The organism is Intestinimonas sp. MSJ-38, assembly GCF_018917925.1.
GTDB lineage: Bacteria > Bacillota > Clostridia > Oscillospirales > Butyricicoccaceae > Pseudobutyricicoccus.
Map to the genome: position 1 here is coordinate 1 of NZ_JAHLPO010000011.1, position 57671 is coordinate 57671.

General features: G+C 55.3%; 57 protein-coding genes (1 of these 57 running past the window's edge). 9 read left to right on the top strand and 48 right to left on the bottom strand.

The features are described 5' to 3' along the window. Positions 1-160: 160 nt before the first annotated feature. Entirely contained in the window at positions 161-1069 is a 909-nt protein-coding gene (locus tag KQI26_RS08245) for a LysR family transcriptional regulator (protein ID WP_216504046.1), read from the bottom strand. A gap of 205 nt (positions 1070-1274) precedes the next feature. Between KQI26_RS08245 and speB the strand changes: the two genes are divergently transcribed. After that, complete coding sequence (speB, locus tag KQI26_RS08250) at positions 1275-2219, top strand: agmatinase (protein WP_204750638.1); 945 nt, start codon at positions 1275-1277, stop codon at positions 2217-2219. 42 nt (positions 2220-2261) lie between these two features. Then, the gene (locus KQI26_RS08255; RefSeq protein ID WP_216504047.1) at positions 2262-3710 is read left to right on the top strand and encodes a YjiH family protein; all 1449 of its coding nucleotides are present in this window, start codon (positions 2262-2264) and stop codon (positions 3708-3710) included. Positions 3711-3755: 45 nt separating this feature from the next. On the opposite strand, the gene KQI26_RS08260 is transcribed toward KQI26_RS08255, so the two are convergent. Then, positions 3756-5870, bottom strand: a complete 2115-nt coding sequence (locus KQI26_RS08260; RefSeq protein ID WP_253292751.1) for a catalase — start codon at positions 5868-5870, stop codon at positions 3756-3758. A 187-nt stretch (positions 5871-6057) separates the two neighbouring features. Here KQI26_RS08260 and KQI26_RS08265 point away from each other — a divergent pair, with 187 nt between their 5' ends. After that, positions 6058-7041 carry a pyridoxal-phosphate dependent enzyme gene (locus KQI26_RS08265; protein WP_216504048.1) on the top strand — a complete coding sequence of 328 codons (984 nt, stop codon included), beginning with the start codon at positions 6058-6060 and terminating at the stop codon, positions 7039-7041. Between the two features lie 57 nt (positions 7042-7098). Here KQI26_RS08265 and eno read toward each other — a convergent pair whose 3' ends face one another. The 7 genes from eno to KQI26_RS08300 form a co-directional block, all read right to left on the bottom strand. After that, complete coding sequence (gene eno / locus KQI26_RS08270) at positions 7099-8418, bottom strand: phosphopyruvate hydratase (protein WP_216504049.1); 1320 nt, start codon at positions 8416-8418, stop codon at positions 7099-7101. Between the two features lie 140 nt (positions 8419-8558). Beyond that, positions 8559-10079, bottom strand: coding sequence for a 2,3-bisphosphoglycerate-independent phosphoglycerate mutase (gene gpmI, locus KQI26_RS08275; RefSeq protein WP_216504108.1), 1521 nt, complete (start codon positions 10077-10079; stop codon positions 8559-8561). 25 nt (positions 10080-10104) lie between these two features. Continuing rightward, a complete protein-coding gene (tpiA, locus tag KQI26_RS08280; RefSeq protein WP_118747656.1) occupies positions 10105-10875 on the bottom strand; it encodes a triose-phosphate isomerase in 771 nt (256 codons plus the stop codon). 48 nt (positions 10876-10923) lie between these two features. Further along, on the bottom strand, positions 10924-12120 hold the full coding sequence (gene pgk / locus KQI26_RS08285; RefSeq protein ID WP_177614138.1) for a phosphoglycerate kinase: 1197 nt from the start codon (positions 12118-12120) through the stop codon (positions 10924-10926). 263 nt (positions 12121-12383) lie between these two features. Beyond that, positions 12384-12992 carry a 5'-deoxynucleotidase gene (gene yfbR / locus KQI26_RS08290; RefSeq protein WP_216504050.1) on the bottom strand — a complete coding sequence of 203 codons (609 nt, stop codon included), beginning with the start codon at positions 12990-12992 and terminating at the stop codon, positions 12384-12386. 9 nt (positions 12993-13001) lie between these two features. Next, positions 13002-13679, bottom strand: coding sequence for an LrgB family protein (locus KQI26_RS08295; RefSeq protein WP_216504051.1), 678 nt, complete (start codon positions 13677-13679; stop codon positions 13002-13004). Position 13680: 1 nt separating this feature from the next. Beyond that, a complete protein-coding gene (locus KQI26_RS08300; protein ID WP_118747611.1) occupies positions 13681-14040 on the bottom strand; it encodes a CidA/LrgA family protein in 360 nt (119 codons plus the stop codon). Between the two features lie 438 nt (positions 14041-14478). Here KQI26_RS08300 and KQI26_RS08305 point away from each other — a divergent pair, with 438 nt between their 5' ends. From KQI26_RS08305 to KQI26_RS08315, 3 genes are all read left to right on the top strand, one after another. Further along, a complete protein-coding gene (locus KQI26_RS08305; RefSeq protein WP_216504052.1) occupies positions 14479-15087 on the top strand; it encodes a hypothetical protein in 609 nt (202 codons plus the stop codon). Positions 15088-15120: 33 nt separating this feature from the next. Then, entirely contained in the window at positions 15121-15822 is a 702-nt protein-coding gene (locus tag KQI26_RS08310; RefSeq protein ID WP_216504053.1) for a YoaK family protein, read from the top strand. A gap of 139 nt (positions 15823-15961) precedes the next feature. Then, a complete protein-coding gene (locus tag KQI26_RS08315) occupies positions 15962-17950 on the top strand; it encodes a methyl-accepting chemotaxis protein (RefSeq protein ID WP_216504054.1) in 1989 nt (662 codons plus the stop codon). A gap of 85 nt (positions 17951-18035) precedes the next feature. Here the strand turns inward: KQI26_RS08315 and KQI26_RS08320 are convergent, their stop codons facing one another. The 4 genes from KQI26_RS08320 to KQI26_RS08335 all read right to left on the bottom strand — a co-directional run bounded on the left by KQI26_RS08320 (position 18036) and on the right by KQI26_RS08335 (position 22565). After that, positions 18036-18896: an EAL domain-containing protein gene (locus tag KQI26_RS08320; protein ID WP_216504055.1), complete on the bottom strand. Its 861-nt coding sequence runs from the start codon at positions 18894-18896 to the stop codon at positions 18036-18038. Positions 18897-19130: 234 nt separating this feature from the next. Beyond that, complete coding sequence (locus KQI26_RS08325) at positions 19131-19877, bottom strand: hypothetical protein (RefSeq protein ID WP_216504056.1); 747 nt, start codon at positions 19875-19877, stop codon at positions 19131-19133. Between the two features lie 14 nt (positions 19878-19891). Then, entirely contained in the window at positions 19892-21832 is a 1941-nt protein-coding gene (locus tag KQI26_RS08330; RefSeq protein WP_216504057.1) for a cell division protein FtsA, read from the bottom strand. 40 nt (positions 21833-21872) lie between these two features. Beyond that, a complete protein-coding gene (locus KQI26_RS08335; RefSeq protein ID WP_216504058.1) occupies positions 21873-22565 on the bottom strand; it encodes a cell division ATP-binding protein FtsE in 693 nt (230 codons plus the stop codon). 151 nt (positions 22566-22716) lie between these two features. On the opposite strand from KQI26_RS08335, the gene KQI26_RS08340 reads away from it, so the two are divergent. Next, positions 22717-23616: a C39 family peptidase gene (locus tag KQI26_RS08340; RefSeq protein WP_216504059.1), complete on the top strand. Its 900-nt coding sequence runs from the start codon at positions 22717-22719 to the stop codon at positions 23614-23616. Between the two features lie 63 nt (positions 23617-23679). On the opposite strand, the gene KQI26_RS08345 is transcribed toward KQI26_RS08340, so the two are convergent. From KQI26_RS08345 to fliD, 3 genes are read right to left on the bottom strand one after another with little or no spacing between them, the layout of a single operon-like run. Then, complete coding sequence (locus KQI26_RS08345; RefSeq protein ID WP_216504060.1) at positions 23680-24081, bottom strand: hypothetical protein; 402 nt, start codon at positions 24079-24081, stop codon at positions 23680-23682. Between the two features lie 3 nt (positions 24082-24084). Further along, a complete protein-coding gene (gene fliS / locus KQI26_RS08350; RefSeq protein WP_216504061.1) occupies positions 24085-24459 on the bottom strand; it encodes a flagellar export chaperone FliS in 375 nt (124 codons plus the stop codon). 29 nt (positions 24460-24488) lie between these two features. Beyond that, on the bottom strand, positions 24489-26984 hold the full coding sequence (gene fliD, locus KQI26_RS08355) for a flagellar filament capping protein FliD (protein ID WP_216504062.1): 2496 nt from the start codon (positions 26982-26984) through the stop codon (positions 24489-24491). Positions 26985-27220: 236 nt separating this feature from the next. Here fliD and KQI26_RS08360 point away from each other — a divergent pair, with 236 nt between their 5' ends. Beyond that, positions 27221-28000: a ParA family protein gene (locus tag KQI26_RS08360; protein ID WP_216504063.1), complete on the top strand. Its 780-nt coding sequence runs from the start codon at positions 27221-27223 to the stop codon at positions 27998-28000. Further along, positions 28000-28971 (top strand): late competence development ComFB family protein, encoded by a 972-nt coding sequence (locus KQI26_RS08365; RefSeq protein WP_216504064.1) that lies wholly within the window; start codon positions 28000-28002, stop codon positions 28969-28971. Before KQI26_RS08360 ends, KQI26_RS08365 begins: the two co-directional genes overlap by 1 nt. 81 nt (positions 28972-29052) lie before the next feature. Here KQI26_RS08365 and KQI26_RS08370 read toward each other — a convergent pair whose 3' ends face one another. The 32 genes from KQI26_RS08370 to KQI26_RS08525 form a co-directional block, all read right to left on the bottom strand. Beyond that, on the bottom strand, positions 29053-30348 hold the full coding sequence (locus KQI26_RS08370) for an EAL and HDOD domain-containing protein (RefSeq protein WP_216504065.1): 1296 nt from the start codon (positions 30346-30348) through the stop codon (positions 29053-29055). Then, positions 30345-31283: a chemotaxis protein gene (locus KQI26_RS08375; RefSeq protein WP_216504066.1), complete on the bottom strand. Its 939-nt coding sequence runs from the start codon at positions 31281-31283 to the stop codon at positions 30345-30347. Before KQI26_RS08375 ends, KQI26_RS08370 begins: the two co-directional genes overlap by 4 nt. Positions 31284-31322: 39 nt before the next feature. Beyond that, positions 31323-31802: a chemotaxis protein CheD gene (locus tag KQI26_RS08380; protein ID WP_118747220.1), complete on the bottom strand. Its 480-nt coding sequence runs from the start codon at positions 31800-31802 to the stop codon at positions 31323-31325. After that, entirely contained in the window at positions 31792-32415 is a 624-nt protein-coding gene (locus tag KQI26_RS08385) for a chemotaxis protein CheC (RefSeq protein ID WP_118747221.1), read from the bottom strand. Before KQI26_RS08385 ends, KQI26_RS08380 begins: the two co-directional genes overlap by 11 nt. An 18-nt stretch (positions 32416-32433) precedes the next feature. Beyond that, positions 32434-33162, bottom strand: a complete 729-nt coding sequence (locus tag KQI26_RS08390) for a flagellar hook-basal body protein (RefSeq protein WP_118747222.1) — start codon at positions 33160-33162, stop codon at positions 32434-32436. Between the two features lie 19 nt (positions 33163-33181). Next, entirely contained in the window at positions 33182-33937 is a 756-nt protein-coding gene (locus tag KQI26_RS08395; RefSeq protein WP_216504067.1) for a flagellar hook-basal body protein, read from the bottom strand. 28 nt (positions 33938-33965) lie between these two features. Then, positions 33966-34784, bottom strand: a complete 819-nt coding sequence (locus tag KQI26_RS08400; protein ID WP_118747224.1) for a sigma-70 family RNA polymerase sigma factor — start codon at positions 34782-34784, stop codon at positions 33966-33968. A gap of 28 nt (positions 34785-34812) precedes the next feature. Continuing rightward, positions 34813-36900 (bottom strand): flagellar biosynthesis protein FlhA, encoded by a 2088-nt coding sequence (flhA, locus tag KQI26_RS08405; protein ID WP_216504068.1) that lies wholly within the window; start codon positions 36898-36900, stop codon positions 34813-34815. 13 nt (positions 36901-36913) lie between these two features. Continuing rightward, positions 36914-37990 (bottom strand): flagellar biosynthesis protein FlhB, encoded by a 1077-nt coding sequence (flhB, locus tag KQI26_RS08410; protein ID WP_216504069.1) that lies wholly within the window; start codon positions 37988-37990, stop codon positions 36914-36916. A 35-nt stretch (positions 37991-38025) separates the two neighbouring features. Continuing rightward, positions 38026-38802: a flagellar biosynthetic protein FliR gene (locus tag KQI26_RS08415; protein WP_216504070.1), complete on the bottom strand. Its 777-nt coding sequence runs from the start codon at positions 38800-38802 to the stop codon at positions 38026-38028. Between the two features lie 10 nt (positions 38803-38812). Continuing rightward, positions 38813-39058: a flagellar biosynthetic protein FliQ gene (locus KQI26_RS08420; RefSeq protein WP_216504071.1), complete on the bottom strand. Its 246-nt coding sequence runs from the start codon at positions 39056-39058 to the stop codon at positions 38813-38815. 38 nt (positions 39059-39096) lie between these two features. Further along, on the bottom strand, positions 39097-39759 hold the full coding sequence (fliP, locus tag KQI26_RS08425; protein WP_118747228.1) for a flagellar type III secretion system pore protein FliP: 663 nt from the start codon (positions 39757-39759) through the stop codon (positions 39097-39099). Between the two features lie 3 nt (positions 39760-39762). Then, positions 39763-40128, bottom strand: coding sequence for a flagellar biosynthetic protein FliO (locus KQI26_RS08430; RefSeq protein ID WP_118747229.1), 366 nt, complete (start codon positions 40126-40128; stop codon positions 39763-39765). Between the two features lie 4 nt (positions 40129-40132). Next, entirely contained in the window at positions 40133-40498 is a 366-nt protein-coding gene (locus KQI26_RS08435) for a response regulator (protein WP_118747230.1), read from the bottom strand. Between the two features lie 40 nt (positions 40499-40538). Beyond that, complete coding sequence (gene fliN, locus KQI26_RS08440; RefSeq protein WP_216504072.1) at positions 40539-42032, bottom strand: flagellar motor switch protein FliN; 1494 nt, start codon at positions 42030-42032, stop codon at positions 40539-40541. A 5-nt stretch (positions 42033-42037) separates the two neighbouring features. After that, positions 42038-43051, bottom strand: coding sequence for a flagellar motor switch protein FliM (gene fliM / locus KQI26_RS08445; RefSeq protein WP_216504073.1), 1014 nt, complete (start codon positions 43049-43051; stop codon positions 42038-42040). 86 nt (positions 43052-43137) lie between these two features. Continuing rightward, entirely contained in the window at positions 43138-43920 is a 783-nt protein-coding gene (locus tag KQI26_RS08450; RefSeq protein ID WP_253292753.1) for a flagellar motor protein MotB, read from the bottom strand. Between the two features lie 40 nt (positions 43921-43960). After that, the gene (locus KQI26_RS08455) at positions 43961-44776 is read right to left on the bottom strand and encodes a motility protein A (protein WP_118747233.1); all 816 of its coding nucleotides are present in this window, start codon (positions 44774-44776) and stop codon (positions 43961-43963) included. A gap of 33 nt (positions 44777-44809) precedes the next feature. Next, positions 44810-45028 (bottom strand): flagellar FlbD family protein, encoded by a 219-nt coding sequence (locus tag KQI26_RS08460; protein ID WP_118747234.1) that lies wholly within the window; start codon positions 45026-45028, stop codon positions 44810-44812. 86 nt (positions 45029-45114) lie between these two features. Next, positions 45115-46206 (bottom strand): flagellar hook-basal body complex protein, encoded by a 1092-nt coding sequence (locus KQI26_RS08465; RefSeq protein ID WP_253292754.1) that lies wholly within the window; start codon positions 46204-46206, stop codon positions 45115-45117. Positions 46207-46303: 97 nt separating this feature from the next. Then, positions 46304-46675, bottom strand: a complete 372-nt coding sequence (locus tag KQI26_RS08470) for a TIGR02530 family flagellar biosynthesis protein (RefSeq protein WP_253292755.1) — start codon at positions 46673-46675, stop codon at positions 46304-46306. Positions 46676-46700: 25 nt separating this feature from the next. Next, entirely contained in the window at positions 46701-47249 is a 549-nt protein-coding gene (locus KQI26_RS08475; RefSeq protein WP_216504074.1) for a flagellar hook assembly protein FlgD, read from the bottom strand. A gap of 26 nt (positions 47250-47275) precedes the next feature. Then, the gene (locus KQI26_RS08480; RefSeq protein WP_216504075.1) at positions 47276-48388 is read right to left on the bottom strand and encodes a flagellar hook-length control protein FliK; all 1113 of its coding nucleotides are present in this window, start codon (positions 48386-48388) and stop codon (positions 47276-47278) included. A gap of 34 nt (positions 48389-48422) precedes the next feature. Continuing rightward, entirely contained in the window at positions 48423-48872 is a 450-nt protein-coding gene (gene fliJ, locus KQI26_RS08485) for a flagellar export protein FliJ (protein ID WP_216504076.1), read from the bottom strand. 18 nt (positions 48873-48890) lie between these two features. Beyond that, positions 48891-50192: a FliI/YscN family ATPase gene (locus KQI26_RS08490; protein ID WP_216504077.1), complete on the bottom strand. Its 1302-nt coding sequence runs from the start codon at positions 50190-50192 to the stop codon at positions 48891-48893. A 23-nt stretch (positions 50193-50215) separates the two neighbouring features. Then, a complete protein-coding gene (locus tag KQI26_RS08495) occupies positions 50216-51016 on the bottom strand; it encodes a FliH/SctL family protein (RefSeq protein WP_216504078.1) in 801 nt (266 codons plus the stop codon). After that, positions 51009-52046, bottom strand: a complete 1038-nt coding sequence (gene fliG / locus KQI26_RS08500) for a flagellar motor switch protein FliG (RefSeq protein WP_216504079.1) — start codon at positions 52044-52046, stop codon at positions 51009-51011. Before fliG ends, KQI26_RS08495 begins: the two co-directional genes overlap by 8 nt. Beyond that, a complete protein-coding gene (fliF, locus tag KQI26_RS08505) occupies positions 52043-53653 on the bottom strand; it encodes a flagellar basal-body MS-ring/collar protein FliF (protein WP_216504080.1) in 1611 nt (536 codons plus the stop codon). The genes fliG and fliF overlap by 4 nt, the downstream gene beginning before the upstream one ends. A gap of 36 nt (positions 53654-53689) precedes the next feature. After that, positions 53690-54004: a flagellar hook-basal body complex protein FliE gene (locus KQI26_RS08510; RefSeq protein ID WP_216504081.1), complete on the bottom strand. Its 315-nt coding sequence runs from the start codon at positions 54002-54004 to the stop codon at positions 53690-53692. Positions 54005-54034: 30 nt separating this feature from the next. Next, positions 54035-54481 (bottom strand): flagellar basal body rod protein FlgC, encoded by a 447-nt coding sequence (gene flgC, locus KQI26_RS08515; RefSeq protein ID WP_216504082.1) that lies wholly within the window; start codon positions 54479-54481, stop codon positions 54035-54037. A 12-nt stretch (positions 54482-54493) separates the two neighbouring features. Beyond that, positions 54494-54880 (bottom strand): flagellar basal body rod protein FlgB, encoded by a 387-nt coding sequence (flgB, locus tag KQI26_RS08520; RefSeq protein WP_216504083.1) that lies wholly within the window; start codon positions 54878-54880, stop codon positions 54494-54496. A gap of 329 nt (positions 54881-55209) precedes the next feature. Further along, on the bottom strand, positions 55210-57671 hold the 3' portion of the coding sequence (locus KQI26_RS08525; protein ID WP_253292756.1) for an S-layer homology domain-containing protein. The gene runs 1168 nt beyond the window's last position; the window shows 2462 of its 3630 coding nt (coding positions 1169-3630); its start codon lies off the right edge, out of view; its stop codon occupies positions 55210-55212.

A 57671-nucleotide genomic window follows, 5' to 3' on the forward strand; every position in this document is an offset into this window, starting at 1 on the left:
CTACAACCATTCTCTTGAACTCCGGCGTATATCGTTTGTTTGATACTCCTTTTGGCATAGCAAAACACCCCACTTGTTAGATAGTATATCATACTGTCTAACAAATGGGGTGCAGTTCACATTGGGTTCTGCGGGGCTTTTTACATATTTATTTATAAAATCAAATCTCATGAGCGGTCTGGAACCGCTTTTTGCAGAACTGGACAAATTTTTTCTCTCTGGCGTTGAGGGTATAGGACTTGGAGCGCATAAGGCACACATCCAGGGTATCGGAAAAACCGGTGATGGGCAGGGTGACGCAATCAGATAATTCTCGTTGCTGCTGGGGATCGTACATGACCACCGCCATATAATTGTCCTTGCGCACCGCATCCAACAGGCCGCCGCGATCAAAGATATAGAGCACATTGGCACTGGCCGGGATGCCCAGCATTCCCAGCCAATCCTCGTATTCGAAGTTCTCATAGGTGACAAGCCTGCGGGTGGGCAGATCTTCCAGCCGGATATCCCTCCGGGAAGAAAGGGGGTTCTGCCGGGAGAGCAGCGCCACCGCGGGAATGCCTTCGCACAAAGGTTCCACCACCATATTGTATCGGGCCGCATAGCGGGCGTGATACTCCCGCCTGCTTTGGAAGCAGTAAAAGATGCACAGCCGGTATTGCTGCGCGATTACATCCCGGATGGTCTGGATCAGGCCGGTTTCCTTGAAAGCGTCCTGGACCCCTGGGGCCGGGTGGGATTTTTTGAAGAGGATGAAGCTTTGCATCAGCAAGGTGGAATAGGTGCAGGACACCGACAGATTCCGTTGGCTGGAAAACTGTTCGGGCACCCGGTAGATCTTCTCGGCCTCCGCCAAAATCTTTTTAGCCGATTCCAAAAACAACTTCCCTTCCTCCGTCAGCTCAATACCGGCATTTTTCCGCCGGAACAGCTGATAATGAAGCTCTTCCTCCAGGCTTTTCACCGATCCGCTGAGACTGGACTGGGAGATATACAGGTTCTGGGCCGCCTTGTTGATGGACCCGCAGCGGCAGATCTCCACCACATAACTGAGATGCTTGATGTTCATGTTCTTCACCTCCTCTGCTTGCATTATATTATATCACAAGTTTTCGCCATTTTTTGGACTTTTTTTGGTTGTTTCCTCTATATTTCCGATATATTATCGTCTTTTCCTATAACCACGGTGTTTTCGCCGTGCTACAATCTACCCATAGAAAGCGTCGATGCTGCATAAAAGATTTATTGATACTGCACTTTCAGGAGGTATGGATATGTCTACTGTGAAACAACCCGCCAGCGCTCTTTCTTCTCCCCGCTTCTGCAACACTGGAACCTTCATGCGCATGAGCAAAGTGGATTCCGCTCAAGGATTGGACTTCGTCATCGCCGGTGCTCCCTTTGACACCGCCAGCTCTTTCCGCTCCGGTTCCCGCTTCGGCCCCCAGGCCATCCGGGCCATTTCCGCCATGATGAAGCCCAACAATGTGATTTTGCAGGTGAACATCATGGAATCCCTCAAGGGCGGCGACATCGGTGATTTCAATATCACCCCTGGTTATATCCATCCTTCCTATAAGGCCATCGAGGAAGGCGTCGCTGGCATTTTGCAGGAAAACGCCATTCCCATCGTTCTGGGCGGCGACCACTCCATCACCCTGGCTGAACTGCGGGCGGTAGCCAAAAAGCACGGCCCAGTGGCTCTGGTTCACTTTGACTCCCACTCCGACCTGTGCGACGAGGTCTTTGGAGAAAAATACAACCACGGCACTCCCTTCCGCCGGGCCATTGAAGAAGGCCTCATCGATCCCTCTCATTCCATCCAGATCGGCATGCGCGGCTCCCTGTATGATCCCAACGAGCACAAAATGGCAGCCGAACTGGGAATGCTGCTGATCCCCGCTCACAAAGTGCGGGAAATGGGCACCGATGAGCTGATCCGCACCGCTTTGGAGCGGGTGGGCGACAAGCCTTGCTTCCTCACCTTTGACATCGACTTTGTGGACCCGGCCTATGCCCCCGGCACCGGCACTCCTGAAGTGGGCGGCTTTACCTCTTTCGAAACCCTGGATATGCTCCGCAAACTGAAGGATCTGAACTACATCGGCTTTGATGTGGTGGAAGTGCTCCCGGCCTATGACCACGGAGAGATCACTTCCTACATGGCGGCCAACATCGTCTTTGAGTTCCTGTCCATTCTGGCCGCGAAGAAAAAATAGTTCTTCGGCCGGACGCAATCATCCCACAAGGAGGTCTCTTCTATGGCAAAAACAGCTCCTGAAACCATCAAGCTGAGTCCTGACCTCTCGTCCCAAGAGCTGGACCAGATCACTTTGAGCAAATCCCAGTTCACCAAAGGCTTTATCCGATTCATCCTGTGCACCGCTGTGGCCATTTTCGTCTTTTTCACCAATCTGACCATCGGCGGTGAATCCCAGATCGTTTTCGGATGGATCTACAATTTCTTTGTGGATCTGCTGGGCAATGCAGGCTACTGGATCCTGACCATTATCATTGGTGGAAACTTCCTGCTCCATGTGTATTCCCGTTACATTGACAAAGGCAAAAAGAGCAAAAAGCTCTATGAACACTACCGGAAAGAAGGTATCGCCCAAACCTTCCTCTATGGCCTGGGCACGGTGTACACCGTGATCTACACTCTGCACACCACCACCTCCTTTGTGGGCCCGGAGATCATTGTAGGTGCAGCCACCGGCGAAAGCGTTTTCCCGCCCATTGTGCTGGGTGTGTTGTTCATCATCTTGGTGGGCGCCCTCTTTATGCCCTTCCTGCTGAGCTATGGCGCCATTGAATTCATTGGCGCTTTGCTGGAGCCGCTGATGCGCCCCCTGTTCAAGATCCCCGGCAAGGCCGCCCTGGATGCCACCGCCTCCTTTGTCAGCTCCTCTTCCCTGGCGGTTATCATCACCAGCCGTCTTTACCGGCAAAAGGTCTACACCAAGCGGGAAGCCGTGGCGGTGGCCACCTGCTTCAGTGCTGTGAGCATCGGCTTTGCCTATCTGGTTATCAGCACGGCAGGTGTGGCCCAGCATTTCACCGCCATCTATCTGATCAGCTTTATCACCGCTTTCATCATCTCGGCCATTGTGGTGCGCATTCCTCCCATCAGCCGGAAACCCGATGAGTACTACGACGGAACTCCGCAAACCGAGGAAGAGCGGAAAGCCGACGCCCATTTTGACAAGGATATCCTTCGCCGCGGCGGAGGCCGGGCTGTCAAGCGGGCTTTCGTTGCAAACCCGGTGCCCAAGGACATCGCCATCAGCCTGAAAGAAGGCCTGCAGGTTCTCCCTCAGGTGCTGACCATGCTGGCGGCCATTGGTGTTTCTGCCATGATTCTGGCGGAATACACCCCGCTTTTCCAGTGGATCGGCCTGGTGTTCCAGCCTCTGCTGCAAATTTTGCAGGTGCCCGATGCAGCGGCCATTGCCCCCTCCATTCCGGTGGGCATTGCCGAAATGTTCCTGCCGGTGCTGCTGATTTCAGAAAAGGCAGCCACCCTCTCAGAGTCGGCCCGGTGCTTCTTGTGCATCGTTTCCATGGTGCAGATCATCTTCTTCTCGGAGACCGGTACCGTGATGCTGGCCACAAAGCTCCCCGTAAAGCTCCATGAACTGATCATCTGCTTCATTGAGCGTACCCTCATCGCCATCCCTCTGGCGGCGCTGGCCATGCATCTGTTCTTCTAACTAAAAGAAAAAACGGACGGCAATGCCGTCCGTTTTTTGCTGCGTTCAGCGTCTTTGCAAATAGCCATCCATGGCTTTTTTCACCATATCGGCCCACTGAGGACAGGCCTTTCTGAAATACTCCAGGCACTGACCCGAAATCACAGCAGGTGTTTGCACCAACTCTACGGCGATATTGTCCACCAGATGCTCCTGCTCCAGCTGGCTCATACCCCGGAAGCGCTCCCCGGCCTGGGTAAAGTCGTCGGCCTGATACAAGGGAGAACGGATCTGATTTCCCCGGGAATACTGGGCGGTATAGGGCGGACAGGAGGCTTTCTGCTGAGGCCCGCAACCCAAAGCACCGCTGTGGGGATAGTAATTCACCGTTCCTTTCCGGAAGGTGGTGCGCATCATGCCGTCCTGCTGGTAATTGTTGGCCGGTGTGCGGGGCCGGTTGATGGGAAGTTCGGTGTAGTTGGGCCCCACCCGGTAGCGCTGGGCATCCCCATAGGAGAACACCCGCCCGGTGAGCATTTTATCATCGGAAAACTCGATACCAGGCACCAGATTGGCCGGGCAGAAGGCCGACTGCTCCACCTGGGCAAACTCATTTTCAAAATTCCGGTTGAGCACCAACTGCCCCACTTTATGCAGGGGGAAACGCTCTTCCGGCCACAGTTTGGTGTCGTCCAGAGGGTCAAAATCCTGCATGGTGGCCTGGCAGATGGGCATCAGCTGCACCGCCAGATCCCAGGATGCCGTTTGCCCACTTTCCAGTGTGCGGTACAGATCGGTTTTGGCCACATCGGGCTCCACCCCGGCCAGGCGGGCCGCTTCGTGACGGTCCACCGTCTCTTTCCCCTGATGGGACTGGAAGTGGTATTTCACATAGAACCGCTCTCCCTGGCTGTTGACCCACACATAAGTATTGACGCCAAATCCATCCATCTTCCGGAAGGAGGGAATGGTGCCCTCATCGGAATACAGATATGTGATCATATTGGTGCATTCCGGCATCTGGCTGTAAAAGTCCCAGAAACGGGTGTTGTCTTTCACGCCGGTATCCGGAGCAGGCTTGAGGGAATGGAGCAAATCGGGGAATTTTATGGCGTCACGAATAAAGAACACTGGGAAATTCAGGCCTACGATATCCAGATTCCCTTCCTCGGTGTAAAATTTCACAGCAAATCCACGAGGGTCCCGCAGGGTATCGGCGCTGCCTTTGTGGCCTGCCACAGTGGAAAACCGGACAAATACCGGCGTCACTTTGCCCGGCTGAGAGAAGAGACCGGCCTTTGTGTACTGGGTCATGGAGCAAGTGGTCTGGAAATAACCGAAGGCCCCGGTACCGTTGGCATGCACCACCCGCTCGGGAATGCGTTCCCGGTCAAAATGGGCCATCTTTTCCAGGTAATAGGCATCCTTCATCAGCATAGGGCCATTGCATCCCACAGTGAGGGAATGGTTGTCATTCTGGGCCAGGGTTCCCTGGTTGTCGGTGATGCAGCTATTTTGTCGGCAGGCCTGGGGGGTCGGCCGCTGGGGCAATGGCGTGTAATGCTGCATCTTCTGGCACTCTTCCGGGGTCATTGGCTGGCCGCAAGGCGGGCAAGGGTTCGGACGGCAGGGCGGACAGGGATGCTCCGGACATTCCGGACACTCCGGCATCTCTGATTCTTCCGGCTCGGAGGGACACTCCGGGCACTCCGGGCATTCCGGCATCTCTGGTTCTTCCGGCGCTTCCGGCTCAGAGGGACACTCCGGGCATTCCGGCACCACTGGTTCTTCCGGCGCTTCCGGCTCAGAGGGACACTCCGGGCATTCCGGGCACTCCGGCACCACTGGTTCTTCCGGCGCTTCCGGCTCCTCCGGAAGCACAGGATATTCTGGCACTTCCGGCACAGTGGGTTCCTGTGGAGCCATGGGATCGGAAGGGCCGGTTTCTTCCTGCCACTGCTCCCGCCGGGGCATGGGCTGCTGCCAGGCCCCGGTGTGCCAGGCCTCCTGCCTGCGCCCCTGATTTTCCTGGAAGAGTCTTCCTGGTTTGGCCGGAGGATAGTAGCTATGCCCCGGCCGAGGGCAGACCGGCTCATTTCCCCGCCATCCGCCCTGGGGGCACTGTCCCCGGGCAGGGCCGCAGTGGGGAAACATCCGGTCATAGGGAGTTTTTTGTCGCATGATCATACCTCGCTTTTTTGATGATTCCCCACCGATACTCTACCGGCAGGGGTCATTCCAGTCTATGCCGCTGCCTTTCCACTTGCGCCCCAGGAAAAGATAAGATACAATACAAAACAAGCACATCATCCATGGGAGATCCTGTTTTCTTGTGATTTTCCCGCCGCCTGTTCTTTGGAGGTTTTCTATGCTGTTTTCTCAGATTCCCCGGATTTCTCTTTTAACAGAGCCCACACTTTTGGAAAAAGCCGCCCATTTTGGCGATACCATCGGCCATTCCTCTCTTTGGATCAAACGGGAGGATGTAATGGGCCTGGGAATGGGGGGCAACAAAGTCCGCTCTCTGGAATTCTGGCTGGGCGAGGCCCTGGAAAAGGGCTGTGATATCGTCCTGGCCGCTGGGCTTCCCCCTTCCAACCTGTGCCGTCTCACCGCAGCCGCCTGCTGCCGTCTGAACCTGGACTGTGAAATCATCCACAATGCCGCTCCATCCAACACCAAACCCCGCCGGGGCGACAGCCGTTTTCTCTATGATCTGATGGGAGTACGCCAGATCTATTGCGGTCCGGTGGACGAGCAGGCCCGTAAGGCCTTTGTAGAAGAACGGGCCCAGGAACTGAAGGACCAAGGCCGCAATCCCTATATCCTGGGAGATCCGGTAGTGGGAGCGCTGGGCTATGTTGCAGCCGCCCAGGAGCTGCTTTTCCAGGCCGAACAGAAACACATCGACTTGCGTCATGTGTTCATCAGTGCTTCCGCCGGGCCTACGGAAATCGGGCTGCTCTTCGGTCTTCGTCTCATGGGTGGGCCAGATCTTCATGTCCATCTGGTTTCGGTGGAATATCCCGCCCACACTTTCTGGCCCATCGCCCAGGAGATCTGGCAGGGCCTTTGCGAAAAGCTCCATGTGACTCCTCCCCTGTCTTTACAGTACAACACCCATTTTTATGAGGAATATCTGGGGCCGGGCTATGCCAAACACTCCCCGGAAACCTGGCTGGCTCTGCGGCTTCTAGCCCGCACTGAGGGGATTTTCCTGGACACCACCTATAATGCCAAAGTGTTCGCCGGGCTCACCGATCTGTGTCAAAAAGGGCATCTGCCCACCGATGAAGCTGCCGTGATTTTCCACACCGGCGGTGTCCCCACTTTGCTGATGAGGGAAGAATGAAGAACAATACAAAAAGCGGACAGGAAATCCTGTCCGCTTTTGTGTTATAGGGTAGATTTACTTGTTCAGGTTGAACCAGGCATTCAGGCCGGGATAATAAGCGATATCCTCCAGCTCCTCTTCGATGCGCAGCAGCTGGTTGTACTTGGCCACCCGGTCGGTACGGCTGGGAGCACCGGTCTTGATCTGGCCGGCGTTGAGAGCCACAGCCAAGTCGGCAATGGTGGTGTCCTCGGTCTCGCCGGAGCGATGGGAAATAACGGCAGTGTAACCGGCCCGGTTTGCCATCTGGATGGCTTCCAGGGTCTCGGTGAGGGTGCCGATCTGGTTGACCTTGATGAGGATGGCGTTGGCCACGCCCATCTTGATGCCCTTGGCCAGGCGCTGGGTGTTGGTGACGAACAGGTCGTCGCCCACCAGCTGGATCTTGTCGCCCAGAGCCTGAGTCAGCATCTTCCAGCCTTCCCAGTCCTCTTCGCCCATGCCATCCTCGATGGAGATGATGGGATACTTCTCCACGAAGTTCTTCCACATACGCACCATCTGCTGACGAGTCATCTTCTTGCCAGCCTTGGGCAGCAGGTAATAACCGCCGTCCTCTTCCTTATACCACTCGGACACAGCGGGGTCCATGGCGATCATGAAGTCCTTGCCCGGCTCGAAACCGGCCTTCTCGATGGCTTCCACGATGACCTTCAGTGCGTCCTCGTCCTTCTTCAGATTGGGAGCAAAGCCGCCTTCATCGCCCACAGCGGTGGCCAGGCCCATGCCCTGGAGCACTTTCTTCAGGGTGTGGAACACTTCGGCGCACCAACGCAGGCCCTCGGCAAAGGTGCCGGCGCCCACAGGCATAACCATGAACTCCTGAATATCCACATTGTTGGTGGCATGAGCGCCGCCGTTGAGGATGTTCATCATGGGCACGGGCAGAGTCTTGGCGTTGCAGCCGCCCACATAGTTATACAGAGTCACGCCCAGAGCTTCGCTGGCGCACTTGGCGCAGGCCAGGGAAGCGCCCAGGATGGCATTGGCGCCCAGGCGGGACTTGTTGGCAGTGCCGTCCAGCTCGATGAGCATCTTGTCGATGAGGGGCTGATCCAGCACATTCTGGCCCATCAGGCACTCAGCGATCTCGGTGTTGACAGCGGCCACAGCCTTGGTGACGCCTTTGCCCATATAGCGGCTCTTGTCCTCGTCCCGCAGCTCACAGGCTTCAAAAATGCCGGTGGAGGCGCCGGAGGGCACAGCGGCCCGGCCCATGAACAGCTTGTTCTGCTCAGCGTCCATGGCATACACTTCTACTTCCACGGTGGGGTTGCCGCGGCTGTCCAGCACTTCGCGGCCCACCACATCGGTGATCTCAATGTACTTTTTCATCGGTGTTTTCCTCTTTTCTTTGATATTCGTTCTGTGTTCACCAGGATATTGTATCCTCTTTTTCCCTCCCCGTCAATCGCCGGAGGGGAGAAAGAAGGGGTTCCCAGAGTAAAATTCGGGAAAAACCTTGGCCCCGCAACCTATGCTTCTGTCAGCAAGCTCTCGCCGGTCATTTCCCCGGGCTTTTCCAGCCCCAGCATGGAGAGCAAAGTGGGGGCGATGTCGCACAGGCGGCCGCCTTCTTTCAGCCCGGCCTTCTTGCCCACCAGAATCAGAGGCACTTCGTTTGTGGTGTGGGCCGTGAAGGGAGTGCCATCGGGGCAGGCCATCTGCTCGGCATTGCCGTGGTCGGCTGTGACCAGAGCTGCGCCGCCCATCTTTTTCAAGGAGGCCAGCACCCGCCCCAGGCAGGTATCCACCGCTTCCACCGCCTGGATGGCGGCCGGAAGCATGCCGGTGTGGCCCACCATATCGCAGTTGGCAAAGTTCAAAACGATCAGATCATATTTTCCGCTTTCGATGCGGCTGCACACCGCATCGGTGACCTCATAGGCGCTCATTTCCGGCTTCATATCGAAAGTAGCCACCTTGGGGGACTCGATGAGCACCCGGTCTTCCCCGGGAAATACCCGTTCCTCGCCACCATTGAAGAAGAAGGTGACATGGGCATATTTCTCGGTTTCGGCGATGCGCAGCTGGGTCATGCCCGCCTCACTGACCACCTGGCCCAGGATGTTCTCCAGCACCTGGGGCTTGAAGGCCACCTGTACTCCGGGCATGGCGGCGTCATACTGGGTGAAGCACACATAATAGGGAGCCACCAGTCCGCCTTCCCGCACAAAGCCGTCAAACTCCGGATCGGTAAGAGTGCGGGTGATCTCTCTGGCCCGGTCGGGGCGGAAGTTATAGAAAATCACACTGTCACGGTGGCTGATCCCGGCGTCTTTGCAGCAGACCACCGGCTTCATGAACTCGTCGGTCTCTCCCTGCTCATAGCTCTTTTCCACCGCCTGGATGGGATCGGCAAAGAAGGGGCCTTTTCCCAGCACCATAGCCTCGTAGGCCGGCTGGACCCGATCCCAGTGCCGGTCTCTGTCCATCACATAATACCGGCCGCTGATGGTGGCGACCTGACCCACGCCGATTTTCTCCATCTCTTCCTGGAGGGCCTTCACATAGGAAAGGCCGGAAGAGGGGGGCACATCCCGTCCGTCCAGGAAGCAGTGGACATAGACCTTCTCCATCTGCTGACGCTTGCACAGTTCCAGCAGAGCGTACAGGTGGGTGATGTGGCTGTGAACGCCGCCGTCGGACAAAAGACCCATCAGGTGCACGCTGCCCCCCTGCTCCTTGGCCTTCTGGCAAGCGCTCACCAGTTCTGTATTCTCAAAAAAGGTGCCGTCCTGGATCTCCTTTGTGATCCGGGTCAGCTCCTGATAGACCACGCGTCCTGCGCCGATGTTGGTGTGGCCCACTTCGCTGTTGCCCATCTGGCCATCGGGCAGGCCCACATCCAGACCGGAGCAGCGAATGGGCTGCCAGGGACATTCTGCCATCAGCCGATCCATCACCGGAGTGCTGGCCTGGCAGATGGCATTGCAATTTCCCTTTGCGGCCAGTCCGTAGCCGTCCAAAATAATCAATGCAATCGGTTTTTTCATCATTCTGTTTCCTTCCCAAAGGCCATTACTGGTTGGCGCTTTCCATCACATCCACAAACTTCTCCCAATCCAGAGAAGCGCCGCCGATCAGACCGCCGTCCACATCGGGCATGGCCAGCAGTTCTCCGGCGTTCTGAGGGTTCATGCTGCCCCCATAGAGGATGGTCACCGACCGGGCATGGCGGGCGCCATAAATCTCCCGGATGCATTCCCGGATGGCCCGGCCCACTTCGTCGGCCTGTTCCGCCGTGGCGGTCTTGCCAGTACCGATGGCCCAGATGGGCTCATAGGCCACCACGATCTTCTTCACATCCTTGGGATCCACCCCAAAGAAGATGGTTTTGATCTGCATCCGCACATGATCCAGAGTCAGGTTCTTTTCCCGCTGGGCCATGGACTCGCCCACGCACACAATGGGGCGCAGGCCGCAGCTGAGAGCGGCCTTTACCTTCTGGGCCACAATTTCATCGGTCTCGCCGAAATACTGACGGCGCTCCGAATGGCCGATGACCACATACTTGACTCCCAAAGAGCAGAGCATGGGCCCGGACACTTCTCCGGTATAGGCACCGCTTTCGGCATGGTGCATATTCTGGGCCGCAATAAAGACCCGGGTATTCTTGGCGGCCTTCACCGCCGCAGGCAAATCGATATAAGGCACGCACAGCACAGTCTCGCACCACTTGGCCCGGGCCGCATGAGGCTTGAGCTGAGCGATGAATTCTTTTGTTTCTGCCGGAGTTTTGTTCATCTTCCAGTTTCCGGCAATAATGGTTTTGCGGTATCTTCTGTTCATAGATTTCCTCTTTTTTGTTTCTCTTCCCTTTTTCTATCCCGGGCCTTTTTATTCATCGGAATCCATCAGGCAGGCAATGCCCGGCAGCTCCTTGCCCTCGATGAGCTCCAGGGAAGCGCCGCCGCCGGTGGAGATGTGGGTCACCCGATCGGAGAAGCCCAGCTGCTCAATGGCCGCGGCACTGTCGCCGCCGCCGATGATGGACACGGCTCCCGACTCGGCCACGGCCCGGGCGATCTCCCGGGTGCTGCCGGCGAATTTGTCAAATTCGAACACGCCCAAAGGCCCGTTCCATACCACGGTTCCTGCATCCTTCAAATAACGCTTGAATTTCTCAATGGTACGGGGGCCCATATCCATGCCGCCCATACCGTCGGGCATATGGCGGGCATCCACCACATAGGCGTCGGCATCGGGGGAGAATTCCTTGGTCACCACCACATCGTCAGGCAGCACCAGGCGCACATTACCCTCCAACGCACGCATGAGGATATCGGCGGCCACATCCAGCTTGTCCAGCTCACAGGGGGAGTTGCCCACCTCACCGCTGAGCGCCCGCAGGAAGGTATAGCTCATGGCGCCGCCGATGATGACGGTGTCGCACTGGTCGATAAGGGCGTTGATGACGCCGATCTTGTCAGAGACCTTGGCACCGCCGGTGATGGCCACAAAGGGGCGGGCCGGATTGGTGAGAGCCTTGCCGATCACCGAAATTTCCTTCTCAATCAAAAAGCCGCAGACGGCGGGGAGATAGGCCGCCACGCCGGCGGTGGAGCTGTGAGCTCTGTGGGAGGTGCCGAAAGCGTCATTCACATATACATCGGCATAGGAAGCCAGCTTCTGGGAAAAGGCCGGATCGTTCTTTTCCTCTTCCTTATGGAAACGGACATTTTCCAGCATGACGATCTCACCGGGCTGGATGGCGGCGCACAAGCGGTCGGCATCCTCCCCGATCACATCGTTGGCCAGAGTCACCGGCATTTTCAGCAGCTCGGACAGGCGGTTCGCCACCGGCTTCAGGGTGTACTTGGGGTTATACTGGCCCTTGGGGCGCCCCAAATGGGATACGACGATGACAGCGGCACCGCTGGTGATCAGATAGCGCAGGGTGGGCAGAGCCCCCTGGATGCGTCTTTCATCGGTCAGATGCCCATTCTCGTCAATGGGGGTGTTGAAATCGCAGCGGATCAACACTTTTTTGCCGCGCACATCGATATCGCGCACGGTCTTTTTGTTGAAGTTCATCACGATAATCCCTCTTCTCCGGCAACTCTCACCATATTTTGTCTCTCTTCTGCCGCAGCTGCCGGGTGCGGCGAAGGCCCCAGCCAAAAAGAGAAGAACCCCCAAAGCGCAAAAAGGCCGGTGTGCTCTTCTCTCTTCTGTTTTCCTATCCATTGTACGGTATTTCCCCCGGAAGCGCAAGCGCTTTGCACCATTTTTCCCAGAGAAAACCCGGCATCCCTCTATATTTTCCCCGGATTCCGCAACTTTTCGGCCCTTTGTTCTTACTGGAAGTCCACCCCGGCGCTTTGCTGCTCATCCAGGGTGAGGGAAAAGGCCGGGGCAAAATGGGACATAAAATAGTCGGCGGCCGGAAGGGACAGGGCCTGAATGGAGCGGTACAACTGCCGGGCCGCGCTTTCAAACTCGTCATTGCCGCTCTTTTTCTCCTGGATGCATTTGAGATAGGCGGAGATCTTGTCCGCCGCCTTCACATAGCGGTAAAGCTCCGGATCCTGCTCCTCGCAGAAGAAAATGGGCCGGTAAGTCTGGCGCAGGGCATCGGGCAAAAAGCCCAGAAGACTTTCTCTGGCCTGGTCCTCAATGGCCCGGTAGGCCTGGCGCAGCGCCGGGTCATTGTGCTTCACCGGGGTGGGCAGATCCCCGGTGAGAATTTCGGAAGCGTCGTGGAACAGGGCCATGGTGGCCACCCGCTCCGGCTGGGCGCCGCCCCCCAGGTAGGTATTCTGGATCACTGCCAGAGCGTGAGCGATTACCGCCGTTTCCAAAGCGTGCTCACTGAGGTTTTCCGGGATGCTGCTGCGCATCAGCCCCCAGCGCTGGATGTATTTCATCCGCAGCAAAAGGGCATAGAAGCTGTATTCCTTCACCATGCTCCCCCTTTACAAAAACAGGCAGATGATCACTGTGGCAATGCCGGCCACCCCGATGCTGATGCCGCTCATGGCCCCTTCCAGCTCACCCATTTCCATGGCTTTGGTGGTTCCGATGGCATGGCTGCAAGTACCGATGGCCACGCCCTTTTCCACCGGCTCCTTCACCCGCAGCAGCTTCACCAGCAAAGGCGCTGTAATGGCCCCCAGAATGCCGGTGAAGATCACCGCCGCCACGGTGAAGGCAGGCACGCCTCCCCCCTGGGCCGAAAGCTCCATGGCGATGGGAGTGGTCACCGATTTGGGGATGAGGGAGGCCGTCATGGTCTCATCCAGGCCGAAGAGACGGCAGAGGGCAATGACGCTGATAACCGAAGCACAGGAGCCCATAAAGCAACCGGCCACCACCGGAAGCAAGTGCCGCTTCAGCTGTTTGATCTGTCCATAGATCGAAAGGGCCAGGCAGGCCGTAGCGGGAGCCAGGAAAATGGCGATCACATCGCCGCCCTTCTGATACCATTCCAGGGGAATGTGAAAGATTTTGATGACGGCGATGATCAGCGCCACCGCAATGAGCAACGGATTGCACAGAGGCGAGCCGGTTTTTTTGTTGAAAAACAGCCCCACCTGAAAGGCAAGCACCGACAAAACGATGCCGAACAAAGGAGACTGCAATACTTCTTTCATGTTATTTTCCTCCTTTTTTCTGCAAAGCCATCATGGCCCGTACCGTCATGGCCGAGACAAAAAAAGTGATGAAGGTGGTGAGCACACACACGGCCAGAAAGAGCAGCAGATTGGCTTTCAACTGGTCAAAATTCTCCAGAATCCCCACCCCGGCGGGAATGAAGAAGAACGCCATATTTTTCAGCAGAAAGTCCCCCTTCTGGCGGATATGATGGGGTTTTATCACTTTTGCGCACAACAGGACGAACAAAAGCACCATGGCGATGACGCTGGAGGGAAAGGGGAACGGCAGGACCTGGGCCACCAGTTCTCCCACAAGACACACTCCCAGCACCACGCCGATCTGAGTGAGAATTGCCATAGAACACCTCGCAAAACAAAAATTTGTCGGGAAATAGATTTTCCCGCCAGAGGGTACTATACCACAAACCCCAGCGGGAAAAAAGACCGCAGCGGCCTTTTCCCAGCAAATCCCCTTCTCTTTTCCTTCCTCCGTCAGAAAAGTTGCTCCTTCTTCTTTTTTCGTGGTATAATATCAACAGTTGCCGCACATGTGCGGCAGGATACTGTGTATTCAGCCATTTTGCTCACAAAACGACTGCTGTTGATGTTACACCATAGCCAAAATCGACAAAGCCGATTTTACACCGCATTGGCGGCGTGCAAGTCTGCATGGACTTGCCGCTATGGTATAATAACCGCAGAACAGTTATGATACCGAATAAACTTAACCACAGATTTGAAATGCCAGAAGGCAGTTATTTTTTGTTCTTAATTTTAGAGAGGATCGGAAATCAGCATGAGCTTTTTGCAGTCCATCAAAAAAATGTTCACCGGACCGGAAAACCCTGATGCACCCCCAGAGACTCCTCAGCCGGAGCCAGTGGAGGAAAAAGCGACGGAAGAACCCGCTCCCGAACCCCCTGCTCCCCCGGAGAGCACACCGGAAGCGCCGGCCGAAACCACATCGGACCCGTTTGCGGCCCTCAACCAACAAACTCCCTATGGGGAGGAGATCATGGAACAGCGCTCCCGCTATTCCCTTCTGGTCACCCAGATTCCCAAAGCCTATAACACCCTGCGCAGCAACGGCGTTTTCGAAGGCCCGGCTGCCGATGAATTTCTGCTTTTGTGCAACCAGGCCATCTCCCTGCGGCGGGATATCCTGCCCCAGCTGGAAAAGGGAGACTGGATCTTCACTCACGGAGAAGGTTACAAACGCCTGGCCATGGTGCTGGAAAAACGGGGTGACTTCCAGGGGGCCGCGGAGATGTGCCTGCTGGCCTTGCGGGACGGCGCCACCAGCGATGGCTCCCAGAGCGGCATGGCCGGGCGGATGGCCCGTATGCTGAAAAAGGGGAAAATCCCCCCTACCCCGGAAATGAAAACCTATTTGGGCAAGGCCTGATCCCTTTCCCGCACACAAGCAAAGGATGATTCCATGAAAAAAATCAAGCTGTACGAATCCGACTCCGCCGAAGTGGAGGCCCAGAGATTTTGGGTCTTTGCTGTTTTGATGGGAGTAGGCGGCTTTTTTGGCGCTTTTACCTATTCCGTCCGCGGCGGGGTGTTCTGCAATGCCCAGACCGCCAACTTCGTTCTCTTTGCCATGGCTCTGGGACGGGCCCAGTGGGGGCATGCCCTTTATTTTTTCATCCCCATGAGCGCCTATTTCCTGGGGTCCGTTTTGTCTGAGGCCGCTTCCTCCACCATGGAACAGCTGGGCTGGATGCGTTGGGATACCCTCCTTATTTTGGTGGAAATGGTGACCGTTGTTTTCCTGGGCCTGCTTCCCGAAAGCACCCCCTTTGCCATCACCCAGGTGGTGATCAATTTCATCTGCTCCATGCAGTATAACACCTTCCGCAAAACCCAGGGCATCCCCATGGCCACCACCTTCTGCACCAACCATGTGCGCCAGATGGGTATCTTTTTCGCCAAGGCGGTGCGGCATCGCAACTGGGATCATGTGGGACGGCTTTTGTGCCATCTGAGCATGCTGGTGCTTTTTGTTCTGGGCGGTGTCATCGCCACAGTGCTGTGCCGGCTGTTTTTGGGCCGGGCCCTGCTCTTCACCCTCATCCCTCTGGGCATCCTCTTTGTGGATCTGCTCCGGGCCGACCGGAAAGCTGCCCAAAATTAACTTTCCTCTCCACCCGGAATTTTCCATATATCTTGCATCTTTTTTTACAAATTTTGTTTAGTGTCTTATCCTTTGTCGTTTTGTGTCGATAGTACCTATGTGGTGTTTAAAAGTATTTTGTTTGGGGGGAACTTCTGTTATGAAGAGTATCCAGAAAAAGATCACCGCCTGTTTCCTCATACTGGTATCTGTGGCAGCACTGCTGTGCGGCGGCGTAGGCATTTTTTCTGTCTACACCAGCAACCAGTCCCGGCTGGAAGAGGAATTGAAATCCTTGGCCGCACTGGCCGCCGACCGTGTGTCCTATGAGCTGACCTCGTATCAGGGTGCGGCCGCCTCTCTGGGCATGGTGCCTCAGTTGAGCGACGACACTGTGACCACGGCCCAGAAACAGGAACTGGTGAACCGTTGGGCCGAATCCTATAATATGGAACGGGGCAATCTGCTGGACAAAAACGGCAAGAGCCTGTTTGACGGCAATGATTATTCCGACCGGGAATATTTCCAGAGTGCGATAGAAGGCAACATTTTCATCTCCACCCCGACCATCAGCAAGACGACCGGTGAACTGTCCATCATGGTGGCCGCTCCTGTGTGGAAGGGTGGCGTGCCCAACTCGGAAGTGACGGGCGTTGTGTACTTTGTCCCCCCTGAAGAGTTTCTCTGTGATATTATGTCTTCCATCCATACCAGCGAGCACAGCGGTGCTTATATGCTGGACAAGAACGGCACCACCATCGCCGATGTGGTCATGGATACCATCGGCACAGAAAACATCGAAGAAGAGGCCCAGTCTGATTCTTCTCTGTCCGCTTTGGCTTCCATCCATGAGAAGATGCACGAAGGCAAGACCGGCTTTGGCACTTATACCATTGATGGCATCAGCAAGTATGTTGCTTATGCTCCTGTGCCGGGCACCGACGACTGGAGCATCGCGGTTACCTCTCACACCAGCGACCTGATGGGCGCTACCTATCGGAGCATCATCATTATCTCTGTGCTGGAGGTGGTTGTGCTGGTTGTTTCTTCTCTGCTGAGCATCCGGCTGGCCAAAGGCATTGCCTCTCCCATCCGTGCCTGCACCAAGCGCCTGTCCCTGCTGGAGAAAGGCGACCTGACCACTCCGGCTCCTCAGGTCAAAAGCCAGGACGAAGTGGGTGTACTGGCCCACTCCACCGAAAGCATTGTGAACTCCCTCAATACCCTGTTCTCCGACATTGCCCATGTGACCGGCGAAATGGCCCAAGGCAATTTTGCCGTCCATTCCCAGCACTATGAGGTGTACCAGGGAGACTTCTCCTCTGTGCTGAAATCCCTGCAGAACATCAAATACAGCCTGAGCGACACACTTCGTCAGATCGACACTGCGGCGGCCCAGGTCTCTTCCGGCGCCGATCAGGTGTCCTCCGGTGCCCAGGCTCTGGCTCAGGGTGCTACCGAACAGGCCAGTGCTGTGCAGGAACTGTCCGCCACTTCGGCCGACATCAACTCCGGTGTGCAGAATAACAGCGACGCTGCCAAGACCGCCAAAGACAAGGCCAATGACGCCGGCGCTCAGGTGGCTCTGAGCAACGAGAAGATGTCTGAGCTGCGCGAAGCCATGTCCACCATTCTGGACGGCCATGAGCAGATCGGTCAGATCATCGCTACCATTGAAAACATCGCCTTCCAGACCAATATCCTGGCCCTGAACGCCGCAGTGGAGGCGGCCCGGGCTGGCAGCGCCGGCAAGGGCTTTGCCGTCGTGGCCGACGAAGTGCGCAACCTGGCTTCCAAGTCCGATCAGGCTGCCAAGCAGACCAAGGAACTGATCGAACACTCCGCTCTCAATGTGGAAAATGGCAGCCGCCTCAGCGAAGAAGTCTCCGCTGCTTTGGAAGAGACTGCATCCCTCACCGGCTCTGCTGTGGAATTTATCGACCAGGTGGTAGACAATGTGGTCAACCAGGCCGAGTCCATTTCTCAGATTGCCGAAGGCATCGACCAGATCTCCAGTGTAGTGCAGACCAACTCCGCTACTGCTGAACAAAGCGCTGCCGCCAGCGAAGAGCTGTCCGGCCAGGCCCAGATCATGAAAGAATTGATCAGCCGCTTTACTCTCAGCGAGCAGAACAACGAAAATGATTGATCCCTTGCAAAAAAAGAGCCGCCAGAAGGCGGCTCTTTTTTTAGTTTTTGATCCTGTTTGGACTTTCTTTTTCCTTGTGTTCCCTTTAACCGCCGCTTCTCGGCAGCCGGGTAAAGGAATCCCTTTGCACCAGGAACACCGGTGCAGCGGCTCCTTTGGCGGCGATACGCCGCTCCCACTGGATGAGCTGCAAAATCTCTGGAGCAATGGGCTGCGGCACTTCCTGAGGTTTTGCAATCAAATAGCCCTGGCCATACGAAATCCCCAGCCGGATCAGCTCCCGCAGCTCTTCCCGTTCCTCAATGCCTTCGGCGATGAGCTGAATGCCCAAAGGTTTGCAAAACTTCACCATTCTCCTCAGAGCCCTGGATTTCTCCGGAGACTTGTGGATATCCCGGATGAGATCCATATCGATTTTCACAAATTGGGGATGCAAATCAATGACCCTTTGAATCCCTGCACAGGCTTTTCCAAAATCATCAATGGCAATCTGATAGTTTTCCTTTTGATAATGGCTCACCAGCTCCTGAAACAGGCTTATATGCTCATTCTGAATATTGGTGCGCTCGGTGATTTCAAACACCAGATTGGCCGCAGAGATGCCGTATTCTTTCAGGTACTTTCGCGTCATTCCCTCCCGGAATTGGGGATCATACATCACATATGGGTCCACATTGAGAAAGAGCTTTTGGCTGGCCAGATCCTTCCCGATCCCGGCCATGGCCTTTTTCCGGCACAGATATTCCAGCTCCCACAGCTTTCCGCACTGCTCCGCCAGGACAAACATTTCCTCAATGGACACATCCGGTTCCGAGCGGTTGATCCGAGCCAGCGCTTCATATCCCAGGACCTTTCCATCGGTCAGCGAAATGATGGGCTGATACGCGCTTTTGATCTGTTCATTCTGGATGATTTGGCATACAGCTGCCGTCTTGGATTCTTTCATAAACAAAGGGCCCTCCACTATACCAGCATCTAACGGCACCGATCCCAATACACGGATCGATCAAGCGTGGGCATTGTATCATACAACATCACTGCTTTTCCACCATGGCTGTGTGAAAACTCCTCTCTCACAGTAAAACTTTCTGTAAAGCAACCGAATTCAAAAAGCGCCCCAGGTCATCTTTCCGATGGCCTGAGGCGCTTTTGCTTTCCAATAGACGGTTTTTTATTTTATTTATTGCAGCGGCTCCACTTGATTGGTCTGCCGGTTCAGGCGATAAATGCCCATTCCATCCACACGCACCAGATAGGTACCCACAATCTGGTGAGAGCCTACGCCATCCAGTGTGTATACATTGATGCAGAAACAACTGATGTCGTCCACCATGTCATAGCCTTCCTGGGCATATACCTGGTAGGCTGCCATGGAATCCCCGGTCAGTCCCAACTGCTGAGGGGTCATACTCTCCAGCTGGCTCACCGCTTCATCCACCGTCAAATTGTTCTGAGCTCCATCCTGCACTGTGATCCCTTCCACCAAAGCGGGCGTCACTGTGCAGCTGTCTTTGCTCCATTCCACTTTCAGCTGGAGCATCCCCGTCTCATCCTGGGAATTTTTACCCAAAATCACACTGCCGCTTTCTTCGGTAAAGGTCGGTTCCTGCTGTTTCGTCCCCTGCTCATCCACCACAGCGCAGTCATGCTCTTCCATCATCTGGTTGACATATTCCTTGGCCGCTTCGCCTCCCGACGCCAGACCGGTATAGACATAATTTTCGGTTTCTGTTTCCGAGTTGGTTTCCACGGTGCACACGGTGCCTTCTTTTTCTTCCGCCATGCCCAAGGCCGGCAATTTTTCCTCGTCGCTGAAAGAATATTCTGCCGGAAGGCCCTCGTCTTTCTCCTCCCCAGAGCATCCAGGGAGCACGGTGCACAGCATCGCCATCCCCAGACAAACAGGCCATTTCTTCCATTTGTTCATGTTATTGCCTCATTTCATTCATCGCAGCGGATCTCTACTTGATCGTCCATCTGCAAAATCTGCTGGAAGGTGCCGTCTCTCCCATTGACCCGCAGGGTCACCGGCCGATCCAGCTTTTCAAAATCAATTCCCGAGCGCTCCAGCAAATCCATCAAATAATAAGGATTCCCGTCGGCTTTTCCCGGCAGAAGGATGGATTGGCCATTGAAAGTCAGCCGCAAAGGCCGGGCCGCCGGCGCAGCTGCCACCGGTGCGGCAGGAACGGGAGGCGAAGGCTGAGACCTTGTTTCCACCGGTGAAGCAATATGCTCCATCGCCTGGGGCGCAGGCTGCTGAGAAGCCGGAGGATTGTTTTCCCCCTTCCCGGCCGTGCGCAAAGGGATTCCCTGGGGCGCCGGTTCATCGGGGGCCAGAGGGCGTCCCTGGGCCAAAAGCTGCCGGGCTCCCACTCGCTCCATCACTTCCCGAACCAATACCACCCGGTCTTCTCCCGGCTGGGCCGGAGTGAAATCAATCCGATCTCCTGCCTGGACCCGTGTGGAGGGGCGCACTTCCTTGCCATTGACTTTCAGCTGAGCGGGAATAGCAGGCTGGCCAGGGAAAACCACCCGGCGCCCATCTACTTCCAGTATCACGCTCTTTCCATTGCGCCCCAGAAGTTCCCGATAGGTATAGCCGTTCATCATCAGAATTTCCAGTACACTCAGCTGGCCGCTCCGAAATAGTTTGGCCTGTTTGCCATTGAGGAATACCCGATAGCTGTCACCAATCAGACCCAATCCGGCGGAAATGGCGATCCCCAACGGAGTGGTGTACTCCGGGTCCTCCATTTCGCTGCTGTCCCACTGGGCACTTCTCTTGAAATGGGCTCCGGCCAGCGCCACACGGTGGGAATCCATCCCCAGAGTCTCCGCCAATTTTTCCCGCAGGGTAGACAGCTTGCTGCCGCCTCCGGCCAAAAACAGCGCCGACGGCGCTCCGCCGTTGAGCTTCTGAATTTTCTCCGCCACCTGGCTGGCCAGATTCTGGGCTGCGCCGTCGGCGGCGGCCATCACCTCTTCCGCCGAATAGGTCTGCTCCAATCCCAGCACATCAGTAAAAGTGATCTGGGACATTTCTCCCAGCTCCATCTTCATTCGTTCTGCGGTATCGTAGTCCACCAGATAGGCCCGCATCAGGGCCTCGGTGATTTCATCGCCGGCCACTGTGGCCATGGTATAGCCCACCACGGTGCCCTCCCGGCACACGGCAATATCCGAAGTACCGGCGCCAATGTCCACCAAGGCCAGATTCAGCAGCCGCAGATCCTGGGGGATGGCAGCATTGAGAGCGGCAATGGGTTCCAGCGTCAGGCTCATGGCCTCCAGCCCGGCCTGTTCCAGTACAGCATACAGGCTGTCGATCACTTCGCTGGGCAGGAAGGTGGCCACCACCCGGCTTTCCAGTTTTTGTCCTTTATGTCCCAGAAGATTGGTCAAAGGATAATCATCCAACAGATACCGGATGGCGGTATAGCCCACCAAAAACAGCCGCCGCTGCCCTTCTTCTCCTTCGCCCTGCAAGGCCCGTTCCGCGTCGGACACCGCCGCCGCTTCCAGACGGGCCACCTGCTCCTGGGTGATGGTTTCCATGCCGGACAGCTCCAGTGTACCGGTACCCTCTTCGGTGCGCAGCGCCCGGCCGGCCGCCGCCACGCAAGCTCTTTGCAATTTTCTTCCCGCCGTCTTTTCCAGACGCCGGGTCACTTCCACCACAGCCCGGGCCGCCTGGCCGATGTCCTCGATCTGGCCATCCTGCATGGCTCTTTGCTGGTGGGGCTGCTTTTCCATGGCAAAAATATGGACCTTGCCCTCTTTCACCTTCCCCAGCATCCCAATGACGCTGCGGGTGCCGATGTCCAGGGCATAGATCAGATCCTCTTCCTGGGGGATCTCCATTTCTCTTTGCTGCTCCATCGCCCGTTCTCCTTCCCAAACGCCTGTGGGGCGTTCCTGATTATATAATATCTCCATAGCGGCCTTTGGCCACATCCCCAAAGACTTTGCCGTCCACCAGGGTGATGACCCGTTTGCGCATCATATTGACAAACATCTTGGCATGGGTGACCATGACAATGGTGGTGCCTCGCCGGTTCATCTCGTCCAACAGGTGAAACACATCCCAGATGGCATCTTCATCCAGATTGGCGGTAAGCTCATCCAGCAGCAGCACCGGCGGGCTGAGGATAATGGCCCGGGCCAGCTCCACCCGGCGGCACTCGCCCAAAGAAAGCTCCACCGGATACCGGTCTTCCACTCCATGAAGCCCTACCATACCCAGGGCTTTTTGTATCATTCCTTCCCGGCGGCGACGGCCGATCATCACCACTGTCTCCAGATTTTCCCTAATGGTTTTCTGCCGCATCAGCTGGGGGATCTGAGGAACATAGCCAAACTGCCGGCGATAACGCTCCCGGCCCCAACGGCGAAAATGCGTGGTGTCGGTGTCATTGAGATAAATGGAACCATGGTCCGGCCGCAGCTGTCCATGGATCAACTGAAGCAGGGTGCTTTTCCCCGCACCGCTGCTGCCGGTGACAAAGACAAACTCCCCCTGGCGTATTACCAGATTGATATCTTCTACCACAGCAATCCTTCGATTTTCCTGCTTATAATATTTGCTGACCTCTTCCAAGCGTATTTCCGGCATAAGGCGCTCCTTTTTTTCTGTATACAGAAAGATCTTATTGAGTTATCATCCCAATGTAAATGAAAATTTTCTGCCTTGCGGCTTTGCTCTTCCCTTATTATAATATCAGTATAATCCCTTGGGATGGATTTTTCCAGTTGAGGTGTTGTATTTGTCTCGCAAATCCCGTTTTCACAAAAAAATAAACATCATAGGGCTTTTGCTTTTGGCGGTGCTTTGCATCGGCGGAGTGGAACTGCTGGTGTGCCGCTTTGCCTCGCCCCAGCTGTTTGACCGCATCACCCAGCCGGTGCTGTCTTTCGGCCGGCAGGTGCTGGACTCCGGAAAAGAGCTCATCGAAAAGATCCCGCCCATTCACCTTCCCTCCCTAAAAAAAGAGGAAGCTCCTGAGAAAACAACGCAAGAGGAGGCACCGGCCAGCCAGCTGGCCACCGATCCCACCCTCCAGACCGCCCAGCAGGAGGAAGCCCCTGGCGTCACTCATTTCGCCCAACGAAAAGGCCGGGAGGTTCTCACTGGCGGCAATGTGGACATGGTCTATTTCAACCAGGCGGAAGAGCCCTGGGCCTCTCAGCCCTACGGCTCGGACGACATCGGCGGTTATGGCTGTGGTCCTACCTCCATGGCCATGATCATCGCCACCCTCACCGATGAAACGATGACCCCCACCACTATGGCCCAATGGGCTGTGGAACATGGCCACTGGGCCAAGGGCAGCGGCTCCTATCATTCCCTCATTCAAAATACGGGGGCCGCCTTTGGTCTCACCGTCTCGCCGCTGAAGAATCTGACAGCCGATTCTCTCACCCAGGCCCTGGCCTCCGGCCAGGTATGCGTGGCTCTGATGCGAGAAGGCCATTTTACCTCCGGCGGTCATTTTATCGTGCTGCGCGGGGTGACGCTGGAGGGAAAAATCCTGGTGGCCGACCCCAACAGCCGTCAACGAAGCCTGATCGCCTGGGACCCTCAGCTGATCATCGATGAGCTCTCCCATTCCCGCTCTTCCGGTGCGCCGCTATGGTGCATCTCCACTTTGCCCCAGCAGAACTGATACCTGCCCTATGAGAAACAAGAACAAATCCCCTGCCAAACGGGCAGGGGATTTTTCAGGCCGTCAGGGCTTGCCCGGCTGCTGGCGATAAAAGGAATGTTCACCGCCGATCCTCAAATTGAGCCGCCGGTCCACTTCCAGAATTCTATCCAGCAGCCGTTTGTTTTTTTGAACCAACTCTCCCAGGGCCTGAGCCTGGGGCGGCGGGGTCTGGCCTTGCAGGATACCCCGCAATATCTGCCGCTGTTCCGGGGGAAGCTGGAGACATTGCCGCTCCAGCATGGCCTTGCAGCTTTCCAGCCGGTCAATGGGTTCCTGGCGCATTCCCAGAAACATCTGCACCGACACCTGATCCTGCCGCTGAAACGCATCGGCCAGTTCTCCAGTCAGTTCCATCACTTCGCTGAGGGCCGTATACATTTTCTGTTCCGCGCTCATGGCGACTTTCAGCGCTTGCTCATCCATGGTCTAATGCTCCCCGGAAGTCTTTTCGGCTTGGCGGAAGCTGTCCCGCAGTTCGCTGACCATGCGGGTCACCCGCATCAGCTCTTCCTGGTTCCGGCCTGCTTTCACGCGGATGAGTTCATAACAAAAATATTCATACAAACGAGACAGATTCCCGCTGATGGGATAGCGGTGATCCAAGGTGTCGGACAGATAGTGGATGATCTCCACCGCCCGATCCACTGCTTTTTCAAAATTTTCGTAATTTTGCTTCCCCATCTCCAAATCAGCCTGCCGCAGTCGCTTGACCAGCTCGTCATACAGCAAGAGCAGAAGCTCGCCTTGGGTCATGGTATTCAGCGATTCTTCCCGATACCGCTGATAGCCTCGCATATCCATATATTAGCTGTCCTTTCTCCTTTTCAGGATCAATAGCTGCCGCCCATCAAACCGGCCAACGCAGAGCTCTGGGAGTTCATCTGGTTGATCAGCTTTTCGAGCTGTGTAAATTTGTTGGTATAATAATCCACTTTGTCGGACATTTTGCTCTGCCAGGTGGAAATCCGCTTATCCAGCTCTTTCATCTGATCCAGAATGGTGTTATCCAATGCGGCGGTGGGGGCATACTTGGAACCGGCCTTCTCGATGAGGATACCCTTGACCGCGCCGGTGGTAGCAGCATAACGGTCGGTGACTTTCTGGATCTTGGTCATCAGGCCATCGGTGGCTGCGCCATTTTCCTTGCTCTTGTTGAAGGCATTGGCCACGCCATCCAGATCGGTCTCCAGAGCCTCCCGCAAAGCCTTTTCATCCAGGCTGATGGTGGTCAGGCCATCCTCATAGCTGGTCTTGATGCCAATGGAACGGAGATAGGCACCGTCAGCACCGCTGGATACCACAGCATCCCGCAGAGCGCTATACAGGGAAGACAAATCCCGATCCATGAACAAAATGCCGGTCTTGGCCTTTTCTTCATAGGCCTTGATCTCGCTTTCGGTCATGCCCTTTTCGTCTTCCGAAGTCAACGGCTCATAGTTGGAGCCGTTGCTCTTCTGCAAAGGCATATCGGAATAGGCCTTTTTGATTTCAGTGACCATGGCGTTGTAATCGTCCACCATGGATTTGATGGCATTGAACACCGTGTCGGTGTCGGTCTTAGTGGTGAAGGTGACATCGGCCCCTTTTTCTGTGCTATCCACATTGAATGTGCCCTCAAAAGTGACGGTCATGCCGTCCAGATCCGCCGTATTGCTGCTGCGGGTATATTCCATCTGCTTGCCATTGACCGTGGCGGTAAAGACAGCATCGGTGCCTGCCGTATACTTATCCTTATTACTCGTATCCACCTTGCCGAACAGAGCCTGGCCCAATCCCTCGCCGATATCGATCTTTCCCGCAGAACCGGTGGCTTTGGAAGTGAACACAAACTCGTTGGTCAGTTTGGAATAGCTCACTGACACACCGGCCTCACTGTTGGCATTGATGTCATTGATGATGGTCTCCATGGCGGTATCCTGGGTATAGGTGCCGATCTTGACCCCGTTGACGGTCATATCGAACTCATACAACCGCTCGCCGTCTTTATTGACCCGGTATCCCTTTTCGTCCAGCAGATTGCCGTCTTTGTCGTAGTATTTTCCGTCCTTTTCCACCCAGTCCTTCCGGTCCACAGGTGTGGCTGTACCCTCAAGTTTGACGCCGCCGATGGTCAAAGTGCCTTTTGCTGCATCGAAAGTGCCCAGCTGCCCCAGACTTTTGGACACATCCACATAGGAGGTCAAGGAAGTATTGCCCTCGCCGAACAGGATCTCTCCAGCGGCAGAATCTCCGGCATAAATGGCAAAAGTATCGCTTTCTTGTGCAGTAAAGGAAATGGCGCCTCCGTTCATCCCCACCTGGACGCGATTCACGCCAAAAGCCTTATCCAGCCCTTCCTGCACGGTACGCTTTACGGCATCACTCCATCCTTCACCGTCTTTGCGCTCCACATCTCCCAAAGTGATCTTTTTGGTCTGGCCGTTGAGGGCGACAGAGAAGGTTTTGCCGCTGAGGTATTCGGCCTTGATCTGGCTCTTATCCGCCACCTGCTTGCTCATGTCCATATGGAAGGTGGAGCTTTTGTCTTTGACGGCCGAGTCCAGATCGGTGACCATACCGGCAAACTTGCCATAGGCGCCGCCAATGGAGACGCTGTCACCGCCTTCGTCCTTGTTGGTCAACGAGATAGTCCCATTTGCCGCCACACTGATATCAATCAGATTACTTGCTGCCTCAATTTTTCCATCCGAATTTTTCAAAGTCTGTTCGGAAAGTTTTTTATTCAGGGCCTTCTGGAATGCACCTACATCCAGTGTGCCGTCTCCCTTAGAAAAATCCTCATTGGTGTCAAATGTCAGCTCGATGGACTGATTTGCACCATAATTGATGGTAAGAGAACCACTCATCTGGCTGACTACCACCGGCTGACTCCAGTCCACGGCGGAGCCTACAGCACCGCTGTCCAACTTGGAGGACGAATAACGGGCAGCAGAAGCCAATTGTTTCACACTATTGATGGTGATCTGGCTGCTGCTTTTGCCAGTGGCCGTGATCAGATCGGCATATTTGCCGCCGGTTGTGGTAATGACGGCGTTTTTGAAAAACGACTGGCTGTTCAAGTTGGTTGTAGAGCTGTAAGAGCTGTATTTTCTGGAAAATTCAATCAATTTATCCGAAATGCTCTGATAGGCATTCTGCTGCCACTGGAGCTTGGTTTTGCTCTGCTGCAAGCTGATGATTTTCTGCTGGTAGCTTTTCACCATACCTTCGATCATGGATTCGGTATCCATGCCGCTGGCCAGGCCGGAAATGATGTTGGTGCTGCGGCTTCCATAGATGCTGCTTGTGGAGGAAGAGCCACCCATGATGCTAGAGATCGATGCCATTGTATTCCACTCCTTTACATGGCCGCCGGAAGATGAATGATTCTCCCCATACCGGCGTCTGATTGACAAATGAACGGTGATTCGGTAAAATAAATGTGGAAAAACCACAAAAGTTTATTCTTTTTCACTTGATATATCGTCCTATTCCGGCGAAAAATTAAGGGCCCGCAGGGTATTTTCTTTTGGCGCGGGCCAATTTTTTATTGGCCGAAGGATGCGAAGGGAGCGAAAGGGCTATGCCCACCAAAATCACAGCCATTACCAATCAAAAAGGCGGTGTGGGAAAAACCACCGTCTGTGCCGCTTTGCTTTCCTGCCTCCACCAGCGGGGGGCCCGGGTTCTGGGCGTGGATTTAGATCCCCAGGGCAGTTTGGGGTTCAGCCTGGGGCTGGATATTGAGCACTGTGCTACAGTCTATGATATTTTCCGTGGGGCGGCCCAGCCGGAAGAGGTGATCCGCCAAACCGATACCTGTGACATTCTGCCTTCCAACATCCTGTTATCCGCTGCCGAACTGGAATTCAACAAGCCCGGCCGGGAATTTCTCCTCAAAGCTGCCCTTTCCAAGATCCAGGACCAATATGATTATATTGTCATCGATACCCCTCCTGCCTTGAATATCCTGACGGTCAATGCCTATGTGGCCTCGGACAGTCTGATCATTCCCATGGCCCCGGAGGTGCTCAGTCTACTGGGTGTGTCTCAGATTAAAGAAACCATTGAAAGCGTGCGCAATTATTACAACTCCCGGCTCCAGGTGCTGGGCATTCTGCTCAACCGGTTTAATGCCCGGCTGAATCTCAGCCGGGAAATGCTGGAGCTGGCCCAACAGATCGCCGCCCAGCTCCAAACCAAAGTCTTCCAGACGAAGATCCGCAGCAGCGTATCGGCTGCCGAAGCACCGGCCCACGGGGTGAGCATCATGGACTACGCTCCTCGCTCCAAGCCCGCCATGGATTTTGAAGCTCTGTGCCAGGAGATCCTGGGCGAGTCTTCTGCTGAGGAGGTGCGCTGATGGCCCCCAGAAAAGGCAGCCGGAGCAGCAAAACCGACCATGTTCTCAACCTGCTCTCCCATCCATCCACTCCGGAACCTCAGCAGCCTGCAAAGCAAGCTGCAAATGAAAAAGCGCCGGAGGAAACTCTTCCCACATCAGCTCCCGAGGGAAGCACTGTCCCCCATCACGATGCGCCCCCGCGGGAAGAACGCCGTCTCACCCCACCTGTACTGGAGGTGGCCCGGGCCAACAATGAAGCCTTGGAAGAAACCATCCGGGAGGCTTTGGAAGGCGCCTTGGCGCTGGATGAATCCGAAGGTGCTCCTGCGGAAGAGCCCACTCCTGTGGAAGAACCTGCCCCTGTAGAAGGATCGGCTCCCACAGAAGCACCGATCCCCGTGAAAGAATCGGCTCCTGCAGAAGAACCCGCTCCCATAGAAGCACCGGTCCCCGTGAAAGAATCGGCTCCTGCAGAAGAACCCGCTCCCATAGAAGCACCGGTCCTTGTGGAAGAGTCGACCCCTACGGAAGCACCGGCCCCCATAGAAGAGCCAGCTCCCATAGAAGAATCTGCTCCTGCGGAGGAGCCAGCTCCTGTGAAAGAGCCTGCCCCCGCAGAGGAACCTATCTCAAACAAATTGCCCACCCCGGAAGAAGCCGCTTTGATCAAGCCGGAAGAAATCCTGCCCGATGAATCCCGCTTTGTCAATGTGATGCTCCCGCTGGTGGAAGAAAAACTGCTGAAATATGTGCGTATGTTCCACTTGTGTGAGTGTCCCCGGTGTCTGGCCGATGTGAAGGCCTTGGCCCTTTCCCACCTCCCTCCCAAATATGTGGTACTGGAAGGAAGCACATACACACCCATGATGAGTTTCTACCAGGCCAAATTCGACAGCGATGTCACCGCTCAGGTGATTCACGCCTGCAAACAGGTGATGGAAGCTCCCCGCCATGGAAAAATCCCCGGACTGGAACAGGAAACTCACTGATTGATTACTGATTGATTGCTTCTTGAAACACAAACAGCGCGGAAGAGATTTTCTTCCGCGCTGTTTGTTTATGTAAAAAACTTATTTCTTTTCTTCCTGTTTGCCCTCTTCGCCTTCCTTGGCGATCTGGGGCGCCGGTTTTGTGATCTCACTCCACACCCGGTTGACCTCTTCCATGCAATTGAAATACAGGCTGGTCAGCAGGTTGGTGGGAATGCCCAGTTCTTCGGCCAGTTTATCGATCTTGCCCCAGTCGGCCTGCTCATAGCTGAGAGCCAGCTGATAGAGCATACCGCACCGGCCTTCTCCTTTCATCAGAGCGTCCTTCACCTCTTGCCGCAGGGGAATCTGGTTCAGAATATCCTCCATAGGAGCATCGATGAGGTAATTGAGGGTGGAGAACATACCCATCATATAGGCATCGGGCTTGGAAATGGGCATATTCTTGGCGTAATTCATCAGATTGCTGCAGAAATTGGCCCGCATGAAGGACATACGCAGAAATTCCTCTGCCCCTTCTTCGATCTGATTTTCCGCATTGCTGGCGCTGAGCAGGTAAGCCCACTGGCGCAGCTCGCCGAGACCCATAATGACGATGGCCTGCTGCACGGTGGTTACCTCGTGCCGCAGAGCGAAATAGCAGGAATTGACCATTTTCAAAAGGCCATAGGTCAATGTGGCATCCACCGAGATGATCTTCTCGATCTCTGTGATGTCCGGCTCTTCGGCGCTGATGGCCATGATCAGGCGGAAGAAGTTACTTTGCAGATATCCGCTGCTGTGAGCCTGGGTGGTGAGCTTGGCCGCCACATAGGTACCCTCCATGGCATCCACACCCAGCTTGATCGCTTTCTGATACAGCTCCTCGTTGTCAATGCCCATAGCAATGCACTGTTTATCCATGCTGTGGGCAATGTCCACAACATTTTTCAAAGTCATCATGGACATACTGCCCAGGCTGAGCTTGATGTAGTCGATGCTGTCCAGCAGGGCCAGATACCGGGGGGCAAACTGGAATTCGTTCACCGCCACTTTATAGCCCTCTTTTACATACTGCTGCACAATGTGCATGGCCAGAGGATGGATGATGACGCTGTCATCGATCTGGATCACCAGCTCGTCTTTATGAAACAGACGCGGCGTCTTTTTCATCAGCAGCGTGGTGGTGAAGGTCATAAAGTTCAGCGTGCCCCGCAGCACCTTTTCGGTGTTTTGGGTGAGAAAGTTATAAATGGTATCGGCGGCGGCAAAATCATTGTTGGCCGGGCCTTTATCCCCGCCGAAAGCCTGATTTTCCCCATGGTACTGAATCTCATAACCGATGATTTTGTTGTCCTTATCCTTGATAGGCTGCCGCACAATATATTTGCCGCTCATGCTCTATTCCCCTTTTCTGCATCCTCCCGGCCCAGCAGGTGGTCGATCACACCGATCAGATGGCCGATCTCCGGTTTGCTCAGCTGCTCATCTGCCCCCAGCTGCTTGCCCTTGATATACATTTCCTGGGTAACCAGCGAGGAAAAGATCACCAGGGGGATCTTCTTGAGCACATCGTCTGTTTTGATCAGCTTGGTAAGCCGGTGGCCATCCATCTGGGGCATTTCCAGATCGGTGATGATCAAAGCCACCTGCTGATTCAAATTGGGAGAGTTTTTGCACTCCTGCAGCGCATCCCACAGCTCCGCCCCATTGGGGAAGGAGCGCAGATTCACATAACCGGCCTTCTGCAAAGATTCCTGGATCATGCGGGACAAGAGGATGGAATCCTCCGCGATCCAAATGGGGCACTCGCTCCGTTCCCGGCGGCCCAGGGCTTCCACTTCGCTGATCTGGATGGTGGTCTGAGGGGCGATCTCCGCCACGATCTTCTCAAAGTCCAGAATGGTCACCAATTCTCCATCGCATTGGGCAATGCCGGTGGCCACTCCGTCGGGTCCGCCGGAAACGGTGTTGTCCGGCTTCTGGATGTCTTCCCAGGAGATCCGGCTGATGCCCACCACGGTATGTACCCGGAAAGCGATGAACATCTTGTTGAAATTGGTGATGATAAACAGTTCCTTATCCCGGCTCTCCACATCCCGGCGGGCCAGGTACTTGGGCAGGTTGACCACTGTGATAACGGTATCCCGGGGCTTGAAGATCCCTTCCACCGCCGGATGGGAATGGGGCATAGGATGCACCTTTTCCGCCATCATGATCTCCCGGACTTTGGCCACATTGATTCCATACAGATTCCCGTCAATGGTAAACTCCATGATCTCGATCTCATTGGTTCCCGATTCCAACAAGATTCCGTTTTTTTCCTTTTCCATGACATCGATCCCCCGCTTCCATATCAATACAATTTTAAGTTACAAAATTCGTTCCGGGCTGCCATAGCTGCGCACCAGGCCCATGCCGGTGGCGGCGTCGAAACTCAGGGTGCGGGCCGCCTTGCCGCCCACATCCTCCTTGGCCAGGCGGATCATCTCCCGCCGCAGCACCATATGAACGCTCTCAATGTTTCGCTGCCCGATATTGCCCAGTGCACCTCCGGAGGTTTCAAACATCTTTGCCCCTCCGGCAATTTTGGCCACGATCCGGTTTCGTCTGGCCCCCAGCTGTTCCATCCGCCGCACAGTCTCCCGGATGCCGGTATCGGCATATTTCATGGGGGAACTGCGGCCGGTCTCCATGTTGATGGGCAGCATGATATGAACCAGCGCCGCCAATTTAATCGCAGGGTCATACAGGCAGATGCCGATACAGGAACCCAACGCATAGGTAATCAATTCTCCGCTGTGTTGAGTCATCTTCATATCGGCGATGCCAACTACCAGCTTATCCTTCATCCAATACCCCCAGCTTTTTCAGCAGGAAATTCAAAGATCGCACATCCGGAGACAGAAGAATGCGGCAGGGCACCTTCCGCCCGTTGCAGATGAAGTCGGCGCCGATGGTCATAATGTAATCGGACTGACCGCCGAATTCCGCCATGGGCACCGCGATGATCGCCCCCTGCATATCCACAGCAAAAGCGGGAACGGTGAGGCGGATCTTCATATCGGTCAAACCGGCCATGGCATTAGCAAAGGCGGAAATCATGATATTTCCCACTTCCAGAAGAGCTGAGATCTCCAGTTCCGTCAGATACTGGTAATCCTCCACTCCATTTCCTATCATATGCTGCAGAACCAAGTTGATAAACTCCATGTGCTGAATGGACAAAATAATGCCATTGATTTCCCCTTCCAGGCGGGCCAGCACCCCCGCCGTCACGGTTTCCGGGCCGCCGATCCAGTCGATGGCCTCGTTATAGCCCATGATCTTCACTTCGGGCACTTCAATCGTCACCTTGCAGCCCAACATACTGGACAGGGCATTGGCCGCATTACCGGTGCCGATGCTGCCGATCTCCCGCAGCGTATCCAGTTCAAGGCCGTTGAGTTCATTAAAACCTTTCACAGTGTGCCTCCCTGTCTGTTAGTTGGCCAGATTGTTGATGGTGGTCTCCACCTCATCGGCGGTGGTGACCATCCGCAGAGCATAGCTGTAAGCCCGCTGGGCTTCGATCACCTTTCCCAGCTCTCCGGCCAAATCAGTGTTGGAAGTTTCCAGCCAGCCCCGGCGCACTTCCGAGGCGGACAGATACACCTGGCCGCTTTCCTCGCTGGTGAGGAATCTTCCGCTTCCGGCATGAAGCAGCCCATCCTGGTACTGGATCTCAAAGACACCCACCGGCTGCTCTGCCGAAGGATCGGTGACCCGGATGGGATAGCCTTCCACATTCAGCACCTGACGGCCCTCTCCATCGGTGAGATAAAAGACCTGCTGGAGCACGCCGTTTGCATCGGGCTCCTGGAAGGAGCCCAGAGCAAAGGAACCGTCCCGGGTATAGGACACTTCGCCGGTGGCTGGATCATACAGTCCAAAGAATCCACGGCCCACAATGGCATAATCCTGGCTTTTCCCGGTCTCTTCCGGAGTCCCTTCTCGGTAATCATTCACCGCCGACAGCACCGCGGCCCCGCTGCCCTTGGGCAGCTGCGCCCCGTCCACGCCGTTGACCATGCCGTACATCAATGTGCCGAAAGCCGGCTGCTCATTTTTATATCCATAGGTGTTCACATTGGCAATGTTGTTGCCCTGGATCTCCATTTTTTTCATCTGCTGCTGCGCCCCGATGGCGCCGCTGTAAAATGCCTGAATCATCGCCCGCTCTCCCCTTTCCTTACATTCTGCCTACTTCTGTGGTGGCCTTGGTGAGGATCTCATCATAGATCCCCAGCACCTGGGCCGCACTTTGCAGAGCCCGCTGGGCGGTCATCATACGGCTCATCTCCTGGATCATATCCACATTGGAATTTTCCACATAGCCCCAAAGCACCGGTTCATTGGCCAAGGTAGGCTGCTGGCCTCCTGTGCCAAACAAACCGCTTTCATTCTTCACCAGCTGAGCGGTGTCCGGGAAGGTAAAGACCCCCAGCCGTCCCACAGCACCGCTGCCATCGGCATAAGAGATCTGACCATAATTGTCTGCCCGGACGTTGTCGCTCATCACCTGGATGGGTGCGCCGTCCGTCCCCAGCACTCTTCCGTGCTCCGGCAGGCACAAGTAGCCTTCCTCATCCAGCACAAACCGGCCATTGCAGGTGTATTCCACACCGTTTGCCGTTTGGATGGCGAAAAAACCATTGCCCTGGATGGCGAAATCAAATGTCTGGCCAGTCTCCTCCAATATCCCCTGCTGGTAATCCACATACAGCTCACTGGGGGCCAGAATATAGCTTTCCTGCCCCAGAGGTATGGAATCCCGTTTGTCCTTGTTGCCGATGCGGCTGATGAGCACCTCGTCAAAGGTGGTGTCGGTGTAGATCTCCTGCTTGTAACCGGGGGTGGTGATGTTGGTCATGTTGTTGCCCACCGTATCCAGCCGGCGACTCTGGGAAAGTATCCCGGAGGTCAGATTGTAAAATCCCTTGGTCATTGTTTCCGATCCTTTCCTGTGCTGATCTTTACTGCTCCAACTGTTCTTTCAGCGATACGCGCAGCCGCTGGATGGCGTGGCTGTGGATCTGAGAAACCCGGGGCGGGCTGACGCCCAACACCTGAGCGATTTCTTTCATCGTCAATTCTTTTTCATAATAGAGGGAGAGCACCATCTGCTCATTGGGCCGGAGCTGCTGAATCCCCTGGACCAGGGCGGCCCGCAGCTCCTTTTCCCTCCACATCTCCTCCGGCGGGTCTTCGTAATTGCTCCTCTCCAGCATCCTTCCCGACACATTGCCGTAAGCGTCCAGCAGCATCTCAAAGGACACCAGATTGGCTCCCGCCGTATCCGATAGATCTTTTTCGTATTCCTCCAGGGAAAGTCCCAGATGTTCGGCCACCTCCCGGTCTGTGGGCTCCCGTCCCAGGGTCATGGACAGTTCTTCTTCCGCCCGATTGATCCGGCTGGATTTCTGACGCAGCTGCCGGGGCATCCAGTCCTGCTTTCGCCCCAGATCGATGACGATCCCTCGCAACCGCTTGGCCACATAGGTCTCCAGCTTGACGCCCTTTTCCGGATCAAAGCGATCCATGGCATTGAGTAGCGTCAGCAGCCCTTCGTGGATCACATCTTCCAGCTGATTCATTCCTCCATACGCACCGCAGGTGCGCATGGCAATGCGGCGGAGGGGCTCCTGAAAGCGCATGGCCAGGGCCCATTTGATGTCATTGTCCCCGGTCTGCTTGTAAAGAGCCATCAGCTCTTCGTTGTTCATCTGATCCAGTTCCTGCTTTGTTTTCCCGGCCGATGCCGGGCTGAGCCCTTCTTCGTTTTTCTGATGCATGCCCGTCACCGTCCTCTCTCATCGCTTCTCAGGCCTGCTTGGGCTGAGCCCCCAGAGAAACATTGCCAATGGCCTGTATCTGCACATTGCTGGTGATCTCATTAAAGGAGAGCACATACATATCGGGATAAAACTGAGAAACCATCCGGCTCACATACACCCGGATCACCTGGCTTGTGAGCAAAATGGGAGTTTGAGATAGCTCGTTGAACTTTTTGCGCAGCTCACCCAGCTGGGTAATGATCTGCTGCATGATATCCGGACTGAGGGCCAGATAGACGCCGTGATCGTTTTTGGTCAAGGCGGCCAGGATCTTGGTTTCCACATCGGCATCCAGAGTCACCACCCGCAGCTGGCCGTTCTGGCAGAACTTCCGGGTAATGGTACGGCTGAGCGCACCCCGGACCTGCTCGGTGATCATATCCATATCCCTGGTGGTGGAACCGGCGTCTACAATGGTCTCCAGAATGGTGCTCAGGTCTTTGATGGGAATGCCCTCCCGCAGCAAAGAACGAAGGATCTTTTCCAGATTGGCATAAGTGACCACATTGGGGATGGCGTCGTTTACCAGCTCCGGCTCGGTCTTTTTCAGGTTCTCCACCAGCTGCATGGTCTCGCTGCGGTTGAGCAGCTCGTGGGCGTGGCTCTTGATGGTTTCCGACAAATGGGTGAGCATCACGGTGAGGGGGGAGATGACGGTATAGCCATAGATCTCCGCCATTTCCTTGTTCTCCGGCAAGATCCACCGGGAGGGGATGCCGTAGGCCGGTTCCACCGTCTCGATGCCGTCGATCTCACCGCCGGGAGAGGCGGGTTCCAGAGCCAGGTAGTAATCCACCAGGATCTCACCGCTGGTCACCTGCTCGCCACGGATCTTGATGACATATTGGTTGGTACCCAGGGAGGCCCCGTCGTGAAGGCGGATCGAGGGGATGACAAATCCCATGTCCTGGGCATATTGCCGGCGGAAAATGACGATGCGGCTGATAAGCTTTCCGCCGCTGTGCTCATCCACCAGCGGGATCAGACTGTATCCAAACTCCATTTCAATGGGCTCGATAGCCAGGAGGGAATACACATTGTTGATGTCTTTGAAATAGTCGGCTTCGCTGGGGGCCTGGACTTCGGTGGGAGCCGGTAGTTCTTCCGGCGCCGCTTCCTCGGCCTGCTTTTTCTGCTCCATGCGCTTACTGCCCACATACCCTCCGGCACCCAAGGCACTGCCCACCAGCACCAGCGGCACAGTGGGAGAACCGGGGATGAATCCCAGCAGCACCAGAATCACACCGGTGGACAGAATCGCCCGGGGCTGGGCCTTGAACTGACCCACCACATCGGTGTTCAGGCTGCCGTCGGACACCGACCGGGTGACGATCATACCGGTGGCAGTGGAGATCATCAGGGCCGGCAGCTGGGAGACCAGGCCGTCACCGATGGTGGCAATGGAGTACACATTGAGCACGGTGGCAAAGTCGCCGCCGCCCTGAACGATACCAATGATCAGACCGGCCGCAAAGTTGATGACGGTGATAATCAGGGACATCACCGCATCGCCCTTGACGATCTTGGTAGCGCCGTCCATGGCGCCGTAGAAATCGGCTTCCTTCTGGATCTTGTACCGGCGGAGACGGGCTTCCTTTTCGTCGATCAGGCCGGAGCTGAGGTCGGCGTCAATGGCCATCTGTTTGCCGGGCATGGCGTCCAGGGTGAACCGGGCCGCCACTTCGGAGACGCGCTCGGCGCCTTTGGTAATAACGATAAACTGCACCAGCACGATGATCAGGAAGATCAGCACGCCGATGACGATATTGCCCTGGGTAATCAGCTGACCAAAAGATTTGATCACAACGCCGGCATTGCCGCCGTTGGAAAGAATCAACCGGGTGGAGGACACATTCAGTCCCAACCGGAACAGAGTTGTGATCAGCAAAAGGGATGGAAATATGGAAAACTCCAGCGCTTCCCCGATGTTCATGGTGATCATCAGGATCATAATGGACAGGGAGATGTTGATGATGATAAGCACATCCAGCATAAATGTGGGCAGCGGGATCACCAAAAACAATACGATGACCACCACCATCAACGATATGGCGCTATTGAGTATTCGTTTCATAGTTTACTGGCTCCTACTTCCCGCCCTGTTTCAGGGAGGAATCCATACGATAGATATACACCAGCACCTCGGCCACCGCGTTGTAAAACTCCGGGGGAATGGGCCGGTTCAGTTCTGTGGAGGCATAAAGAGCCCGGGCCAACGGCACATTTTCCATTACCGTCACCTGGTGTTCCTCCGCCATCTTGATGATCCGCAGCGCCAGATGATCCTGCCCTTTGGCCAGGACCACCGGTGCTTCGTCCACATCGGGCCGATAGCGCAGAGCCACGGCAAAATGGGTGGGGTTTTTGATGACCACATCGGCCTGAGGCACCTGCTGCATCATGCGGGATTGAGCCATCCGCCGCTGCAGTTCCTTGATCTTGCCTTTGACCTGAGGGTCGCCTTCCATCTGTTTGTATTCTTCCTTGATCTCCTGCTTGGACATTTTGATCTGCCGTTCGTAATCCCACCACTGATAGAAAATATCGGCCCCGGCCAAAACGATATAGGCGATCATGATCTGATTGACCATTTGAAAACTCTCGTCAAACAGATGGCCGCAGGCACCGGGGAGATCGGCGCCCAGATACTTGGTGAAAGAAAGCAGTGCGCCGGAGATAAAACGATAGATCAGAAGCAGCAGCAGAAAGATCTTCAGTAGCCCTTTCAGGGCTTCGATGATGCTGCGCAAAGAAAACAGCCGCTTGACTCCCTGAAGGGGATTGAGGCGGCTCCACTTTGGTTTCAGGGATTCGCCGGAAATGAGCATTTTGGTCTGGAAGAAGGTGACGGCCACCCCCACCAGCGCCGCCGTGGCCAGAATCGGCCCCGCCGTTTTCACAAACACCAGCAGCAGCTGATAAAGGAGGTTTCCTCCCTGTTCGGGGGGCATGGCTCCGGTTCCGCCGGTGGCCAGGCCCATGCAATACCGGAAAAAGCTCTCCAGCTGATCCACGGTCCCGGAGGCCGTCAGCCGGATCACCCAAAAGCTTACCAGCAGCACCATCACGGAAACAGCGTCGTTACTAAAGAAGATGTTGCCTTTTTTTCGTTCGTCACGCCGTTTTTTTGGCGTGGCTTTTTCCGTTTTGGAACTGTCGGCCAAGCCCCCTCACCTCCTCAGCCCCTTGGAAAAGGGATCTAACCGCCTGTTCCCAAAAGACGCACCGCCTGCTCCATCTCGGTGAGCATCTGGGCTTCTGCCTGAAGCAGAAATTCGTTGAAAGGAGTCAAGAACACAAACAGCAGCACAAGGCCGATGATGACTTTCAACTCCATGTTGATGACAAATGCATTGATCTGGGGAATGGCCTTCATCAGAATGCCCATGCCGATTTCCCCCAGCACTTCCGCTGCCAAAATGGGCAGTGCCAGTTTGACAGCCAGTATCATGCAGGTGAAAAACAATTCCGCCACATAGGAGGCCGTGGCCTGACCGAACACCGCCGCACCATAAGGAAGCAGCTCTCCTGAGCTTTCCAGCAGGCGCATCAGGGTGTAGTGGCCGTTTTCCCCGAAGAAATTGAGTACCAGCAGAATATTGAGCAGCGACGCACTCACCGTCATGTTGGACTGGTTTCCCGCGTCGTAGATCTGTGCCATGGTCATGCCCATCTGGGTGTCGATGATCTCGCCTCCCACCTGGACCACCATAAAAAACAGCCGCATCACAAATCCCAGCACAAATCCTACGCCCAGTTCCTTGCACATGATCAGGGCAAAGACGATGATGTTGCTGGGTGCTTCCACGGTCAAAGCAGGCTCCAAACCGAAAACACTCACTGAAAGCACCATAATGAGCCCGGCCTTCACCGTTCCCGGCAGGTTGTTCCGCCCCAGCAATGGGTTAAAGAGAATGAACCCGCTCATGCGCATGAGGATCAGTTCGAAGAGGAAAAGTTGTTGCCAATCTATCATATTTCCGCCCTTACATCAGCGTGAACAAATACCGGGAAAACTCCAAAAGGGTCTCCAGCATCCATCCGCCGCCTATCAGCAGCACCAGCACCACCACGATCAGTTTCAAAATAAAGGAAAGGGACTGTTCATGGATCTGGGTGACCGCCTGGAAAATGGCCACCAGTATGCCCACGGCCATACTCAAAATCAGCAGCGGGCCGCCGATTTTCAGCGCCACGCCGATCCCTTCCCGCAGGATATCCACCACTTCCATGCCTCACCCTCCTTCCGGTTTGATTGCTGCCATAGGCCCTAATTGAATCCTCGCACCAGGGTGGAAAACAGCAGTTCCCAACCGTTGAGCGAGATGAAAAGCAAGAGCTTGAAGGGCATGGAGATCATGGAAGGCGGCAGCATGATCATACCCATGGACATGAGGGTGGAGGCCACCACCACATCAATGAGCACAAAGGGCAGATACAGATAAAAACCGATCATGAAAGCCCGCTTCAGCTCGCTGGTGACAAAGGCGGGCACCAAAAGCCGCAGAGGCAGCTCATCGATCTGGCTTTCCTCCTCCGGCGCTTCCACCTGGGCCAGATCGCAGAACAGCTCCAGAGAACTGGTTTCCGTCTGCCTGGCCATAAACTCCTTCAGGGGCTTTTCCGCCCGCTGGAGAAACTCCTCCTGGGTGATCTCCCCGGCGGAATAAGGCTTATAGGCCTGCTCATTGATCTCATCCACCACAGGGGACATGGTGAACAAGGTCAGAAACAACGCCATACCCACCAGCACCATATTGGGCGGATTCTGCTGCAGGCCCATGGCCGAACGCAGAAAGGAAAAGGAGATCACATACCGGGTAAAGGAGGTCATCATAATGACCATGGAGGGCAAGAGGGTGAGCAGAGTGGTTATAAAGAGGATCTGAAGGGCCTGTACCTGTTCGCCGTTTACATTGATCAAAGCATCCACGCCCTAGTGCCCTCCCTTGTCCTTCCGCTGCTTGATCACCTGCTCCAGCGACTGGCGGAAGGACATGGGCGACGGCTGGTCTTTTTTTGCCTTTTCCCACTCTTCTACCGTCTGCTTTGGAACTTGTCCCAGGCAGGTGATGCCCGAGGGCCCGGCCCCCAGGAAATAATACTCTTCCCCCAACTTGACCAGAAGAAGCTTCTGGTCTCTTCCCACCGGCACCTTTTCCAGCACCGTGATCAGGTTGCCCCGGTAAAACCGCTCCCCCACTCCCCGGGACGCCACAAAGCGGGTACACAGATAAGCCAGCACCAGGATCGCTCCGATCATCACCAAGGACCAGAGCAATCCCAAAATCTGCTGCAGCATAGAATCAGCCGTTACCCAGAATGGTGTTGACCGCCTTCATCAGCCGGTCCTCCTTAAAGGGCTTGACGATAAAGTCCTTGATACCGGCCTGCACGGCCTCCACCACCATGGCCTCCTGGCCCATGGCGGAGCACATGACCACATTGGCCTTGTCGTCCTTGGAGCGGATGGCTTTCAGCGCCTCCAATCCGTCCATGTTGGGCATGGTGATATCCATCAGCACCAGATTGGGCTTGATCTCAAAATACTTCTCCACGGCATCCTTGCCGTCCACCGCTTCGGTCACATCGTCGTAACCGTTCTTCGCCAGCATATCCCGGATCACCTTGCGCATAAAAGCGGCATCGTCCACAATCAGAATCTTGGCCATTTTTCCCATCCTTTTCTATGTCGTTTTTTGCTTGGATCGCTTAGAGTTTTTTCGCCAGATCCATCAGGCCCGGCTGTTTCAACACTTCGGTGATGCGCACGCCGAAATTGTCGTCGATCACCACCACATCGCCCCGGGCCACACACAGCCCGTTGACAAACAGGTCCACCTGGTCACCGGCCAGCTTATCCAGCACCACCAGCGACCCCTTGGAGAATGTGAGCACATCTTCCACCTTCCGGCGGGTCCGGCCGATCTCCACCGATACCTCCAAAGGTACCGACATGATCAGTTCCAGGTTCTGTGCCTGCTCTTCTCCCAGCTCTTTGGAAAGATCCAAAGTGGGCAAAGACAACGGCTTTGCATTGACCACCTTGGGGTCCGGCTGATAATACATAGGCTGCTGCATCGGCATCTGCTGAGGCATCATCCCCGGCATGACTCCAGGATATCCCGCCGGCATTTGCTGGGGCATCATGCCCTGCATGGGCTGGGCCTGCATGGCCGGCTGCTGCGCCGGGGCCGCCGGTGTCGGGGCCGGAGCCGGGGCCGCCGGAGCAGGAGCTGGGGCCGGTGCACTCATGCCGCCCATCAACCGCTCGATCTCCTCCTGGCTCATCTTCCCGCTATCGCCGGAAGATGCCGCCGGGGCCGGAGTCGGTTCGGAAGCCGGAGCCGGAACCGGTGCGCTCATGCCGCCCATCAGCCGCTCGATTTCCTCCTGGCTCATCTTCCCGCCATCGCCGGAAGATGCCGCCGGGGCCGGTGCCGGTTCGGGAGCCGGAGCCGATGCGCTCATGCCGCCCATCAGCCGCTCGATTTCCTCCTGGCTCATCTTCCCGCCATCGCCGGAAGATGCCGCCGGGGCCGGTGCCGGTTCGGGAGCCGGGGCCGGTTCGGAAGCCGGGGCCGGGGCCGGTTCACTGGATAAGCTGCTGATATCCATACCAAAGCCGCCCAGCAGTTCCCTGGCCAGATCCACCGACATCACATTGACGAACTCACTGTTCAGCATATTTTCAATGCTCAATGTGAACCGGACGACCACCAGCATCCCATCGGATGTCTTGAAATGATCCTCTTTGAATTGCTTGATATCATCCAGGGTGAAGGACTGGGGGGTGGAGATATTCACCGAGCGCCCCAGGAAATCGGACAACGCCGTGGACGCTGCGCCCATCATCTGGTTCATGACCTCGCAGACGGCGCTGATGGTCAGCTCATTGATCTCGAATTCCTCATCCGGGGTTTCGCCGCCCATGAGGATATCCACGATCACCTTCACATCCTCCCGTTTGAGCAGCATGATGTTGCTGCCTTCCAGGCCGGATACATATTTGATCTCAATGGCGATGGCCGGCTCCAGATCTCCAATGCTGAATTCCTCCACCGGCACCACCGATACCGACGGGGTGGTGATATCCACCCGGTGGTCCAGCAGATTGGATACCGCCGTGGCTGAGGAACCCAAACTGATATTCATCACTTCGCCAATGGCGTCCAGCTCCATGGCGTTAAACACATTTTGCTCCATAGCCCTTATTTTTCCCTTCTTCCCTGATTGTCGTAGGTTTCCAACACCTTAATGGCCACATTGTTGTTTTCCAGACCCATTTTGCCGCTGAACCACGGCTGCCCTTCCACATAAAGCTGCACCGGTTCCTGCGCATTACGGCCCAGGTCGATCACATCGCCCACATGGAGATGATAGATATCCTGCAGCTGCAAGGTGGTTTTGCCCAGTTCGGCCACGATCTCCAGGTCGGAGGTGCGGAGGATATCCATGATCTCATCGGCATTGTCTTCTCTGCCGCTGCGGCCGGCCTGATTGATGGAGGCGATCTTGGTGAAGATATTGGTGAGAGTCATACCCGGCAGACAAATGTTCATCTGGCCGGTGATGTTGGAAAAGTTAATATTGATTCCCACAATCACCACCGTTTCGTCCAAGCCAATCAGCTGCACCAAAGTGGGATTGGTTTCCGAGCGGCGGAATTGAAACTCCAGATCGATGTAGTTTTCCCAGCTGCCACCCAGAGCCTGGATCATATCCTTCACCATGCTCTCATAAAGCCGCAGCTCCAGATTGGTCATGCTGTATCCGCTGGATATTTTGCCACCCAGATCGCCATTGCCGCCCATGAGCCGATCCATCATGCTGAGCATCAGGGTGGTGGTGAAATGGAAGAGGATGGGGGGTGATTCCATGGGCTCTTCCCCATCGATGGTCACGCTGGCCAGGGAGAGCACATCCCCTTCCGACAAGGCGTTGGAAAATTCATAATACCGCTGCTCTTCCGCCGACTCCACCTGAATATCACAGGTGGTATGCAGAAGGCCATTGATCCGGGAATTGATGATCCGTGTATAATTTTCAAAGATACCGCTGAGCATTTTCAGCCGGTCTTTGGTGAATTTTCGTGGGCTGTAAAAATCGTATTTTCGATATTTTTTCTCGGCGGCTTTCTCGCTTGACGCCGTTAGATCCATCTCACCGCTGCGTGCAGCGTTGAGCAATGCATCAATTTGGCTTTGTGACAGAACTTCTGCCATCTTCGCACCTCCTGGGGGGGAGCCTGCTGGTTTATAGGGGTACACGCTCCTGGTTATTCTGTATCATCTTGTTCAGTGGCTTGTTCCTATTGACTTGCGCCATCCCGCATGGTGTAATACCGGCTGACGCTGTCTCCTTCTTCGCTTTCCAGATTCAAACCGCTGATGACCAGCTCCACCCGGCGGTTGTGTGCCTGTCCCTCCGGTGTGTCGTTGCTGAAGACCGGCCGCCATTGCCCATAGCCTACGCTGATCAGTCTGGCAGGATCAATTACATTTTTCTCCTGAAGATAAATGGTCACCACCGTGGCCCGGTTGGAGGCCAGGAACCGGTCATAATCCACATAGTTCTGCCGGTTGGGATCGGCCTGCGCCGTATGCCCCAGCACCCGTACCTCATTGATGGACTGGCTGGCTTCCGCCAAGGGCTTTGCCACATCATCCAGCACAACCTTGCCCTCATCCCGCAGCTCATAGCTGTTGCCGTCGAAAAAGACCGCATCATCAAAGGACACGAACACATAGCCGCTGCCTTTTGTGACGCTGACCATATCATCCAGGCCGCTTTCCCTGACCGATTGTGATATCGACAGATAAAGCTGTTCCAGGCTTTCGTCCACCATATCCTGGGTCAGGCCGGAGGGAAGGCCCTCCACCGGCGTATCGGTGAGCGCACCGTCCACCACCACCTGGGACGGCTCATCCACAGTCATACCGTTGAACGACGCCACCAGGGCAGCCCATTTGCTTTCATCCACTCTGGACATGGAGTACAGCATGACGAAGAAACACAACAGCAATGTGACCATATCGCCGTAGGTATCCATCCAGTTGGCGCCACCACCGCCGCCTTTTTTCTTTTTCATCATTGGCTCCCTCTTCCTGGGTACGCATTTTTAAAAAATGCGACTATTCTTCTTCTCCCCGCTGTTTTCCGCCTTCTTTATCCCGCTGCTTCTGCTTCATAAAGGTCAGAAGCCGCTCCCGCAGGAATTTGGGGTTTTCGCCGGACTGAATCGCCATGATACCTTCCAGGATGATCTCCCGACAAATGATCTCCTCCTCATCCCGGGCCGACAAATTGGTGGCGATGGGGTTGAAAATCACATGGGCCATAAAGGAGCCATAGAAGGTGGTGATCAGCGCCACACCCATGTTGGGGCCAAGGCCGCTCATATCAGCGCCATCCAGGCTGTAAAGCATTTTCACAAGACCCACCAATGTGCCGATCATACCAAAAGCCGGCGCCGCACCGGAGCCCCGTTCATACATGGCGATGACATCCTGATGGCGGGCAGATGTCTGTTCGATATCATTCATAAGGATGCTTTTCACCCGATCCGGATCGGTGGCGTCCACGATGAGCATAATGGCCTGCTTAAAGAAGGGATCGGTCTGGGTGCTGGCCTTTTCTTCCAGAGCCAGAAGGCCATTTTTCCGGGCGATCTGAGCCAGTTCCACCAGCTCATCAATATATTTTTCCGGATTGAAGGCTTTGGCCTTCAGCATAATGCTGAAATGCTTGAGGATGGAAGTCACCTGTTTGGGATAACAGGCAATGACCACCGCCAGAGTGCCGCCCACCACGATCAGCATACTGGCCGGGTCAAAAAACAGCCCCAGCTGTCCCACATCCACCGGCGTGGGAGCCTTGAAATCCACCATGATGCCGAACAGCACAAAGAAAATGGCCAGCAGCATACCGATCAGATAGACTATATTCATGTCAAATTCCCTTCTTCCTGCCTTTTGGCCAGCTTATCTCCGCGGCGCTTCCACCGAGATTTCCCGGTGAATGTCCATTATTTTCGCATTATAATCCATAATTTTCCGAATGATGTCTTCCACCGAATCCCGCACGATGTAATAATCATGGTTCATCATCACGATTTTGCTTTCGGGGATCAGTTCGATGTGTTCGATTTGATTGTGATTGAGCAAAAAACGCTCACCATTCATTTTCTGCAATGGGATCATAGATGTTCCCTCCTGCTTTTCTTTTTTCCGCCGGGCCGGCCTCCCGGCCCGGCGGAAACGATCAATGGGAATACTTATTTGCGGCGTTACCGCTTCATGTTCACCAGTTCTTCCAGCATCGTGTCGGTCACGGTGACGATGCGGGTGTTGGCCTGGTAGCCCCTCTGATAAATGATCATGTTGGAAAACTCAGAGGCCAGATCGGTGCCCGAAGCCTCCAGGAAGCCAGGCAGCAGCGCAGGGCCGCCCTCGCCCAGCATGGTTTCCATAGTAGCTTTATCGGTTCCTTCCGCATTGTTCAGATACTGCCCTGCCAAAGAGCCATTGGGAGCAAAAACGCTCATATCGCCGCAGCCTTCCATCGCCTTGTAGTAAGGCCCTTCGGTATGGGTCAGGCCGCTGGGGTTTGTCACTGTGGCCAGTGCAATATAGCCAACCACCACCGGATCGCCGGTTTTGTCGTTGTTGCAGGTGATCTTGCCGTCAGCTCCGATGCTCAGGCTGTTATAGCTGATGGGAGGATTGCCTTCGTAATCACCATAGACATTCTTATCATTTGCCTTTGCACCGGGGAAGATGGCATCGCCCACCTTTGCACCAGTCGGTTTATCTGCTTCCTTCGCCGCCAAGGGCAGACGGAGAGGCACCAACTGAGTACTGATGGCCTCGCCGCTGGGACCAGCCTCCCCTTTCTTGGTGACAGTTCCAGCGGCGTCTTTTTCGGCGTTGCAGGTGGCAAAGCCATAGACGATGTTGCCATAGCCATCGGTGATATACCCATTGGCATCCACCCGGAAATCGCCCACTTTGGACAGCATCAAACCAGTATAGGGCCCCAGGCCTACACCGTTTTTGTCGCCCAGAAGGAAGAAACCATCTCCCTGGATACCCGCGTCACGGGCATTGCCGGTGCTTTCCATGTTCACAGTGGACATATCCAGATCGATGGTGCCCACGCTGCAGCCATAACCCGTCTGACGGGGGTTTGTGCCGCCCAATGTTTCTGTACCGTTGGAACCGGCGGCTTGGGTGGAATAAATACTCTCCTTAAAGGTAACTCTGCCCGGTTTATAACCATATGTATTCACATTGGCCACATTGTTGCCAACCGTAGTCAATGCATCCATATGGGCTTTCATTGCGGAGATACCCGCGCTCATAGAGCCTGCCAAAGCCATGCTTCTATTCTCTCCTTTTTTGCGTCGCGGCAAACCGTGCCGAAAATCAGTCATTCGGACGGATCTCCAAGGCATCCTGTCGGTCCTGCCTTCTGTATTACAGGATCACGGCGCCGTCGATATTGGTAAAAATATTTTCTTTCATTTCATCCTGGGACATGGTGGTAATCACCCGGCTGTTGGGCACATTGATGATGAATGCCAAACTGCTGTCCAGGGCCAGGATATTGATAGCGCCCTTGGCCTGCGCTTTTTCCACCGAACCATGGAGCTTCTCCAAAAGATCGGTTGTCACTTGAATGCCTCGTTCTTCGGCCCGGGCCATAGCATGCTTGGAAAAAGACACCTGACCTTCCTGCGCCTGCATCTGCTGCCGCAGAGCGGCGTCAAAGGATACGCCCGGGGACGAGGTTTCTTGCCTCTGGGAATGTACGGTGGAAAGCGGCTGCTGTCCAACCCGTTCGATCATACCCATTCTCCTTTCCCAGTCACCCTTAGCCTACGCTTTGGGTCTTCTGGCCGTTTTCATCTCCGCCTTCCCCCGGCTTTTCCGGTTTTTTCGGCAGTTCGCCGATGGCCATGATATCGTTGAGGGCATACATTTCTCCATCCACAAAGATGACGGACATACCCTGGTAGGTGCCGGTACCTGTTACAGTGCCCACCACTTCTTTCAGTTTGCCTTCATCGTCCAGCCGGCCCACGGTCACCGTTTTTCCCACAAGGGATGCGGCATAGTTCAGGGTGCTGGCATTGACCAAGGCTTCCAGGCCGTCCTTGACGGTGGAAAGCATCTCCACAGTGGACATCTGCACCAGCTGATTGAGCATCTCACTGGTATCGGCGGTGTTGTCCATGGTCTGGTTTTGCAGCTGCTGAACCATCAGCTGGAGGAAATCCTCAAATTGCAGACCGGTGTCCTTGCCTTGTTCGATCACATTGATGCCCTGTCTCTCCAAATCAGAAATGGAGGGGCTTGTGGTCTTGGCGCTATAGGCCGTATTCAGGCTGTTCAGCGACATAGGCATAAAATCATTGCTCATGAAGTTCCTTCTTTCTCGCTTAGCTGTCAGGCGGGCATCAGACCCAGGCGGAGTTTCTGGAGAAAATCCTCACTCTGCCGATTTTCCTGACGGCGCTGCTGCTGTTGCTGCTGGGAATGATTCTGGTTCTGGTTTTGCTCCTGCTGATTCCAGGGATTCTGTTCCGGGTTGTCCTGACGCTGTACTTCCAGGCGCACCGGAGCGGCCTGGCTGTTTTGCAGCATGAGCCCTAAAGAACCGGAATGATCTTTCAGCATCTGCAACGCTGTTTCATTGCTGGCCTGAAGCACCACATGCAAAGCGCCTTCCGGGCTTTTTTCCATCTGGATCACCAGTTTTCCCAGCCCTTCCGGCTCCAGCTGCAGTTCCATTTTCTGAATGTCCTGCTCCAAAGCCTGCGTAATGCGGGTGTTCAGCTGATTTTCCACATCCGGGCTTTCCAGATCCAGTGTTTCAGGCTGTCCCACCTTCTGGGGCATCTGCCGGGTCTCCTGGAACAAAGGCTGTTCCACGCTGCCGGCCTGGGCCTGAAGAACGATTTCATCCTCCGGCTTTGTATCCCCGGCTCCGTTTTGGAACAACGCGCCGTTGTTTTCCGCCTGCTTGGGAGCTTCCACAGTCTCCTGAGTGCTCACCATTTCCACAGGCTGCTCTACCGCTCCATCGGTCTGAGAGAGAACCGGCTGAGCCTGGGCCATCTCCTCACCCTGTGTCTCCAGAATGGGCATTTCTTCCCCGGCCAGCACTTGACCCGCACCCTGCTGCACCGGCTGGGCCATTTCTGCGCCCTGCAAAGTCTCAGCTCCCACCGGCAGCACTTCGGCCATGGGCATCTGGTTGCTTTCTCCCTGAATCTGAGTCTGCATCACCGGCATCTGCTGGAAAAAGGGCAGCAAAACCTGGGCAGGAGCTCCTTGCACAGCAGCCTCCTGCTCCATCTGCTCTCCGCCGTTTTCTGCGGGGGCTTCCGAAGGGGTCTGCTGGTTTCCCTCTGCCTTTTTGTTTTCCAGCAGGTTCTGGAAATCGCTTTTCTCCTTGTCCTGGGCGGTATCTTTCACCGGCCGGGAAGCTGTACTCTGCTGCGCGGCATAAATAGCCTGGGTCAGCTGCATGATCCACTGTGTATCGTTGGTATTCATATCGTCTCACCTCCTTTCAATGGGGATGCTGTCATCAGGACAGGGCGGCCATGGCCTTTTGGGCGGCCACCACTTCTTCGATGAACAGCTCTTCACCTTTCTGCACCGCTTTGCGGTACTCTTCCTGCTTTTTCTCCCGGAGCTTCTCTAGGGATGCGGTCTCCTGGCGGGCAGCTACCACCTGGCGGCGTTTCTGCTCCGCTTCCTGCTGGCACTGAAGCACAGTCTGCCGCTGCTGGGCGATCTCCTTTTCCCAGAACCGCAGGCCGCTTTCATAACGCATGACCTCGGCCACGGTGATGCCTTCCATTTCCGCCTGACGGAATTCCTCGTTCCACGCCCGGTAGCTCTCTTCCATCTGACGCAGCCGTTCTTCCTGCTGCCGCATCTTCTGGATCAGGATGGCGTGCTCATTCTGAAGGCTCTCCAGCACCTGCTGTTTGTAGCCCAGCACACTCTCCAGGGAAAACTGGAATTTTTTCAATCTTGTTCCCTCTTTCCGTTACAAAAGCTTCCGCATCATGTTCAAGTCTTCTTCATAGGTAAACGCTTCGTCCACGCCTTGGCGCAGGAAGCTTTGAATGCCGTCGATTTTACTCAGGGCCATGTCCAGTTTGGGATTGGTGCCTGCTTTATAGGCGCCGATGGACACCAGATCGGCGTTTTTCTCATAAGTGCCCAGAATATCCCGGATCCGTGCGGCCAGTTGCTTGTGTTCGTCGGAAACAATGTCGGCCATCAGACGGGATATGCTGGCTCCAATGTCAATAGCGGGAAAATGACTGCTGTTGGCCAATCGCCGGGACAGAACGATGTGTCCATCCAAAATACCCCGAACGGTATCGGCAATGGGCTCATTGGTATCGTCGCCTTCCACCAAAACGGTGTAGACACCGGTGATAGAGCCCTTCTGGAAGTTGCCGCTGCGCTCCAGCAGTTTGGGAAGCTCGGCATAGATGGAAGGGGTATAGCCCCGGGATACCGGAGGCTCGCCCACGGCCAGGCCGATTTCCCGCTGCGCCATGGCAAAACGGGTGAGGGAATCCATCATCAACAGCACATCCAGGCCCTGATCACGGAAATACTCGGCGATGCCGGTAGCCACCGAGGGGCACTGTTTGCGCAGCATAGCGGGCTGGTCGGAGGTGGCCACCACCAGAACCGAGCGGGCCATGCCCTCTTCCCCCAGATCCTTCTGCATAAATTCCAGCACTTCACGGCCGCGTTCGCCTACCAGGGCGATCACATTGATATCGGCCTTCACATTTTTGGCGATCATACCCATCAGGGTACTTTTGCCCACGCCGGAGCCGGCAAAGATGCCGATACGCTGGCCCTTGCCGATGGTGAGCATACTGTCAATGGCCTTGACGCCGAACTCCATCCGTTCCCGGATGGGCGGGCGGGCCATGGGGTTGACATAATGGTTGTTTTCCACGCAGAACAGGGTGCCGCCGGTGAAAGGACCTTTGCCGTCAATGGGCTGGCCCAGGGCGTTGATAACCCGGCCTTTGAGGAAAGGCCCCATCATCAAACTCAGCTGCCGGCCGGTGTTACGGACAAAGTTCCCCGCCGAAATGCCGCTCATGTCGGAATAGGGCATCAGGAGGATACGGTCGTTTTTGAATCCCACCACCTGGGCCATCACCTGGCCACCGGCGCTTCCGTTATAGATCTGGCAGATATCCCCTACGGCTGCCCGGCCGCCGGAGGCTTCGATGGACATTCCCACGATGTTTTCGATCTTTCCGGTGTAGCTCACCGTTTCGGCTTCTTTGATCTGCTTGATCACCTCTTCAAACACCCTGTCCACCTCCCTATGGCCGGTTAATTTTCGCTGAGGATCTCCCGCATGTTCTGCAGCTGGGTGGAGGCGCTGGCATCGATGATGGAATCGGGCATCTCCACAATGCAGGTGCCCAATTCATCTTCGGGCATGGGCACGATCTTGATGTGCTCCGAAAGCCCGGACAACGCCCCTGTCAGCTCCGGGGTGATCTGAGCCAGTTCCTTGGCTCCCACGCCCCCTACATAGATATGCACCCATTCCCGCCTTTTCAGCTTTTCGGTGGCCGTCTGGATCATCCGGGCGATGACTCCCCGGCTGCTTTTCAGGCTCACATGGATGACCTTTTCTGCAATGGTCAGACACAGCTCTTCCAGCTCTCGGCGGGTGTCGATGAGCATATTTTCCCGGGCCCTTGTGGCATCCTGCAAAAAGGCGTTCACCCGGGCGGCCTGGTTCTCCAGCTCCTGCTGAAGGTGGGCCGCTCCTTCCACCTGGGCCTGGCGCAGCCCTTCGGCGTAGCCCTGGCGATAGCCTTCGCTCTGGGCCTCCTGCCGGGCCTGCTCTGCCGCCTCTTCGCCCTTCTGACGCTGCTGCTCCAAAAGTTCCTCCGCCTGGCGGCGGGCATCAGCCAGAATCTCATCGGCCTGCACTTTGGCAAAACTGATGACGCTGTCGGCGTTGGCTTTTTCCTCGTTTTCCTCCGGGGTCAGCTCCCTGGGAGGCTCCGGGGGATTTTCCTCCGGAGGAGGCGGCGGGGGTTCTATGATGATATCGTCCACATCTTTGAACACATACTGATTCACAGCGGGCTTGAGGAAGCTTTTGAAAATGTTAGGCAATGATATCGTCCTTTCCGCCCTTGATGATAATCAGCTCGTTGCGCTCCTCCAGGCCGCGGATGATGCCCACAATACGCTGCTGGGCCTCTTCCACATCCCGGATACGCACATTGGTGGTGATCTCCAGGTCGTCCCGGATGCTCTGGGCCATACGGGTGGACATATTGCTGAAGATCTTGCTGGCCACCTCGCTGTTGCTGCCCTTGAGGGCCAGCACCACATCCCGGGGATCGCAATCCCGGATAAAGCGCTGCACCGAGCGGTCGTCCATGGTGATAATGTCTTCGAAGACGAACATCCGCTTGCGGATCTCCTCCACCAACTGTCCGTTGTGCTCCGACAGACGATCGAAAATGCTCTTTTCGCTGGATCTGTCCAGATTGTTCATGATCTTGGCCACATAGTCCACGCCGCCCACCTTCACATTGTTGGTGGCCATCAGGTTTGTGAACTTCTTCTCCATCTCGGCTTCGATGATCTTCACCGCCGCCGGAGAGGCGCTTTCCATGTTGGCGATGTTCTCCACCACCTTCATCTGGCACTGAGGGTCCAGCTCCTCGATGACCGCCGCCGATTTTTCCGGGTCCACATAGGAAAGCACCAGGGCGATGGTCTGAGGCCGCTCATACTGCAAGGCGGCGTAGAGGGATTTCTCGTCAGCCTTATTGAGGAAGGAGAACTCCCTGTTTTTCAAAGACTTGGTCACCTTTTCCAACAAGTTGTCGGCCGCCTGGGGGCCATAGGCCTTTTCCAGCACCGCCCGGGCATATTCCAGCCCGCCTTCGGTCACCGCCTTGTTGGTCAGGCACATCTGATAATATTCATTGAGCACATCCTCGGTGGTTCCCGAGTCCAGGTAGCCCAGGCGGGCCACCTCCAGAGTGAGCTGCTCCACATCCTCCGGGTCCATATATTGATAGAGCTGAGAGGCTTTTTCCGTCCCCAGGGAAACGATCACCGCCGCAGCTTTCTGCTGCCTTGTCAGCTGCTGCCCATGGGAGCTTTTCGCCGGTGCGGCGCCTTCACTCATTCTGCTCCATCTCCTTCCTTCAGCCAGGCTTTCACCATCTGAGCTGCGATTTCCGGATTATCTTCGGCAAATTTACGCACATCCTGGCGCAGTTCTACACTTTTTTCGGTTTGCATCTCCATGATATCCGCTCCCTCCGGGGCAGGGACCGGCTGCTGGGGCGCGGCTTCGGCCAGGGCCAACTGGGCCTCGGCTTCGGCCTTTTTCTTTTTCCGTCGCTTGGCCAGAAGCAGCACTACGATCAGCAGCACCACAAACAGGCCTAAACCGCCCAGAGCGGCATAGATCACCCACATCTCCACCTGCAGGCCTTCCTGATCCGGCGGGGAAACCGTTTTCTCATAGAAGGGGGCCACCATTACATGGATCTTGTCCTGCTGCACATCTTCCCCGATGCCTGCGGCCCGGGCGATATGGGGATACAGAGTAGTTTCGTCCACATCCCCTGCGGTGGTTTCGTTGATACTCACCGACACCATCACATCGCTCACAGTGCCAGCCACATGCTCGATCTGCTTCTTATCGGTATCCACCAGGTAGTTTTTCTCACCGCTGGAGCCCACGATGTTCTGGCCTTCCTGGACATCGTTTTCATCTTCGGGATAGGTGGGGACATCCGCATTGGATGTAGTGCCCGCCGTACCGCCGGCCGTCTCGCCTTCTCCCTCGGCCACCTGTATATCATAGACCTTGGAGCCGATGATGCCTTCCCCATCGGTACTGCCGTCCTGGGCCCAATCCTCGGTGGTGTAGTTCACGGAATCGGTATAAGTGCGGTCCACATCCACCACACTGCTGACGCTGACCTGCACATTCTCCGCTCCATACAGCGGGGCCAGCACCTGCATCACCTGGGTACGCACCCGGTTGTTCACCTGCTGCTCCAGCTGCATCTTGAGAGCCGAAGTATCCTTGGTATCCTTCAAACCATCCTCACCGGAATAGGTGTTGCCGTAGGAGTCCACGATCACCACATTCTCCACGCTGAGCCCCTGGAGAGAGCGGGTCAGCAGATTGCGGATGCCGGTGGCCAGCGTGTCGCTCACCGTCTCGCCATCCTTCATGGTGATCTTGGCATAGGCCGAAGCCTCCACCACATTGCCGCTGTCCAGCACATAGGTGCGGTCTTCGCCGGGGGTGAACTGCACTGTGGCGTCTTTTACCCCTTCCATGCTGCGGATGACCGCCGCGGTCCGGTCCTGCAATTCATAAAGGATCAGCTGGTTCCGCTCGGCCTCGGTGGTCAGGCTGCCCACATGGTCAAAATAGGTGGAATAGGCAAAGCCCGAATTGGGATAGCCCCGCATCAGAAGCTGGGCCTTCAGGCTTTCTTCCTGTTCTTCCGGCACCAGGATGGTGCTGTCATCTTTGATTTGATAATCGGTGACACCGTTGTCCGACAGATAGGTCACGATGTCGCTCATATCGCTTCGATTCAGTTCGGTAAACAGCGTGACATAGGTTTTGTTCTGGCTGAGCACCACTGCCACTGCAATGGCGGCCACCAGTACAACAAGCGCCGCCACCAACAGGATCTTGACCTTTTTCCCGGCGCTTGTCCAGCGCTGTTTTCCTTTTTTCAAAAAGCTTTTGATTTTTTCTTGCACAGCCCTTGCCTCCGCTCCGGGATGAAATTACGCATGTTACATGCTGATGCGCATCAGTTCACTGTATGCATCCAACGCTTTGTTGCGCAGCTGCACCAGCAGTTCCACCGACATGGCGGCCTGTGTCTGAGCAATGGTCAGTTCGGCCGGATTGTCCAGTTGCCCTGTGGCCAGCAGATACTGGGCCTCGTTTTTCGCCGCATCGGTTTCCTTCACATTGTCCACCGCCTGGCGGAACACATCGGCAAAAGGCAAAGAAGGCCCTTGATTTTCGCTGGCGGAACCGGTCTTTTCCCCAGACAGGTCTCCCCACAGCGGAAGAATCGGGCTCATGGTCTGTACTTCATTCATATTTCCCATCCCCATCGAGAGTTTCTTTTATTATTTTCCAATCTCCAGCCCTTTGGCCGTCACTTGCTTCAGCACATTAAAGGCAGTCACATTGGCCGAATAGGCCTGGTTGGCCGCCATGGCATCGGCGATCTCCTTCACCAGATCCACATTGGGCATTTCCACATACCCCTGGTCGTTGGCATCGGGATGCGTGGGGTCATAGACCAGCTTGAAATCCGAAGGATCTTCTGCGATCTCGGTAACCCGCACACCTCCCTGCTGCTGGGGCTGATTTCCCCGGGCCCGCTCCAAAGCGGCCTGGAAAGCGGTCTGGTTGCTTTGGGACTCCAACACCACCACCTTACGCCGGTAAGGGCCGCCCCCTTCGGTACGGGTGGTATTCATATTGGTGATGTTCTCCGACACCACATCCAGGCGCAGCTGCTGAGCCGTCAGCCCAGAGCCCACCACATTCATCGAACTCAAAAAAGCCATTGGAAAACCTCCTTATCCCCGGATGGCCGTGCGCAGAATGGAAAAATCGCTGGAAATAGAGTCCATCACATATTGCAGCTGATAGCCGTTGCGGGCCAATTCCACTGCCTGTTCTGTGATATTGACGCCGTTGTCATCCATCCGCGTGCTTTCCTGGGCCTGGTGAACTTCCAGCCGGGAATCCTCGATGGCCTCACGAAATGCAGTGTTCTTGCCCTGCTTTTCCCCGGCCGCTTGACGGATGGCGTTGTCCAGTGATTCTTCAAAAGTTGCGTATTTTGTTTTGTAGTTGGGGGTTTCCGCATTTGCGATATTATCCAAAATGCATGATTGCTTCGTCCACAAAAAATTCATGGACCGCTGCAGCATCAATGCTGAATTGCTCTCCAACAATCCCATTTTCCTGTCGCCTCCCTGCATCTGATGAGCTGTTATTTTCTTCAAAATTCGACAATAGCAACAAAAAAAATTTCAATACAGTGCATTAAAAACACCATATTGCCGTTCAATTAGATAAATTTCTCATTATCTCCTATTTTACTGTATATATCGTGATTTTTCAAGGTGTTCCCCTCTAAAATGTAAATTTTTCACCTTCCATTTTCAGCCTTCTGCTCCTGCATTTCCATATGATTCTATTCTTTTTCCCATAAAAAAAGAACCAAAAAGCTGAAAAGCCGCCCGCTTTTCAAGAAAGCGGGCGGCTTACAGGTATAATAGAGGAAAATTTACAATGTCAGGGCTCTTTCCAGCACCACGGCCATCTCGGCCCGTGTCATGTTGGAGCGAGGATTCAGCATCCCTCCCGGCGTACCGGTGATGATGCCGTAGTACACCATGGTGGCCGTGGCGTCTCTTGCATAAGCAGACACCTGGGCTCCATCCCGGAAGCCATCAAGAAGGCTTTGGTCTCCGCTTCCCAGACTCCAGCCTACGGCCTGCATGGTCCGCTTGAGCAGCACCATGGCATCCTGACGGGTGATCGGATCTTTGGGATGGAAGCCGCCGTCGGGATAACCGGTGGCAATGCCTACCCCTTGGGCCACCCGAATGGCCCGGCCATAATAACTGTCCTGGGGCACATCATAGAAGCCGTCCCCCTCCACCGCAGGCAGAGGGAAGGCCCGATAGAGCATGAGCATGAAGTCCCCGCGGGTAATCTGTCCGGCCGGCTGGTAAGTGCCGCTGCCCACGCCGGTGACGATGCCATCCTGGAACAGGCTGTCCACGGCTCCCACAGCCCAGGCATAACCATCCATATCGGTGAAATACCGGGACCCGCTGCTGCCGGGTACAGTAATACGGATCTGTCCTTGATAGACATTCCCCAAGCTGTCTTTTCCCAGATAGGTGAGTCGAGTGGTACCCTGGAATCCCGATCTGGCCACGAAGGTCACTTCCGAAACAGAAGGACTGGAGGAGGGGTAATACACCGTATTTTCCGTCACCTGACTGGAAGAACTACCCAACCCTTCGTAGCGATAGTAGAGGCGTCCGCCATCGCTGGAGGAGCTGTCAAAGGTAACCGAAACCAGACTGCCCAGTCCCCGATCCCGGCAGGCCCGGACGAAATCATCGGACCGGAAAGAAACCGTTCCCCCGCTGGTGGTGTAGGAAATCACCGTAGGTGAAGCCGGGGATGCCACCAAAATCCGCACCTGGCCTTCGAATTTGTCCCCGCCAGTGCTCCACCCGGTAAAGGGAATGGTCACCGTGCCGGAAAAATTCTTATTGGTCTCAAAGCGCACCTTTTCCAGATAGGGGCTTTGGGTAAAGTAATAATTGGTGGAGGAGGACGCTTTGTTCGAGCTGGAACTGCTGCTCTGATAATACAGCGTGCCCGAAGAAGAAGACGGCAGGGTGGTAAAGCGTACATAATTCAGATTCCGGCCGGTCATATGCTGAGAAATCTGATTGAAATCGGCATCGTTAAAAATCACTCCGCCGCCGCTGGTCACCTGGTAGTTCACCTGGCTGCTGCCGGTTTCCACTCCGATCTCCACCGTGCCTTCCATCTTCACCCCGGCCGTATTCCAGGCGGTGTAGGGAATGGACACCGTACCGATAAAGCCGCTTTTGGGCACAAAAGTTACCCGATCCAAATAGGGCGAGGACGAGCGGTAATAATTTTTGCTGGAGGACACCTTGCTGTCATAGGAGCCGCTGGAGGTGTAGGTATAATACAGCGTGCCTTCGGAAGAAGAAGGCAGCTCAAAACGCACATAGCTCAGGGTACCGCCGGTGATCTCTTTGCAGACGCTGTTGAAATCTTTGTCATCAAAGGTCACTTTGCCGTTGCTGTACGCCGAATAGCGCACGCTGCCCCGGCCGATCTTTCCTACAGCAATCTCCACTTTGCCGGTGAACCGGTTGCCGTTGATGTCCCATGCGGTAAATTCCACGGCCGCTGTACCCCAGTAGCTGCTGTTGGCCGCAAAGGTCACCCGACGCAAATAGGGAGAAGAAGTGCGATAATAGCTGCTTCCTGCGGCAACACGGCTGTCATAGGAACCGCTGGAAGTGTAATTATAGTACAATGTGCCCACAGAAGAAGCAGGCAGGGTAAAGCGCACATAGTCCAAGGAATATCCGGTGACCTGCCGGGACAGGTTGTTGAAATCGGTGTCGGAGAATGTGAGCTTTCCGCCCTGGGAGATGGAGTAGTTCAGATCTCCCTGCAAATCGGCGGCATTGATCTTGATCTTCACCCGGCCCCGGAAAGAGCTTCCATTCACATCATAGGCCGTATAGGGCACGATCACTTCTCCCTGATAGTTGCCGCCAGGCACAAAGTACACATTGGACAGGCTGGGCGTACCGTTGCGCCGGTACTGTTTTGCAGAATCCACTTTGGTTCCTGGCTGCTGAGCGGAGATATACTGGTAATACAGCCCGCCGGCCTGGTTGTCCGGCTGAGAAAAGACCACACTGTCCAGATCCCGCCCTTTATAAACTTTGCACAGGCGGTTAAAATCGTCAGCGACAAACTGCACCGGCTGATTTCCCTTAGTGGAATAATAGATTTCCTCCCACTCTCCCACCCGCACTTCAATGGTTCCCTGGAAGAAGGTACTGCCATCGGCATAACCGGTATAATTGATCACGGCCGTGCCGCTGAAATCGTCCTTGGGCGCAAAGGTCACATCGGACAGGCCCATCTGTCCCAGCGAGGGAGAAAGATAATATCTTT

Bases quoted from the DNA above. Each gene is read 5' to 3' on its own strand.
- KQI26_RS08245 (WP_216504046.1), bottom strand. From the start codon at position 1,069: ATGAACATCAAGCATCTCAGTTATGTGGTGGAGATCTGCCGCTGCGGG.
- speB (WP_204750638.1), top strand. From the start codon at position 1,275: ATGTCTACTGTGAAACAACCCGCCAGCGCTCTTTCTTCTCCCCGCTTC.
- KQI26_RS08255 (WP_216504047.1), top strand. From the start codon at position 2,262: ATGGCAAAAACAGCTCCTGAAACCATCAAGCTGAGTCCTGACCTCTCG.
- KQI26_RS08260 (WP_253292751.1), bottom strand. From the start codon at position 5,870: ATGCGACAAAAAACTCCCTATGACCGGATGTTTCCCCACTGCGGCCCT.
- KQI26_RS08265 (WP_216504048.1), top strand. From the start codon at position 6,058: ATGCTGTTTTCTCAGATTCCCCGGATTTCTCTTTTAACAGAGCCCACA.
- eno (WP_216504049.1), bottom strand. From the start codon at position 8,418: ATGAAAAAGTACATTGAGATCACCGATGTGGTGGGCCGCGAAGTGCTG.
- gpmI (WP_216504108.1), bottom strand. From the start codon at position 10,079: ATGAAAAAACCGATTGCATTGATTATTTTGGACGGCTACGGACTGGCC.
- tpiA (WP_118747656.1), bottom strand. From the start codon at position 10,875: ATGAACAGAAGATACCGCAAAACCATTATTGCCGGAAACTGGAAGATG.
- pgk (WP_177614138.1), bottom strand. From the start codon at position 12,120: ATGAACTTCAACAAAAAGACCGTGCGCGATATCGATGTGCGCGGCAAA.
- yfbR (WP_216504050.1), bottom strand. From the start codon at position 12,992: ATGGTGAAGGAATACAGCTTCTATGCCCTTTTGCTGCGGATGAAATAC.
- KQI26_RS08295 (WP_216504051.1), bottom strand. From the start codon at position 13,679: ATGAAAGAAGTATTGCAGTCTCCTTTGTTCGGCATCGTTTTGTCGGTG.
- KQI26_RS08300 (WP_118747611.1), bottom strand. From the start codon at position 14,040: ATGGCAATTCTCACTCAGATCGGCGTGGTGCTGGGAGTGTGTCTTGTG.
- KQI26_RS08305 (WP_216504052.1), top strand. From the start codon at position 14,479: ATGAGCTTTTTGCAGTCCATCAAAAAAATGTTCACCGGACCGGAAAAC.
- KQI26_RS08310 (WP_216504053.1), top strand. From the start codon at position 15,121: ATGAAAAAAATCAAGCTGTACGAATCCGACTCCGCCGAAGTGGAGGCC.
- KQI26_RS08315 (WP_216504054.1), top strand. From the start codon at position 15,962: ATGAAGAGTATCCAGAAAAAGATCACCGCCTGTTTCCTCATACTGGTA.
- KQI26_RS08320 (WP_216504055.1), bottom strand. From the start codon at position 18,896: ATGAAAGAATCCAAGACGGCAGCTGTATGCCAAATCATCCAGAATGAA.
- KQI26_RS08325 (WP_216504056.1), bottom strand. From the start codon at position 19,877: ATGAACAAATGGAAGAAATGGCCTGTTTGTCTGGGGATGGCGATGCTG.
- KQI26_RS08330 (WP_216504057.1), bottom strand. From the start codon at position 21,832: ATGGAGCAGCAAAGAGAAATGGAGATCCCCCAGGAAGAGGATCTGATC.
- KQI26_RS08335 (WP_216504058.1), bottom strand. From the start codon at position 22,565: ATGCCGGAAATACGCTTGGAAGAGGTCAGCAAATATTATAAGCAGGAA.
- KQI26_RS08345 (WP_216504060.1), bottom strand. From the start codon at position 24,081: ATGGATGAGCAAGCGCTGAAAGTCGCCATGAGCGCGGAACAGAAAATG.
- fliS (WP_216504061.1), bottom strand. From the start codon at position 24,459: ATGGATATGCGAGGCTATCAGCGGTATCGGGAAGAATCGCTGAATACC.
- fliD (WP_216504062.1), bottom strand. From the start codon at position 26,984: ATGGCATCGATCTCTAGCATCATGGGTGGCTCTTCCTCCACAAGCAGC.
- KQI26_RS08360 (WP_216504063.1), top strand. From the start codon at position 27,221: ATGCCCACCAAAATCACAGCCATTACCAATCAAAAAGGCGGTGTGGGA.
- KQI26_RS08365 (WP_216504064.1), top strand. From the start codon at position 28,000: ATGGCCCCCAGAAAAGGCAGCCGGAGCAGCAAAACCGACCATGTTCTC.
- KQI26_RS08370 (WP_216504065.1), bottom strand. From the start codon at position 30,348: ATGAGCGGCAAATATATTGTGCGGCAGCCTATCAAGGATAAGGACAAC.
- KQI26_RS08375 (WP_216504066.1), bottom strand. From the start codon at position 31,283: ATGGAAAAGGAAAAAAACGGAATCTTGTTGGAATCGGGAACCAATGAG.
- KQI26_RS08380 (WP_118747220.1), bottom strand. From the start codon at position 31,802: ATGAAGGATAAGCTGGTAGTTGGCATCGCCGATATGAAGATGACTCAA.
- KQI26_RS08390 (WP_118747222.1), bottom strand. From the start codon at position 33,162: ATGATTCAGGCATTTTACAGCGGCGCCATCGGGGCGCAGCAGCAGATG.
- KQI26_RS08395 (WP_216504067.1), bottom strand. From the start codon at position 33,937: ATGACCAAGGGATTTTACAATCTGACCTCCGGGATACTTTCCCAGAGT.
- KQI26_RS08400 (WP_118747224.1), bottom strand. From the start codon at position 34,784: ATGCATCAGAAAAACGAAGAAGGGCTCAGCCCGGCATCGGCCGGGAAA.
- flhA (WP_216504068.1), bottom strand. From the start codon at position 36,900: ATGAAACGAATACTCAATAGCGCCATATCGTTGATGGTGGTGGTCATC.
- KQI26_RS08415 (WP_216504070.1), bottom strand. From the start codon at position 38,802: ATGATAGATTGGCAACAACTTTTCCTCTTCGAACTGATCCTCATGCGC.
- KQI26_RS08420 (WP_216504071.1), bottom strand. From the start codon at position 39,058: ATGGAAGTGGTGGATATCCTGCGGGAAGGGATCGGCGTGGCGCTGAAA.
- KQI26_RS08430 (WP_118747229.1), bottom strand. From the start codon at position 40,128: ATGCTGCAGCAGATTTTGGGATTGCTCTGGTCCTTGGTGATGATCGGA.
- KQI26_RS08435 (WP_118747230.1), bottom strand. From the start codon at position 40,498: ATGGCCAAGATTCTGATTGTGGACGATGCCGCTTTTATGCGCAAGGTG.
- fliN (WP_216504072.1), bottom strand. From the start codon at position 42,032: ATGGAGCAAAATGTGTTTAACGCCATGGAGCTGGACGCCATTGGCGAA.
- fliM (WP_216504073.1), bottom strand. From the start codon at position 43,051: ATGGCAGAAGTTCTGTCACAAAGCCAAATTGATGCATTGCTCAACGCT.
- KQI26_RS08450 (WP_253292753.1), bottom strand. From the start codon at position 43,920: ATGATGAAAAAGAAAAAAGGCGGCGGTGGTGGCGCCAACTGGATGGAT.
- KQI26_RS08455 (WP_118747233.1), bottom strand. From the start codon at position 44,776: ATGAATATAGTCTATCTGATCGGTATGCTGCTGGCCATTTTCTTTGTG.
- KQI26_RS08460 (WP_118747234.1), bottom strand. From the start codon at position 45,028: ATGATCCCATTGCAGAAAATGAATGGTGAGCGTTTTTTGCTCAATCAC.
- KQI26_RS08465 (WP_253292754.1), bottom strand. From the start codon at position 46,206: ATGGCTTTGGCAGGCTCTATGAGCGCGGGTATCTCCGCAATGAAAGCC.
- KQI26_RS08470 (WP_253292755.1), bottom strand. From the start codon at position 46,675: ATGATCGAACGGGTTGGACAGCAGCCGCTTTCCACCGTACATTCCCAG.
- KQI26_RS08475 (WP_216504074.1), bottom strand. From the start codon at position 47,249: ATGAGCAATGATTTTATGCCTATGTCGCTGAACAGCCTGAATACGGCC.
- KQI26_RS08480 (WP_216504075.1), bottom strand. From the start codon at position 48,388: ATGAATACCAACGATACACAGTGGATCATGCAGCTGACCCAGGCTATT.
- fliG (WP_216504079.1), bottom strand. From the start codon at position 52,046: ATGAGTGAAGGCGCCGCACCGGCGAAAAGCTCCCATGGGCAGCAGCTG.
- KQI26_RS08510 (WP_216504081.1), bottom strand. From the start codon at position 54,004: ATGAATGAAGTACAGACCATGAGCCCGATTCTTCCGCTGTGGGGAGAC.
- flgC (WP_216504082.1), bottom strand. From the start codon at position 54,481: ATGGCTTTTTTGAGTTCGATGAATGTGGTGGGCTCTGGGCTGACGGCT.
- flgB (WP_216504083.1), bottom strand. From the start codon at position 54,880: ATGGGATTGTTGGAGAGCAATTCAGCATTGATGCTGCAGCGGTCCATG.